Origin of the sequence: Streptosporangium saharense, from assembly GCF_014203715.1 — a bacterium.
Classification (GTDB): domain Bacteria; phylum Actinomycetota; class Actinomycetes; order Streptosporangiales; family Streptosporangiaceae; genus Streptosporangium; species Streptosporangium saharense.
The window spans coordinates 1-50,991 of the sequence record NZ_JACHJP010000014.1 but is presented as its reverse complement, the minus strand read 5'-3'; the positions used below and the strand labels follow the sequence as shown (position 1 = coordinate 50,991).

Genomic DNA, 50,991 nt, shown 5'->3' with positions numbered 1-50,991 from the left:
CCTCCTGCCGCCGCTCCGGTTTCCGTGCCCGCTACGCCTTCTGTCGCTGACCCGGTTGCCGCCCCGGCCTTCGCGCCCGTACGGCCTGCCCGTCCGCCGCTGCCCCGGCGAACCCGGCGTCCTGTCCCCGGTGCTCCCCGATCGGGGATCTCCTGGGCCAGGTTGCGTCGCTCCGGTCTGTCCCGGCCTGGTTTCCGCAGGAGTGCGGTACGGCCCGCGACCGGCAGATGTCGCGTTTCCCGTGCTCACACGGCTGTGCCGTACGGCATGCACCCTTCTTTCTCTTGTCCCGTAGGGCAGGCCCGTCTGGCGATCACCTCGTCGGCCAGAGCCTCTGATCGGATCACGGAGGTCCAGATCATGCACAACACCCCCGCTTCCACCCCGGCGATCCCGGGTTGGCGGTTGATCGTCAGTGACACCGGCCGGTACTGGGCCATCCGCAACCGGGCCTTCCCCCGCGTCGCCCTGCGGGCCGGGGTGGAACCGGCGGTGGACGCCGACACCTTCGAGGAGGTCCAGGCCGCCGTCGCCGAGCAGGAGGACAAGGCCCGCACCGCCGTCGCCGCCGCCGAGAAGACCGCCGTCGCCAACGCCGAGAAGACCACCCTGGCCGCCGCCGAGAAGACGGAGCCGGTCTCATGACGGGGCGACACCGCGACGGCCAGCCGTACGCCTCGGTGTATCAGCGGGTCTGGGACGGCCCGGCACGGGCCGAGGCCGAGCGGCTTGACCAGGCGTGGGCGGACTGGACCGTGCTCTACAGCCTGGGTAAGCGCAGCTTCTACGCCGTCGCGTCCTGGGACAGCCCCCAGGTCGTGGTGGTCGAGGACCCCACCTCCGAGGGCTTGGAAGGGCGGATGCAGGAGGCGGAGATGGTCCGGATGCTCCAGGCCACGCCGACCCCGCACGGTGGCGAGGAGCGTCCGCCCGCCGAGCCGCGCGACCGGGGCACGGCGGGGCCGCAGGATCGGGGCCCGGCCAGGAGGCGGCGTTCGTCGCCGGGTGGGAGGGCGGCATGATGCCACTCCTTAGCGCGGCCTGTCCACAGTCCGGTGTCGCGGATCGAACGTGCGACACCGTGCAACAGGCTCACCCGGGCTGGCTGGTCTTCCACAACCCGCAAACCGGATTGTGGAGCGCCTACCGCTGCGCCTTGTCCGGCAGGCCGGACCCCGGGGCCGTGCTGCTGGTACGCGCGGAGTCGGCCGAAGAGCTGGACCGCAAGCTGACCGCCCAGCCCGCCCAGGCGTTCGCCCGGACGCTCGCTCAGGCGTTCGTCCAGGCGTCCCGGCTGGTGTCGGCTCGCCTGAGCGTTCAGGCATCCCCGGTGGTGCCGCCGAGCGTCCGGGCCATGGCCGTCGCCCGTGCTCTGCACGCCCACACCATCCGGGCTGGTCAGCGGCCTGTCGGACTGCGCAGGTTGCTGCGCTCCTGAGCCGGTACGGCGGGTGGTGGGACCTCATCCCACCCGCTGCCCGCCGTACCCCCCAAGCGTGCGGCTCAGGTTGGAGGGCTTGAGCCGCACCCCTTCGCAAGGCGGCTCCCACACACGCCGGGACATGGCAGGGCGTGCTGGGGAAGGGGGAGCCGCCTCGCACCCGGTCCCGCGTCCCCACACGCGGGACCGGTCCTCCTACCGGGTGCCCGGCCCCTGCTCCCCGGCTCGGGGCCGGGCACCCCCACCCTCTCCCCACAAGAACACCCGCTCCATTCCCGTGAGAACTCCCTTACCGGGCGCCCGGCCCGTGCTCCCCGGCTCGGAGCCGGGCACCCCACCCTCACCTGAACAACCGGCAAGACCACCTGAACCGGCACAGCCTCCCACCTGAACCGGCAAGGCCTCCCCGTGTGAGGCGGGTTTCCTGTCCGTCCTCCGAAGCGAGACGACGATGACCGATGACGAGTACGAGCGACGCGTGATCGACGTGCTCACCAGCACCCACCCCGGCTGGTACTACCAACAACGCGACCTACCCGGCCTCCCCAAGTGGTGGGCCACCCGCTACTACCCGCTCCGCCCCGACCAGCGCAAAGCCGGAGCCCGCGACGTGCTCGGCCGTACCACCCTGCACGGATTGGTCAGGGCACTCGCCCACCACGACAAGATCCTCCACAACCTCCGCTACTGAAGGAGCCCCCATACCTACCCTCAAGGCCACCCGCAAGGCCGTCACCCCCGACGGCACCTTCACCACCGGCCCCGAAACCACCGACCGCCTCCTCACCCCCGGCGAAGTCGCCCACATCTTCGGCGTCGACCCCAAAACCGTCAACCGCTGGTCCCTCACCGGCAAGATCCCCTCCCTCAAAACCCCCAGCGGCCAACGCCGCTACCGCCAAAGCGACATCAACACCCTCCTCAACCCGTCAACCCCTTGACCACTCACCCCAGCCTCAGGGGAAAGATCACCCCCGCGTGCGCGGGGAGCACGGAGAGATCGAGTTCACGAAGGGGGGCACCGGGGACCATCCCCGCGTGCGCGGGGAGCACCCTCGGTGACCTGCGGGTCTATCGGTGAGAGAGGCGGAAAATCATTACTTTCGATGACTTGGACATTTCGGATTTATCGGTTATTCGAGGCGGGATGGTCATGGGGCTCTGGGGTGCCAGGTTGGGGGAGGTTGAGCTTGTGAGGTGGCTGGAGCTTTCGTTCTGGATTTGCGCTTCGGGGAGGCGTTTCGCTACGTCGCACGCTAGCTTGTGGTTGCTGTCATCCTGGTGAACTTCATGATGTGTCCGGAATGTCCAAGTCGATGAAAGTAATAAATTTTCGCCCCTCTCGCCGATAGACCCGCAGGTCGCCGAGGGTGCTCCCCGCGCACGCGGGGATGGTCCGGAGGCCGCGATGGACGAGCCCATGCTGACCGTGTGCTCCCCGCGCACGCGGGGATGGTCCTCGCGAACACGGCTGGAAGACGACGGTTGGCTGGTGATCCCCGCGTGGGCGGGGAGTGGCACTCTCGGTCGCCTCCGGTTGCGTAGGCGACGGAAGTATGTCCTGGACGTCACATTCCGTGACGTTACGCTTACTGGCGAATGCTCCGCGTCAGGAGCTCGGAGAGGAAAGGACGACGCAATGGGAGATCACGAAGATAAGCCGCGGCCGCCTCTGCAGCCGTTCACGGTGCCTGAGAAGACGAAGCCGGACTCCGACAGTGGCGCGGATGCCGGTAAGCACGAGAAGCCGACGTCGAAGTGATCGATGCGGAACCGGAGCTGCGGAAACTGCGGGGCCACCTGTTGGAGACCGGGACCATGAGCCCGGATTGGGTGCGGGCGTACGACGCGGTTCCCCGGGCGTTGTTTCTGCCCGACGTGATGTGGCCCTCCGTCGAAGGCCAGGACATCGCCGTCTCCAGGGAGGACGACCCGGCCCGGTGGCACCACTGGGCTACCCGGAACGTGGCCATCACCACTCAGTGGGACGACGGCCGCCACACCGGAGTCGCACGCGGTGAGCTGCCGACCAGCTCCAGCTCCATGCCCGGCATGGTCTTCTCCATGTTCGCCGACCTGTCGGTTGCCGACGGGATGCGGGTGCTGGAGATCGGCACCGGAACCGGCTGGTGCGCCGCCCTCCTGTCGGCCCGCCTCGGCGAAGACAACGTCGTGTCGGTCGAGGTGGACGAAACGGTGGCCGACCGCGCACGGAAGGCACTGCATACCGCCGGGTGGCATCCGGAGGTCATAACCGGGGACGGCCTGCTGGGGTGGCCCCATCGGGCACCCTATGACCGAATTCTCGTGACCGCCTCCGTGCGCGAGATCCCCCGGGCCTGGATCGACCAAGCCCGGCCCGGGGCTGTGCTGGTGATGCCGTGGGGAACCCGCTACACCCCTCAGGACGCCATCGTCCGTCTCGTCGTGGCCGACGACGGCACCGCGAGTGGCCGCTTCACCAGGCCCGCCCGGTTCATGCAGGTGCGCTCCGAACGCCTGGGCTGGCCGACGCAGAGCGACTACATCCTCGGTGACAGTTGGCCTGCGGACACGCGCGAATCGGCGACCGCGCTCATCGCCGCCGAGGTCCTCCCGGACTCCGACTTCGCCGCCGTTGATTTCGTGATCGGCCTGCTGGTGTCCGACTGCGTGCACACCTCGGGGCGAGATCCGTACGGCAGGCTGACGATGTGGCTGTTCGGACTGACCGACCGGTCGTGGGCTGCGGTCTTCTTCGACGAGGACGACCCCACGGACTCGCGGGTCTTCCAGGGCGGTCCCCGAAACCTGTGGGCCGAGGTCGAGGCCGCCCACCACTGGTGGGCCGAGCATGGGCGACCAGGCCACGAGAAGTTCGGCCTGACCATCACCGCAGACGGCCACCAACAGCCATGGCTTGGCGAGCCGTACACCAACGCCGAAGTGAGACCGATCCTCGACAGCACCCCAACCTTTGGCCATGATGTGCTCCCCGAAGAGACGAGAAGCACATCAACCGTGCCCACAGCCTGACCGATCGACGGGGTCATCCCCGCGTGCGCGGGGAGCACAATTGCTGGAAGAGGTCGCGCAGCACGCGGTCGGGACCATCCCCGCGTGCGCGGGGAGCACCCTCGGTGAGCTGCGGGTTTGTCGGCGGGGAGGGCGGAAATTTATTACTTTCGTTGAGCTGTACATTCCGGATTTATCGGTCATTGGGGGTGCGGTAGGTGGAAGGGGAGTTCTGGTGGTGCTGAGTGGGGGCGGGGTTCGTGTTTTGCAGGGGTGTTTTGTTGTGTCGCACGCTAGCCGTTGTCGGCCATGACGTTGTCGTTGGTAGTGGTCACGGCTGAACTTCGTCAATCCGGTGTGAGCGGTCGGATTTTGCCGCCGGTCGCTGACCGGAAGACGATATCGCTGTGACCAGCGGGAGAACCTCGGATCGCGCGGCGAGTATCGGCTGGGGCGTGTATCGAAAGTGGATCTTGAGCTATGAATGATCGAGGTTCATGGGGCGGGGAGATCTCACGGACGAGCAGTGGGTAGTGCCGGAACCGTTGTCGCCGAAGGGTGCGAGGGCGGGGCGGCCGCCCGTCTGGCCTCGGCGGCAGTTGATCGACGGCATACGGTTCCGTGTGCGGACCGGTGTGCCATGGCGGGACGTACCCGTCGAGTACGGACCGTGGAACCGGATCTACGACTCGTTCCGCCGGTGGCAGTGGAACGGCACCTGGCAGCGGATCCTCACTCAACTTCAGTCCCTGGCTGACGCGAGAGGCGAAATCGTCTGGGACTTGAGCATCGACTCCACCGTCTGCCGCGCTCACCAACATGCGGCCGGGGCCCACAAGCGGGGTGATTTACAGAAGGAACCTCCTGGCGGTGTTGTTCACCGAGCCTGGAGATCACGGCCTGGGAAGGTCTCGCGGCGGGTTCACCACCAAGTCGCACCTGGCGGTCGAGCAGGGTCAGAGGCCCATGTCGGTCGTGGTGACGGCAGGGCAGCGCGGCGACTCGCCTCAGTTCCAGCCCGTTCTGGAGCGGGTCCGTGTGCCCCGCCTCGGGCCGAACCGGCCGCGTGTCCGCCCCGATCGCGTGCGCGCTGACAAGGCGTACGCCTCCACAAGAACCGCACCTACCTGGGGCGTTCACGAGAGCGGATGACCTGGCGGAATAGGCGCGCCTGAAGATCGCTTCCCGCGTGAAGGTTGATCGTTTCCCGGCACTGTCGGCCTGATGAACTCCCACTCCGCATCCGTCAGTTGCATTCGCGTCACGTAGCAAGGTCCACCAGTCCAAGCCTCGACGCGAAGGCGAATCCCACGGGTTGATCACGGCTCGATGCGCACCCTAGCCGGTGGCGGTGATGCGGCTTTGACGGCGGCCAGGGTTCGTGAGGCGGCAGCAGGGGCGCGACGTACGCGTATGTTCGACCAGGTTCAGCGGATTTCCTGGCGTTCTGCCGTTTCGCCCAGACGATGGAGCAGGTGCGCCCAGCCGTCGCCGGTCTCCTCTTCGAGTACGGCCGGCAGACCACTGTGGCGCAGGGTGAGCTCGGTACCGTCACCGTCCGGGGTCAAAGTGACTTCGACCCGGGATGCCTCTGGTGCCATGTCGGGCGCTCCTGGTGTGGCCTCCCAGCCGAAGGTGAAGACGAGACGTTCGTACGGCACGAGCTCCACGAACCGTCCGCGCATCACCGGGCGTGGGCCCTCGTGCATCGCAACCTGCAAGGTGCCGCCGGGGCGGGCGTCCAGCTCGGCCGTTCCCCACCATCGCGCCAGGCGTGCCGGGTCGGTGAAGAACCGCCAGACCGTCTCGGGACGCGCACGGATGTGCAATGTCTGCTCAATCGTCCTGCTCACAACGATCCCTTCACGTCCTGGGCACCAGTGTGCGCGCGTTCTTCTTTCTCGGCTTCGTGCTGGAGGCGGCTGAGCGAGGTGGACCACATTGTCTCCAGGAACGTCACCGCCTCGGCCAGCCCCTCCGGACGTAGCCGATAGAAGCGGCGATTGCCTGCGCGGCGGACGTCGACGAGGTGGGCTGCTATCAGCGTTCGCAGATGCTGGGATACCGCAGGGCGACTGATTTCGGGAAAGCGCTCGGCGATCTCGCCTGCCGACACCTCGCGATCCCGCACCAGGACGAGGATGGCGCGGCGGGTCGGGTCCGCCACAGCGCGGAGCGCGTCGTCCATGGGCCACCGCCTTCGTTTGCGCACTGCTGGGACAGCATGTAAGTGTTTAAGCAACATCTTACACTCTATCGATGACGAGGATTCACCATGTCGGGAGACGACAACACCCGTGCTCCGCGATCGGAGAACCAGCGCCTGAATGCGCTGGTTGGCCATTGGCGTTCGCAGGGGCGTATGGCGGCCACCGCGATCGACCCGGCGATCCGCATCGCCGGGTCGGACACCTACGAGTGGCTGGCGGGCGAGCACTTCCTCATCCACCGTGTGGACGTGCGCATGAACGAGGAACACGTCGAGGTCATCGAGATGATCGGGCCCTACGATCCAGCGAGCCGGACCTACCCCATGCGCTCCTTCGACAATCACGGCAACTTCGTCACCATGTGGGCAAGCGTCGACGACGAGGGTGTCTGGACGTTCGCCGGTGAGACGGAGCGGGCGACGCTGGTGATCGCCGAAGACGGCGACTCTATGACGGCCGAATGGGAGCGCACTGACAACGGCTCGAACTGGCGGCACTGGATGGACATGAGCTTCACGAGGGCTTCCGGCCCCAGCGCCATCCCTCACCGCTGAATCCCTCGCAGATCAGAAGCCTCATCGCGGGCCGCTACGAGGCCACTGTCCTTGTAGTGGCCATCCTTGAGTGGCTGTGACGGGCTCATTCAGGGATGGCGGACGGTCAGCCCGTGGAGTCTTGGTGGTTCAGGCATTGATGGCATGTTCGACGAACTGGCCGCAGGCGCGAAATCCCAGGCGGCGGTAGACGGGTTCGCCGTCGGCCGACGCCTGCAGGACCGCGATGCGGTGGTCTCGCTCGCGGGCCGTACGGAGGGCCGCGAGCGTGATGGCTCCGCCGTAGCCGCGTCGGCGGTGGGCGGCCAGGGTGGAGATGTTGTAGATGCCGGCGACTCCCGCGTGGTGGAACACCTCGGCGGAGCAGACCGGGCGGTTCTCCACGTAGCCCACCAGATACCGGGCCGGGCAGGTCGTGGCCAGCGCCTGCGAAGCGGCCCGGGCGAAGAAGTCGCGGACGGTTTCAGCGGGTGGATTCCAGTTCGCGGCGAGGACCGTGGCGTAGTCGGCGAGCTGTTCGGGTGTGGTCACCGTCCGGATGTCCAGTCCTGGGACGGCGGGAGGCGGCAGGGTGTCATCCAGCTCGGCCCACATCGCCGTCTCGCATTCGGACACCGGCAGACCGGCCGCCGTCAGGCGGGTGGTGAGGTCTGCCGGTGTCGAGGCAGGGCCCACCCACCAGGAGAAACCGCGGCCGGTGCCGACCAGCGTCCCGACGGTCTCGGTGATGCGGGCCGTGGCGTCGGCGGCGGTGAAGCGGGCCGCCGCGACGATGTTGAACGTGTCGTCGTCCAAGCCGCTGTCCGCGACCAGGAGGTCACCGGTCTCTGCGACAGTTGCGTTGGGCATACTCCGGTGCAGATGACAGGCGTGTTCCGCCAGGTTCCGTTCCATCCTGTCCGTCAAGTCGGCTTCGTCAGGGACATGGTCATTCATAGCGTTGATCCCAGCACGACCGAGCGAAGACCGCATGCCACTTTAGGCAGTGCACGCCGACGACCAGCACTTTCGATACACCTAGAGGCGTGTCGCGGTGCGGACGAGGTCGGCGACGGCTCTGGATCTGCTGTGCGGCGGCCAGGCGATGACGGTCGTGACGGCCGGTGCGTCCGGCACCGGCACGATGGCGTGGTCGTCGCGTAGCCGGTCTCGGAGCGACTCGGGTACGACGGCGCAGGCCAGTCCGAGCGCGATCAGTTGGAACAGTTGGGTGTGGTCGCGCACCTGCGGGCCGGGGCCGTCCGGATGGCTGCCATCCTGTCTGGGCCAGCGCGGCAGGGGCAGGTCCGTCTGGGCATTGACCTCGGCCAACGACAGCTGCGCCCGGTTGGCGAGGGGATGACCCTTGGGCAGGACCACGACCTGCTGTTCGGTGTGCAGATCCTCGGTGTCGAATCCGGCCGTCGTGTCGTAGGGCCGGTGGAGCAGGGCGACGTCGGCACGCCCGGTGCGCAGCAGACTTTCCGGCTCGCCCGGCCCGCACAGCATCACCTCGACCGCCACGGCACCCGATTCGGCGGCGTAGGCGTGCAGAAGCTTCGCCAACAGTTCCCTGGACGCCCCGGCCTTGGTGGCCAGGACCACACCCGGCTGGTCAGCCGCGGCGCGGCGGGTGCGGCGCTCGGCGGCCTCGACCGCGTCGAGCGCGGCCCGGGCCTCCCGCAGCAGCACCGACCCGGCCTCGGTCAGGGTGATGGCGCGAGCGGTGCGGTGCAGCAGAACGACTCCGAGCCGCCGTTCCAGTTGCTGGATCGCCCGCGACAGTGGTGGTTGTGCCATCGAGAGCCGCTGTGCTGCCCGGCCGAAGTGCAACTCCTCGGCGACGGCGACGAAGTATCGCAACTCCCGCGTCTCCACCCGCTCATCGTATCCAGCGCCTCGTATCCAGCGCTGACCACGGCCGATACCCGTGCGGTATCGCCGTCCACCCGACCGGTCTTGGACGTCCCACCCGGGCCCGCAACAGGATCGACGGTATGAGTGAACGGACGATCGCGCTGGTGACCGGCGCGAACAAGGGAATCGGATACGAGATCGCCGTTGGCCTGGGTGCGCTTGGCTGGCGAATCGGGGTGGGCGCGAGGGATCGACACCGCCGCGACACCGCGGTGGAGAAGCTGCGCGCGGCCGGGACCGACGCGTTCGGGGTGCCGCTCGACGTCACCGACGACGCAAGTGTCGCCGCGGCGGCCGAGCTGATCGCCAACCACGCCGGAGGGCTCGACGTCCTGGTCAACAATGCCGCGATCACCGGCGGTATGCCGCAGACACCGACCACGGTCGATCCCGAGACCGTGCGAGTCGTCGTGGAGACCAACGTGATCGGGGTCGTCCGGGTCACCAACGCGATGCTGCCGATGCTGCGCGACTCGGCATCACCGCGGATCGTCAACATGTCCAGCAGCGTCGGCTCGCTCGCCCTGCAAACCACCCCGGGCATCGACATGGGCCCGGTTCCGGCCGCCTACCTGGCCTCGAAGACCTTCCTCAACGCCCTCACCATCCAGTACGCCAAGGAACTGAGCGACACCAACATCCTGGTCAACTCCGGCTGCCCCGGCTTCACCGCCACCGACCTCAACGGCTTCCAGGGCGTCCGCACCCCACAACAGGGCGCGGCCATCGCGATTCGCCTCGCGACCCTGCCCGACAACGGACCGACCGGCGGATTCTTCGACGACGCCGGAACGGTGCCCTGGTAACAGCCACACCGACACGGACCACTCCCGTTCTTGAGGCCAGCCAATGACAAAGGCAGTGAGATACGACGAGTTCGGTGGAATCGAGGTGTTGCGGGTCGAGGTCGAAAGGATCGACACCATCGCCGACTTCGCGGCAGCCGCGAGGTACGGGGTCAGGACCGAACCCGGAACCAACGCCAGACCTGGCGCCGAGGTCCTCGCCGAACTGGCCGCCCTGATCGCCGACGGACACCTCGAAGTCCCGATCGCCAACGTCTACCCACTGACGCAGGTCCGCTAGGCCTACACCGAACTCGAACGCCGACACACCCACGGCAAAATCGTCCTCAGACCCTAACCAGCACCATGAACCAGCACGCTCAAGCTTCTGCTCAACCGTAAAATGATCCCGACCGCCGGTGCCAGTCCGCCTCGACAACGGCCGACCTCATACAGCTAGCTTGTGGTTGTCGCCATCCCGGCGAGCTTCGCGATGTGTCCGGAATATCCAAGTCGATGAAAGCAATGATTTTCCGCCCCCTCCACTGACAAACCCGCAGGTCGCCGAGGGGTGCTCCCCGCGCACGCGGGGATGGTCCCACCCGAGACCGGCCAGGCGGTAGCGGCCCTCCGTGCTCCCTGCGCACGCGGGGATGGTCCCCCCTACAACCCCGGAAAGCGAGCGGCGGCCCCGTGCTCCCCGCGCACGCGGGGATGGTCCCCTGAACTGGGTTGTCCCGGCGTCAGAGGGAACGTGCTCCCCGCGTACGCGGGGATGGGTCTTGCGGGTCGTACGTGGTGTACGACAGCAAAGGGGTGCCCCCATTGCGTGGGAGCACCCTTGCCGGTGTGGGAGAGGGACTCAGCGAGAGTCGTCGGAGGTGGGGCGGGGGGTGCCGGAGGTTATCCAGGTGTATAGGGCTTCGCCGGGGCAGTCGGTTGAGTAGCCGTCTCGGTGGCCCTTGATCTCCTTGCCCGCGCCGCCGTGCTCCCGTAGGTAGTCGATCGCGTCGAGAATGCCGAGCAACAAGTCGTCGGGGGGCTGGGTCAGGCCGGAGGTGCCGACCAGGCCCAGGATGGCGTAGTGGTCGGAGTTGAGACCGGCGCCGTTGGCGGCGGGCAGGTGCCCGGCGCCACGGCCCTGGAAGATCGTGCGGTGCGGGCAGACCACCAGCGAGTAGCCGATGTCGATCCAGCCGTTGCCGTCCATGTGGTGGTCCTGGATCGCCTTGACCGTGGCCACGCACTTGGCGTGCTCCCTGGCCAGGGCGGGATCGACGTGGTCGCCGGTGTAGTGGATCTTGACGCCCTTGGTGCGGTTGAGGGTGGTGTAGGCGTCCTTGGGAGGTCTTGCCCCCCAGTCACGGCGGCTGAGCATGCTCACGGACATCTCCTCTGTTGGTGGGTGGGATGGACGGGGTCACGCGTGTTCTTCCTCGTCGTCGATGTCGGGGACCAGGCCCACGTGGGTGAGTTGCCGGGTCAGCCTGGCGACCTGTCGTTGCAGGGTGCGGATCTGCTCGGCCTGGCGTGCGATCTCGGCCTGCATGCGCATCTGGGTGTCCACGTCGAAGGCGCTCGCTCGTTGGTAGGCGCCCTGTTCGACCTGGCGGAGTGCCGCGCGTTCGGCGGCGGCCTCCTGATCCTGTGCCGCCCTCCTGGCCTGCCGGGCGGTGTAGATGGTGGAGAGCAGGCCAGCAAGCGCGCCCGCCGCGCCGACGATGACGCCAGGGTCCATTCATTGCCCCCGTTCTGTTGGCTCGGGCCAGCGCGACAGGCGCAGGATGAGACCCGCGACCGCGACCTGTACGACACAGGCCCAGTACGCCTGGGGGATCGCCCCTCTGACGCCGCCAACCAGGTGGATCACGGCCCAGGCGACCAGCACGCCCGCGGCGAGGGCGAAGGCCGCCCAGTCGGTCACGGTGAAGGCCTGGATGCCGCACATGATCGCGCAGGCGGCCCAGGGAACGGCCAGCATCCCGAGCGGGGCGACGCTGGCGAGGTAGACGTATGTGGGGGTTCTGGTGATCACGGGGTCGGGCCAGGCGAGTCGGAATGCCTGACTTGCGCTCCACAGCGCCAGGAACAGCAACACCGATCCACGGAAGCCAATCAGGCGGTCCAATCGGTGAATGAGCCGGCGCATCACGTCAGTGACGTCCCCGGGGGCCGCTCCAGCAGGAGACGGAGCGTGGTCCGGTCGACATCGGCTTTCCTTTCCTTGGGCGTGCCGTGCACGACGTCTATACAGAGAGTGACTAATGTAATACGGAAAGTACAGATAGCGGGCCGATTCTTGGGCTCCCGGTAAGGGGCCAGTGACCCTTCCGCCACGCGAAGCCGTACGACACCGCGAACCGCGAAGCCACCCGACGTGAAGCCATGTGATGCCACGGTTCGTCCGGCTTCGGTGGCTATGTGACCTGGTCCGCAGGGGGCCTGACGGGTCATCCCGTCCGTAACCGGATGGTGAAACACCCCGAAGGGGTGCCGGACATGTATGGGGATGTCTGACACCTTGGCATGAGGAGAGTCATCGGTGACCCATCCCCCGGGGGCGCGGGACCGCTTCGAGGCGATCTACAACGCGCACTACCCGGCCATCCATCAGTACGCCGCACGCCGTACGGACTCGCGAGAGGACACGGCGGACGTGATGTCCGAGACGTTCCTCACCGCGTGGCGGCGCATCGCCGACGTGCCCGAGGGCGAGACCGCCCTCCTGTGGCTGTACGGCGTGGCCTGTCGTGTCCTGGCCAACCAGCGGCGTGGCCAGTCCAGCAGGGCCGGGCTGGCGGAACGGCTGAGGGACGAGTCGTCCGCCACGCGGGCATCAGGGCCGGACGGGCTTGACCATGTGCGGGTGGCGTTCGACGGTCTTTCCGCCCGTGACCGCGAAGTGCTCGCGCTGGCCTGCTGGGAGGGCCTGACCGGCCCGGAGATCGGCAGGGTGCTCGGCTGTACGGCGACGGCGGCCCGCATCAGGCTGCACCGCGCGCGCAGGCGGCTGGCCAGGGCGCTGGGACTGACGGAGGAAGACCAGGCGATCACGGAACTGAGAGGAGAGAGCCTGTGAGCGACATTGACCGGCTGGTTGCCGCCATCGACCCCGTACCCCACGCGTCGGAACAGGGGCAGGACGCGCGGGAGCTGTTCGACGAGATCGTGGCGACGCCGGTCAGGGCACGTCGCAGGGTGCGCTGGCCGGTGGTGGTCCCCGTCGCCACGGTGCTGGCGGTGGCGATCGTCATGGGGGCGGTGTTCATCCCGGCCGACGCGCCGAGCGGTATCGCCCCGGCCGCCGCGCTGGCGTTCCAGCGTTCCGGTGACGACTGGATCGTCACCGTCAAGGACCTCTACGCCGACCCCGAGCGCTTCGCGTCCGAGTTCAGGGCCCGTGGACTCGACATCCGGCTCTGGATCACCCCGGGCTCACCGAGCACGGTCGGTCATGTCACCAGTAGGACACTCTCGGAGGGAGACGGCATCGAGGAGGAGTCGGTGGCGTGCGAGTCTCCCGGCGGCGGCTGCGCGGTCTCCTTCCGCATTCCCGCGGGGTTCCGGGGCAGCGAGCAGATCTGGTTCGCCCGCCCGGCCAGGCCCGGTGAGCGGTACGACTCGGCCGGTGACGCCGACGCCACCGGCGAACTGCTGCACTGCGTCCCGTTCCGCGGCATGACCGTGGACGAGGTTCGGGCGGTGCTGGCCGGACGGGACGGCTCGATCGCGGAGTTCAGGGTCGGTGAGCGGTCGGACCCCGCTCAGCACGTGCCGGGCGACTGGTTCGTCCAGGACGCGGTGCCGACGGCCCCCGGGCAGGTGATCGTCTCGGCGCAGCCGGACCGGGTGAAGCTCAGCCCCGAGCTGACCACGTACGTGGAGAAGAAAATGGCCGAATGCCCCAGGGACTGACCGGGAAGTGCCCACACGTGTACGGCGCCGCAGCAGAAGACGCGCCGCCGTACACGCCGAACAGCGAGGCGTTGTCTGTACGGCGCGGCGCCGTACGGGACCACGCACCGTGACGCCCGTATCCTTGGGCCGTGGGAAGACCGTCGCAGCATGACGTCGATCGGCTCCTCGACGCCGGGGTGCGGCTGGCGGCGCAGGCGGGTCCGGCGAGTGTCACCATGGCGGCGGTCGCCCGTGAGGCGGGGGCGCCGAGCGGCTCGGTCTACCACCGTTTCCCCAGCAGGGCGGCCCTGCTCGCCGCGCTGTGGCTGCGCACGGTCGATCGTTTCCAGGAGGGTTTCCTGGCCGCCACGCGCGAGGAACCGGCGGAGCGGGCCGTCATGTCCGCGGCCGGTCACGTCGTCGCGTGGAGCCGCGCCAACCCGCTCCAGGCCCGCGTTCTGCTGTACGGCCCGGCCGACTTCGGCGAGTCCGACTGGCCGGAGGAGGCGCGTGAGCGGCTGAGGCTCGGCAACCGCAGGGTCGAGGAGGCCATCGTCACCCTGGCCAGGCGGCTCGGGCCGGGCACACCGTCGGAGATCGAGCGGCTGGTGCTGGCGACCGTGGACCTGCCCTACGCCACGGTGCGCCGCCACCACCAGGCGGGCAGCCCCATCCCCGCCCACGCCGAGGAACTCGTCGCCCGCTGCGCGGGCCTGCTGCTCGCCGAACCGGTCACCGATAGCTGATCACCGCGTCGCCAGCACACGTCGAAGGGCATCGGCGGCTACGACGTGGAGTGCACGTCGAAGGTGGGCTGTGGCGCGGTGGAGGTCAGCGGTGGGTGACGATGTTGACGACTTTGCCGCTTGGGTCGAGGGCGAAGAAGCGGCGGACGCCCCAGGGTTCGTCGCGGAGGGAGTGCACGATCTTCGCGCCCCGGGCGGCCAGGGCCTCGTGGACCGCGTCCACGTCCTCCACCTCGACGCTGAGGTCCGGCTGGATCTCGGCGGTCGCGTCCGGGCCCATCAGCGTGACCTGGGCCGTGGGGTTGGTCGGGGAGGCCATCGTCACCACCCACCCCTGGTCCATCACCTCGACGAGGCCGAGCAGACCGTAGAAGTCACGGCTCTGCTCCATGGACTCCGTGTGGACGTCCGGTACGACACGGCGAACAGTCATGGCTTCATTCATACCGGATCAGCGAGTACGGACCATCCTGAACCGGATGAGGGAGTCGTCAACGGTCTCCTCGGAGTACGCGACGGCCTCGTTGCTCGCCGCGTAGTGGACCTCCCTCATCACGATGTACGGCGTGCCCGGCGCCATGTCGAGACGGAACCCGGGGGACTGCGGCACCACGGCGGGGACCAGTTCGACGAGGGAGTGGTCGATCTCCCGGCCCGGCCACGATTGGCTGAACTCGAAGATGGTGTCCGGGGGGTCGAAACGGCGCCCGGTGACCAGGCTGCGCCGTACCTCCTCGGCAACGAAGGCGAGCGGCACCTCCTGCGACAGGTGCACGGCGGGACGCCCGTCGGCGAAGATGACCTTGTCGTGCACCACCATCGGGGTGTCCTCGGCGATGCGCAGGGCCGCCGTGCCCGCGGGGGTCGGGTGCTCGCGCACCTCGAAGCGCTGCTCGACGCGGACCTCGTCGTGGTTGGCCTCAAGCAGGCCGCGGAAGCCGACAAGGCGGTGCAGCAGGATGCTCTCGCGCCCCACGTGGGGGCGGATCTGGGTGCCCCTGGCCGGTGCCCTGCTGACGACGCCGAGCCGTCCGAGCGTCTGCAGCGCGGTGCGGATGGTGGTACGGCTGACGCCGAGCTGGGCGGCCAGGTCGGGTTCGTTGGGCAGGCGGTCGCCGGGGAAGCGGCGCTCCATGATGGCTTCGAGGAGGGCGCGGGTGGTCCGCTCGGCCAGGGAGCCGTTGCCGATGCGCGGCAACTTACCGGCGGAGCCGCGCGCGGTGCGGCGGACCGGCGAGCCGCTCATCCTCTGACCACTTCCTTGAGCCGGGCGTTCGTGGGGGCCGCGCACGGATCGTGGCAGGCGGGACATCGGCGTTCATCATACGGAGATCACCACATTCCGTGCGGGGGTTTTCGATCATCGAAGAGAACGCCCTGTCGCCGGTACGGCACGCCGTACCGGCGACAGGGTCGGAGGTCACGAGGTCTCGGTGAGCAGGGCCGTCCAGCGGGCGTGCAGGCGTTCGACGAGGTTGCGGTCGAAGGGAGGACGGTAGGTGATCTCGACCAGGCCCTCCTCGGCGACCGGGATGACGTCGAAGAACAGGCCGTATTTGGCGTGTCCCGCCTTCGGCGCCTCGATCTCGACGTCCAGGCCGGGCCAGGACAGCTCGGGCACCGCCGGGTTGAGGTCGAAGACCACCTCGACCGGGGCGGCCTGGCCCCTGGGGGCGCCGAGCAGGGTGCCGAGTCGTCCCTGGAGCCCGGCGCGGTAGTCGTCGAACGACCCGGCCGCGGTGCTGGGGACGGCCACCACGTCGAGGAAGTGACCGGCGAAGGCGTGCTCCTGTTCGGTCGTCCTGCGGTCCACGTGGACGCCGACGGACAGCTCGGTCCTGCCGGTCACCTCGTGCAGCGCGTGGCCGAACGCGCAGAAGGCGAGGGTGAACGGTGTGCACCCCAGGCTTCTGGCGCGGGCGGCGACCGCGTCCCACAGGCCCCTGGGCAGGCGGGAGGTGTGACGGGCGGCCGGGGCGAAGTCCTCCGCACCGACCGGCGTCACGGCCTCGCCCTGTCCCACGCTCTGGCCTGGGGACTGTCCCGCACTTTCCGCGTGGATGGTCGCGGCCTGTCCCACGCCTGCCGTACGGGCTACACCGACCGGCGCCACGGTCTCGTCCTGTCCCGCGCCTGCCGTACGGGCCGCACTGGCGGGGATGGACGCGGTGGCCGGGGTCAGGGGGAGGCCCCGGGTGGCCTGGGTGTAGGTGTCGGTGAGGTCGGACAGCAGGAGGGCGGCGGACACGCCGTCCATGACGGCGTGGTGCGCGCACAGCACGAGGGTGTGCAGGTCGGCGCCACGGTCGAGCAGCGCGGCGCGGAACAGCGGGCCACGGTCGAGGGGGAACGGCCTGTCGGTCAGCTCGCGGACCGTCTCCTCCGTTGCGCCTTCGAGGACGAGCACGTCGAGCGTGGCCTCGGGGTCGCAGCGCAGCAGGGTCCCGTTCTCGGCGAGTACGGCCCGCAGCGCGGGATGGCGGCGCCAGACCGCCCTGACGGCCGCGACCAGGGCATCCCTGTCGAGGGAGCCGCGCAGGTGCAGCAGCACGGTCTCGTGGTAGGCGGTCCACTCGGGGCCGTGTTCGCTCTGGAGCTGCCAGAGCCGTCGCTGCTGCGGGGTCGCGGGCCATTCGAGGGGCTTCCTGGCGGGCAGGAACCCGGCCGAGCGCAGCCGGCGCACCCCCCGTCCGATCGCCTCGACGAGCTCCTCGGCGTCCCGGTCGTCGTGGGCGGTGGACAGGAAGAACGTCCGGCCCTCCCAGACGTAGATGCCGTCGGACAGCAGGCTCTGGTAGAGCATCTCCAGTTGTAGCGGCTGGTAGAAGTTGGACGCGCCGCGATACTCGAACCGCCACAGCGAGCCGAACGAGGCGATCGTGTACGGCAGATCCTCGGTCCTGATGAGCTCCGAGAGCGCGTCCGTGATCCGCCTGGCCCTGCCGTTCAGCTCCTCGTAGAGCGCGGGTCCCCGGCTTTCGAGATGGTCGAGTACGGCACGCGCCGCGCTGACCGCCAGCGGGTGCTTCTGGAAGGTCCCGCCGAACAGGGTCGTCGGCGCCGTCGGCGCGCTGTCGTCGCCGTAGCCCCAGGTGCCGCCGTCCATGCCGTCCATCAGGTCGGAACGGCCCGCGATCGCCGCGATCGGCAACCCGCCACCGAGGATCTTGCCGTAGGTGGCCATGTCTGGCTTTATGTTGAAATATCCGGCGGCACCCCGAAGGCCGATCCGGAAGCCGGTGATCATCTCGTCGAAGATCAGCACGATGCCGTGTTCGGCGGTGAACCTCCGCAGTTCGGCCAGGAACTCCGCGGGCTGCACGGACGGGTTGCGGTTCTGCACGGGCTCCACGACGATCGCGGCCAGCTCGCCCGCCACACTCTTCAGGTGGGCCAGCGAGTCGGCCTCGCCGTACGGCAACACCACAGCCTCGCCGATCGCGCCGGGGGACAGGCCGGGGGCGATCGGCATGGACCGGCCGGGCTCAAGGCCGCCACGGGCCAGGACCGCGTCCACCAGGCCGTGGTAGGACTTCTCGAAGTAGGCGATTCTGTGGCGTCCGGTGGCGAGCCGCGCCAGGCGGATCGCGCCCATCACGGCCTCCGAGCCGGTGTTGCAGAACGTCACCCGGTCGTGGCCGGTGATCCGGCAGAACTGCTCGGCCAGCTCGTAGCTCTGCCGGAGCTGGTAACCGAGGGAGAAGGCCCGGTCGAGCTGGCGCCGTACGGCCTCGGAGACGAACTCGGGGGTGTGGCCGAAGAGCTGCACGCCGAAGCCCATGCAGTAGTCCGTGTAGGCGTTGCCCGACTCGTCCCAGATCCTGGCGCCCTGAACCCGGTCGGCCACGATGGGGACGAGCAGTTCCTTCACCTCGGGCCTGAAGTTCGCCCACGGACGGCTCTCGGAGAGGCGGGGCCGGTAGGCGCCCGCGAGCTTCTTCGACGCGGCGTCCCGCTCGTCCATCCGCGTGACCAGTTCGTCCACGTAACGCCGCTGGTCCTCGGTGAGCCGGTTGACCGGGACGACGGGCTTCTCTCTGGGAGGCTCGGGGGCCTTCGGAAGCTGCGGGGCCACGCCGTTCGCCACCGGAGCCGAAGGGGCGGGGGGCGCGAGGGGGAGACCACCGGGGGCGAGCACCCGTAGCTGCTCCCGCATGAGGGCGAGCTGCTCGGCGACGACGTGGGCGACGGTCGCGTCAGCCGTACCCGATGCCGGGGGCACGGCTGGGAGTGCGGCGGGGCCCGCCGTCGCCGAGGCCGTGGCGGTCTCGGGACCGGCCGCCGTGGCGACCGCGACCGCCGTCGTGACGGCCGGGGCCTGCGCCTCGATGGCGGCGGCCAGGGCCCGCACGGTCGGATACTCGTCGAAGAGCATCGTCGGCTGGAAGGCGGTCCCGTAGCGCTCGTTGATCTGGGAGACGACCTTCAGCAGCACCAGGCTGTCGGCGCCCAGGTCGAGGAACCTGGCGTGGTCGGAGAGCTCGGCGGGACTCAGCCTGAGGTGTCCGGCGAGCAGCGTCCTGATCGTGGTGACGACGTCGTCCCTCATGCCGCTTTCCTTAGAGTTCTCGGTGAGCGCCCAGTGACGGGTCCGCTGCCAGGGATAGGTGGGGAGGCCGGGCAGGAAGGCGCCGTCGGGGGAGACGGCCCTCCAGTCCAGGTCGGCCCCCGCGAGATAGAGGTCCACGAGCGTGGGGACGGTGCCGCCGTCGCGGTGCGCCTGCACGACCCGGGCCGCGCCGCCGTTGCGCCGGGCGGTCCTGACGATCCCCGAGGCGAGGGTCGGCTTCGGGCCGATCTCCAGGAAGGCGCCGAACCCCATCTCGACCAGCGCCTCGACCGCCTCCTGGAAGCGGACGGGCCCGGTGATGCCCTCCGCCCAGTAGTCCGCGTCCAGCCGTACGCCGTTGACGACCGCGCCCAGCGAGGTCGAGCAGAACAGCGCGCTCCCACCGGGGGCCGTCGGCGCCACCCGCGCCCGCCGCATCGCCTCGGCGGCGGGCCGCATCAGCGGGCTGTGGAAGGCGTACTCGCCGGGCAGTGGCGTGCAGGTGAATCCCGCCCTCTTCAGCGCCTCGGTCGTGGCGGCCAGGGCCGGGTCAGCGCCGGAGACCACGAACGCGCCGGGCCCGTTGCGCGCGGCGACCACGACCCCTTCCTTGAGGTACGGCGTCGCGTCGGCCACGGGACCGCCGACGGCGACCACGCGGCCACTGCCGTGGACCAGCCGCATCGCGGCCCCCCGAAGGGCCGTCAGCCGCGCCGCCGCCTCCAGGTCGAGCAGCCCCGCCGCGTAGGCAGCGGCCGTCTCCCCGGCGCTGTGCCCGACGACGGCCGCGGGGACGATCCCCAGGGAACGCCACAGTTCGTACAGCCCGGCCTGGAAGGTGAACAGCGTCGCCTGCGCCACGTCGGTGTACGGCGGAAGCTCCTCCCCGGTGAGCAGCGCCCGGACGGAGACGCCCAACTCGGCCTGGAAGACGGGCTCGCAGCGCGCGACGACGTCGGCGAAGGGGGGCCGGTCGAGCAGGTGACGGGCCATGCCCGGGTACTGCGCGCCCTGCCCGGAGAAGACCAGCACGGGATCACGCCAGGGCGGCCCGTCGTCCGAGGTCCTCGGCAACTCCCGCAACTCACCCAGAAGCCGCTTCCTGCCCTCCGCGTCATCCGCCACGACCAGGGCGGCCCGGTGCCGATGGTGTGCCCGCCGTACGGCCGCACTGTGGCACAGGTCGGCGAGGGACACCTCCTCGTGCGCCTCGACAAAGTCGGCATACCGTACGGCCAGCGCCCGCAGAGCCTTCGCACTCCGCGCGGAGACGGGCAGCACGAGCGGCGGGGACACGGGCTCGGGGGCCGTGTCGGGTGCTTCGGGGACGGCCTTGAGGACATCGGATGGTTCGGGTACGGCTTCGCGAGCAGGGCCGGGCGCTTCGGGAGCGACTCCGGGGACGGCTTTGAGGGTGTCCGGTGGCTCGGGAGCGGGGCTGGGACCGGCCTTGGGGACGTCGGGTGGTTCGGGTACGGCTTCGCGGGTGGTGTTCGGCTGGTTGGAAGTATTACCGGGAACGGTCTTCCGGGTGGTACGGCTGGGCGCGGTGGAGACGATGACGTGGGCGTTGGTGCCGCCGAAGCCGAAGGAGCTGACCGCGCCGACCAGGGGGTCCCCGGCCCACGTGAGGGGTTCGGTGACCACCCGCATCCTGGTGCCCTCAAGCCTGAGCCGGGGGTTGGGCGGGGTCGCGTGCAGGGAGGCGGGCAGGTGGCCGTTGCGCAGGCACAGGACGAGTTTGACCAGCCCCGCGATCCCGGCCGCCGCCTCGGCGTGCCCGATGTTGGACTTCACCGAGCCGACGTGACACAGCCCCGCCTTCCGCCTGCCGTACGTGCGGGTCAGCGCGCCCATCTCGATCGGGTCGCCGAGCGCGGTGCCCGAGCCGTGCGCCTCCACGTAGGAGACCGCCTCGGCGGGCAGGTCGGCGTCCCTGAGCGCGGCGCGGATCACCGCCTCCTGGGCGGGGCCGTTGGGCGCGGTCAGGCCGTTGCTCCTGCCGTCCTGGTTGACCGCGGAGCCCCGGATGACGGCGAGGATCTCGTCGCCGTCGCGTTCGGCCGCCTCAAGCGGCTTGAGCAGCAGCAACGCGCAGCCGTCGGAGCGGACGAAACCGTCGCCGCCCGCGCCGAAGGAACGGCACCGCCCGTCCGTCGCCATCATCCCGAACCGGGACAGCGACACCCAGTTCTCCGGCGCCAGCACGAGGTTGACGGCCCCGGCCAGCGCGACCGGGCAGGCGCCGCGCCGCAGGCTCTGCACCGCCATGTCCACGGCGACCAGCCCGGAGGAGCAGGCGGTGTCCACCGCGACGCTCGGGCCGTGCATGTCCCAGGCGTAGGAGATGCGGTTGGCCGCGATGGACAGAGCCTGACCGGTACTGAAATATGGCCCTATAGCGGACAAATCGCTGCCCAGGGCGCGGCCGTACTCGCTGCCGCTGATGCCGACGAAGACGCCGCAGTCGCGGACCAGGTCGTGGGTCGAGGGCAGCCCGGCACGTTCCATCGTCTCGTGGGCCACCTCCAGCAGCAGCCGCTGCTGAGGGTCCATGTGCTCGGCCTCCGCGGGGGAGAGGCCGAAGAAGGCGGCGTCGAACTCCTCGATGCCGTCGACGCAGCCCGCCCACCGACTGCTGATCTTCCCGGGCTCCGCGGGGTCCGCCGAGTACAGCCGCTCGACGGACCACCGGCTGGACGGCACCTCCCCGACGGCGTCGGCCCCGTCGAGCAGGAGCCGCCACAGCTCCTCCGGCGAGGTGACCCCGCCGGGGAACCGGCAGGCCATGGCGACGACGGCGATCTCCTTCATTCTGATTCCAACGCCTTGGCCAGGTCGGAGATGGTCGGGTAGTCGAAGACCATCGACGAGGGGACCGCGGTGCCGAGCAGGCGTTCGAGCTCCCCGGCCAGCTCGTGGGCACCCTTGGAGTCGAGGCCGTAGTCGGCGAAGGGGACGTGGTCGTCGAGCTGGGTGACCGGGATGCCGACGACCCTGCCCAGCAGGAACCTGAGCATCGGCTTCGCGGCGGCGGCGCTGACCCGGGCCGAGACCGCGGTCCGCTCGACGCGGTGCCGTACCCGCAGCTCACCGGCGGCGAGTCTGCGCCCGCACTCGTTCCTGCGGACCTTGCCGCTCGACGTCTTCGGCACGCTGCCCGGCTGGACCAGGGCGATCACGTCGAGTTTGAGCTGGAACGTCTCGGAGATCTCCCGCTGGATCGTGGTGGCGATCTCCGCCAGCTCCGCCTCGGTCTGGTTGCCCCTGACCTCGCAGACCATGCCGACCACGTCGCCGTCCTGGAAGGCCGCCAGGCAGCCGGGACGGATCTGCGGGTCGGCCCGCTCGGCCACCTGCTCCAGGTCAACCGGGTGGTAGTTCTGGCCGCGGACGATGATGACGTCCTTGAGCCTTCCGGTGACGTAGAGCTCGCCCTCGTGGAAGAAGCCCAGGTCACCGGTGTTGAGCTCGGTCATCCTCGCCGGGTCGCCGTGGAAGCCACGGGCCACGCCCCAGCCGGTCACCCTGATCTCGCCGACGGCGTCCTCGGGGAGCTGCTCGCGGGTGTCCGGGGAGACGATCGAGACGTTGATGCCGGGGATCGGACGTCCGCACGACACGAGCGTCCGCCCGGTCGGGGACGGCTTGACGACGCCCTCGGCGAGCGCGTCCCGGTCGGCCACGACCCGGCCCGGCATCTCGTGCAACGGGGGAGTCGTCACCGCGAGCGTGCACTCGGCCAGGCCGTACGAGGGACGCATCGCGTCGGGGCGGAAGCCGTACGGGGCGAAGGACTCGGTGAAGCGGTCAACGGTCTCCGCCCGCACCGGCTCGGCGCCGTTGATCGCCACCCGCCAGGTGTCCAGCCGCAGCCCGGCCCGCCTGTTCTCGGGAATCCTGCGCAGGCACAGGTCGTAGGCGAAGTCGGGGGCGGCGGCGTGGGTGCCGCCGAAGTCGGAGATCGCCCGCAGCCAGCGCTCCGGGTCGCGCACGAACGCCTGCGGCGACAGCGTCACGATGCGGCCACCCCGCAGCAGCGGCACCAGGACGCCCAGCACGAGGCCGAGGTCGTGGAAGACCGGCGCCCAGTTCACCAGCACCGACTCGGAGTCCAGGCCCAGCGCGGCGCCGAAGTAGTCCACCTCGTCGAGCACGTTGCCGTGCGTGATCTCGATGCCGCGCGGCGAGCCGGTCGAGCCGGAGGTGTACTGCAGGTAGGCGACGTCGTCCCGCAGCGCTCTGCGCTCACGCCGCGGTCCGGTTTCGCCCGGTACGGCGTCGCCGAGCCACGTCACCTCCGACAGGCGGGGGCTCAACGCGACCACGTCGGCAACGGCGACCTGCCGGGCCGCCGTCGCCGCGGTGATCCCGGCGTCCTCGACGATCCTGGTGAGCCGTTCGGCGGCCCGGTGGTAGGGGATCTGCGGCTCGGGCGCCGGGACGGGGACAGCCCCGGCCATCAGGCAGCCGAAGAACTCCACGACGAAGTCGACGCCGGAGTTGTGCAGCAGCATGACGTGCTGCCCGGGGGCGACGACGGCGCTCAGCCTGGCCGCGAACGCGGCGGCCCTGGCGTGGAGTTCGCCGAAGGTCACCTCCAGGTGCCGGGGGATGTGCCCGGCCTCGAAGTCCAGATGGGTGACGGCCGGACGGTCCGGCCGCAGGCGCGCCTGGTGCGCGAGGGCGTCCTCGATGAGCTGCACGGGCTCAGATCCGTTCACGCAGGCTGCGCGGGCGCATGTCGGTCCACACCCGCTCGATGTGGGCCAGGCACTCGTCCTCGGAGCCCCGGTGACCGGCGTCGGCCCACCCCGCGGGGAGCGCCCGTTCCTCGGGCCATATCGAGTACTGGTCCTCGTCGTTGACCACGACGACATATGTCATGGGAAGAGCTCCTCGCGGTAGTTGGAGTACGGCTGGGCGGTCATGGCGTGTACGGCCCGCATGAAGGAGTCCGCGTAGTCCGCGGCGACCGTGTGCGGCAGTTTCGAGGCCGGGTAGTCGGCGATCAGCAGCGCCCGGTCCGAGGCCGGGTCCTGCACGAACCCGATGCTGAGCGTGAAGTGGTTGGGTTCGTAGCGCATCGTCGGCGCGCACCCGATGCGTTCGTCGTCGATCCTGACCCCGGCGAGCGCGTGGAACCGGTTGAACCCGAAGTTGACGTCCAGGTTCCAGTCGCGCATGTGACGGGCGAGCGTGGCGAACGGCACCCGCCGGTGCGGCATGATCGCCGTCTCGTCCCGGTGCACCCGCCGTACCAGATCGATCCAGGTCCCACCGTCGAGGGAGACGGAGAAGGGGACCGTGTTGAGGAACAGGCCGAGCGCCTCCGTGCCCGCCTCCTCCTCGACCCTGCCGTTGACGCCGAGCCCGGTGACGACGTCCGTGCGGCCCGTCACCCGGCCCAGGGCGATCAGGTGCGCGGTCAGCGCGACGCTCTTCCTGCTCGCTCCCGCGCTCACGGCCAGCCGGGACATCGCCCGGGACAGTTCGCCGTCCACCTCGCGGTCGATGCTGTGCGCCACGGTCGCCGTCCGCCCGAGGCCGGTGAACAGGGTGCCGTCGAGGCCGGAGAGGCGTTCCTTCCAGAAGGCGACCGACTCGGCCGAGCCCGCCGCCGCGCGTTCGAGGGCGACGAACCTGCTGAACCGTGACCTGGGCGGCGGCGCCTTCGGCGTGTCGGGACGGTCCCGCAGCAGGGCGTGCCGGTTGAGGATCTCGGCGACCAGTGAGGTGAAGCTCCAGCCGTCCAGGATCGCGTGGTGCTCGGTGAGCGTGAGCTGGAAGGCGGTCGGGGAGAGGCGTTGCGCCGTCACCCGGAACAGCGGGGCCGTCCGCAGGTCGAACGGGGTCGCCCACTCGCGTTCGACGAGCGCCGTGATCGCCGCCTGCTGGTCGGCCCCCTGGAGGTCCTCCACGGTCAGCGGCGAGGGCGCCGTCCGGTGGACGAGCTGCATGGGCTCGCCGAAGGTGACCAGGTCGAGGGAGGTGCGCAGCACCGGGTGCCGCTCGACGGCCTCGGCCACGACCCGGGTGAGCGCCTCCTCGTCGAGCGGCGTCGCCACCCGATAGCTGTTGACGTTGTGGTACGGCCTGCGCTCCGGCTCAAGCTCCATGTGGTAGACCATCGCGAGCTGCATGGAGGTCATCGGGTAGGCGTCAATCACGTCGTCGAGCGCCGCGACCCGCCCCCGGTCGGCCTCGCCGAGCAGCGAGAACGGCTCCGGCGGCGGCCCGTCCTCCGCAGGGGTCACCCTGGCCGCCGCCTCGTGGACCGTGGGGTGGGCGAACAGCACGTCGAGCGGCAGCGCGTAGCCCGCCCGCCTGAGCCGTCCCGCGACCTGCACGCTGCGGACCGAGTCGCCGCCCAGCTCGAAGAAGTTGTCGTCCCTGCCGACCCGCTCCAGCTTCAGCACCTCGGCGAGGGCGTCGGCGAGCGCCCGCTCGGCGGGACCGCGCGGCGCCTCGTAGGGCCGCTCCCCACGCCCGGGGTCGGGCAGTGCCCGCTGGTCCACCTTGCCGTTGGGGGTCAGCGGAATCCGCTCAAGCGGCACGACCGCCGACGGCACCATGTAGTCCGGCAGCCTGGCCGCCAGGTGGGCGCGCAGCTCGGCCGCCCCCGGCCACCCGTCGCGGGGCACGACGTAGGCGAGCAGCCGTCCCTCCCTGACCACGACCACGCAGGACCGCACGTCGGGATGGGCGTCGAGGACCCGCTGGATCTCGCCCGGCTCGATGCGGAAGCCACGGATCTTGACCTGGTCGTCGATCCTGCCCAGATACTCCAGGTCCCCACCGGGCAGCCTGCGGACCAGGTCACCGCTGCGGTAGCGCCGCGCCCCCGGCCTCGCCGGGTCGGGCACGAAGCGGGAGGCGGTCAGCCCGGGACGGCCCACGTACACGCCGGTCACCCCGAACCCGCCGACGAACAGCTCCCCGGGCACCCCGTCCGGTACGGCCCGGCCGTGCCGGTCGAGCACCTCGGCCGACAGGTGGGGCAGCGGCCGTCCGATCACGCTGCGGTCGAAGGGTGTCTCCGGGGTGATGTCGTAGGCCGTGACGTGGACTGTCGTCTCGGTGATGCCGTACATGTTGCACAGCCGGGCGTTCGGCCCGGCCCCGGTGGCGAACCACCGGCGCACGTGGTGCGGCTGCAGCGCCTCACCGCCGAAGACGACAAGCCTGAGGTCGTCGAGGACCCGCGGCTCCTCCTCAAGGAGGCCGACGAGCTGGCCGAACGCGGAGGGCGTCTGACTCAGGCAGGTGACGTGCTCCTCCTGGAGCAGCCGGGCGAAGTGCTCGGGGGACCTCGCGACCTCCTTCGGCACGACCACCAGGCGCCCGCCGTACAGGAGGGCTCCCCACATCTCCCACACCGAGAAGTCGAAGGTGTAGGAGTGGAACAGCGTCCACACGTCATCGGGGCCGGGGGAGAAGCGCTCCTCGGTGGCGGCGAACAGCTCGGCCACGTTCGCGTGGGTGACCGCGACCCCCTTCGGGCGGCCGGTCGAGCCGGAGGTGTAGATGATGTAGGCGGTCGCCTCGACGGGGACGTCCAGGCAGAGGTTGTCCGAGGGATGGGCGGAGACGGCGGCCTCCTCCTCGTCGAGCCCGACCGTGACGCCCTCCCCGGCGCGGTCGGCGACGACCACCTTCGCGCCCGCGTCCCCGAGGAGGAACGCCACCCGCTCCGGCGGGGTCTCCGGGGCGATCGGCAGGTAGGCGGCGCCCGCCTTCAGCACCGCGAGCACGGCCTCGACCTGCCGGGGAGTGCGTTCGAGCAGCAGCCCCACCCGGTCGCCGGGCCGTACACCACGGGACCGCAGGTGACGGGCGAGCCGGTTGGCCCTGGCGTTGAGCTCCTCGTAGGTGATGTCGGTGGCGATGCGCTCCCGGTGCAGGGCGGCGACGGCCTCGAACCGCTCGTGCAGGCAGGTCCGGGGCTCACGGCTCACCGGTACGGCGGCGCCGAGCTCGTCGCCGGAGGTCAGGGGCAGTTCGGAGACGGCGGTCCCCGGCGCCTCGACGGCGGCGGCCAGCAGGGTCAGCCAGTGCCCGGTGAACCGTTCGACCGTGGCGGCGTCGAACAGTCCCGTCGCGTACTCGACCTCGCCCCGCATCCTGCGACCGTCGTCGAAGACCGAAAGCAGCAGGTCGAACTTGGCCGTGTCCGTCGTGTGGACCCGGGGGGTCCCGCTCGCCTCGCCGAGCCGTAGCGGCCCGGTGTCCTGGGCGCCGTGCGCGCCGAAGGCGACGTTCATCAGCGGCCGGTCGGTGATCATGTCGAGCGGCGCCCTGTGGTGGTCGAGATCCTCCATGACGTCCCTGCCGACCGCCGCCAGCAGCTCGTGGAAGCTCTCACCGCCGCCGATCCGCGTGCGCAGCGGCAGCACGGTGACGAAGTAGCCGATCAGGTCCTCAAGCTCGATCCGGTCCCGGCCCGCCACCGGGGAGCCGATGACCAGGTCCTCCTGACCGGTGTAGCGGTGCAGCAGCGCCGCGAACGCGGTGAACAGCACCACGAACGGCGTGACCTCCTCGGCCATCGCCAGCGCCCGCACCCGCCCGGTCACCTCGGACGGCAGGTCGAACAGGTGGGTCGCCCCCGCCGTCGACCGCACCGGGGGGCGGGGCCGGTCGGTGTGCAGCGTCACCCGCTCCGGCGCCCCCGCGAGGCGCCGCTGCCAGTAGTCCAGCTCCTCACGTGGATCCCGCTCCCGCTGCCACGCCGCGTAGTCGGCGTACTGGATCGGCGGCTTGGGCAACCGTGGCGTACGGCCCTCGGCCCGCGCGGTGTAGAGCACGGCCAACTCGTGCTCGAAGACCGGCAGCGAGAGCCCGTCACAGGCGATGTGGTGGAAGACAACGACCAGGACGCACCCGTCGGGCGCCCAGCGCAGCAGCCGCGCCCGCACCGGCAGGTCCCGCTCCAGGTCGAACGGCCCACGCGCCTCCGCCTGGACCAGGTCCTCGACGGCCTCCCGCGCGCACTCGGTCACGGTCAGGCCGAACACCGCGTCCCGTTCGACCGTCTGGTACGGCTCGGCCACCGAGGCGCGGAACGCGCTGCGCAGGATGTCGTGCCGTTCGACGATCGTCCTGAGGCACTCCCCGAGCAGCGTGTCGTCAACCGGCCCTTCGAGCCGCAGCACCCAGGGGATGTTGTGCAGCGCGGTGCCCGGGGTCAGCCGGTCGAGCAGCCACAGGGCGCGCTGGCCGTACGTCAACGGGGCCGTCTCCAGGTTCCCCGGCCTGAGCGGCTGCCAGCCGTGTTCCACGGTCGTCATGTCAGTCCTCCCCGTCCGTGATGTCGGCCACGGCCGCCGCCCACTCGTGGTCGTCCAGCTCGGGCAGCGCGGCCACGGCCTCGGCCCGGCGCAGTACGGCCTGCGGGGACGACGCCTTCTCCAGCAGCACCGCCGCCTGCTCCGCGACCGTGCGGGCGGTGAAGAACACCCGGGGCGGTAGGTCGATCCGCAGCGCCACCGCGACCCGCGCCTTCACCTTGGCGATGGCGAACGAGTGCGCCCCCAGCTCGAACACGTCGTCCTCGGCGCCGACGGACGCCAGCCCGAGCACCCTTTCCCAGATGCCGGTGAGCGTGCGGTGCAGCGGGTCCGTTTCCGCTACGGCTTCTTGGCCGGTTGGGAGGGGGGTGAGGGTGTGGGGTGGTGGCAGGGCGGCGCGGTCGGTTTTGCCGTTGTGGGTGGTCGGCAGGGCCGGGAGGGTGAGGTAGGTGGTGGGGATCATGTAGTCGGGCAGGTGGGGGGTCAGGTGGGTGCGGATGTCGGTCGCCGTGAGGTTTTCTGCGGTGGTGAGGTAGGCGGTGAGGCGGAGGGTTCCGGTGGGGTCGGGGTGGGTGGTGACGGCGGCGTGGGTGATGTGGGGGTGGGTGGTGAGGACGTTTTCGATTTCGGTGAGTTCGATGCGGTAGCCGCGGATCTTGTGTTGGGTGTCGGTGCGGCGTTGGAACAGCAGCAGGCCATCGGGGGTGTAGGTGGCCAGGTCGCCGGTCCGATACAGCCTTCCGTTCGCGTAAGGGCGGAAGGCGGTGGCGGTGAGGGTGGGGCGGTTGAGGTAGCCGTGGGCGAGGCTGGGTCCGCTGATGCACACCTCCCCGGGTTCGCCTGGTTCGGTGACGAGGAGCCCGGTTTCGACGTCGATGAGGTGAACGGTCCGGTCGCCGATGGGGGTGCCGATGGGGATGGTGGGCCGGTTCAGGTCGGCTGCGGTGACGGGGTGGGCGGTGGCGAAGACGGTGCATTCGCTGGGCCCGTAGCAGTGGATCAACCTTGTGTCGGGCAGTTCGGTCAGGGCGGTGTGGACGTGGCGGACGGTGACGGCCTCTCCGCCGAACATCAGGTACTTGATTCCTGCCAGGTGGTGGGGGTTGGTCGTGATGATGGTGTTGAACGCGACCGTGGGCAGGAACAGGTGGGTGACGTTGTGGGCCTGCGCGGTCTCGGCGACGGATAGCGGGTCGCGGTTGGGGCCGGTGTGGATGACGATCCGCCCGCCCGTCAGTAGCGGCGGGAGGATCTCGACGAGGTTGCCGTCCCAGGACAGGGCCGAGTGCAGCAACGTGACGGCTTCTGGCCCCCAGGTGGCGTAAGACACGTTGGTGAAGAAGCCGGGGATGGCGCGGTGGGGGACCAGGGTTCCCTTGGGGTGACCGGTGGAGCCGGAGGTGTAGGGGATGTAGAAGACCCGCTCCGGATCGGCCGGGTGGGCCGGGTTGGTGTCGGGGTGGGCGGCGAGGTCCGTTAGATCCATGACCGGGGTGTCAGTCAACGTCCAGGGCTGTGTGGTGAGGATGACCGAGAGGTCGGGTTCGGTGGCCATCAGCGTCAACCGGGCGGACGGCAAACCGGGCTCTAACGGCACATACCCGGCTCCGGCTTTCAGGACGGCCAGCAGGGCGATGACGTAGGAGGCGCCGTGGGCCAGGTGCAACCCCACCAGATCCCCTGGGTTCACCCCGTGGGCGTTCAGCGCGTGGGCGAGGCGGTTGGCGGCGACGTTGAGTTCACCGTAGGTCAACGACACCCCATCGACCTCGGTCAGCGCGACGCGGTCGGGGTGCTCCCGGACCCGACGCTCGAACACCTCGTGCACCGGAAGCTCCACGGCCTCCCGTAGCGCGTCCCGCCACCCGGTGGTCAGTCCCTCGACCGTCGCGGCGTCGAACAGGTCCGTGCTGTACTCGACGACGCCGAAGATCCGCTCACCGTCGTCGGTGATCTGCCAGGTCAGGTCGAACTTCGACGTCCCGGTGGGAACCAGCTCCCGGGTCCCGTCCGCCTCGCCGAGCCGTACCGGACGGGCGTTGTGGCGGTGCATCTCGAAGGCGACCTGCGCGAAGGCGGCGCGTTCCCCGGAGTGGTCGCGGGCGACGCGGTCGAGGAGGAGCTGGAAGGGCACGTCCTGGTGGCCGAGGTCGGCCAGCACGTCCTCGCGCACCCGCCCGAGCAGCTCGCGGAAGCCCACGTCCGTCCGCGCCCGCACCCGCAGCGGGACCAGGTTGACGAAGTAGCCGATCAGGCCCTCCTCGTCGTGCTCCCGGTCCGCGACGGGCGTGGCGACGACGAGATCCTCCTGTCCGGTACGGCCCCGCAGCATCAGGCAGAAGGCGGCAAGCAGCACCATGAACGGCGTCGCGCCCTCCGCCCGCGCCAGGTCACGCACCCGCTCCGCGAGGTCGGCCCCCAGGTCGAACCGTACGGCGGCGCCCGACGGGGTCCGTTCCCCTGCGGCGCGGTCGGCGGGCAGGGCCAGCTCCCTCGGGGCGCCGTCGAGTCTGCGCTCCCAGTAGGCGAGTCCCTCGTCCAGGGCCAGGCGGCGCTGCCGTACGGCGTGGTCGCGGGGGCGGGTGGGCAGGTCGGCGAGCTGGGGTGAGCGGTCGGCGAGGTGGGCGGCGTAGAGCTCGGCGAGTTCGGTCTCGAAGACGCCGAGCGACCACTCGTCCCACACGATGTGGTGCAGGACGACCAGCAGCGCCCAGCCGTCCTCGCCGTCGCGCAGCAGCAGCGTCCTGAAGAGGGGGCCGTGCTCCAGGTCGAACGGCCTGCGGGCCTCGCGGGCGACGACCTCCTCCGAGTGGTCCTCGACGCCCAGCAGCACGGGGAAGGGGGACAGCACGACCTGCTCCGGCTCGCCGAGGGTGGCCGGGAAGACCGTGCGCAGCGCCTCGTGCCGTTCGACGAGCGCGGTCAGGGAGTGTTCGAGCGCCGGGACGTCGACAGGGCCACGCAGCCGGAACAGCCACGGCACGTTGTAGAGCGGCGCGCCCGGGTTCCACTGCTCGGCCAGCCACAGCGCGTGCTGCCCGAGGGAGAGCGGCCGGTCCTTCTCGTTCTCCTCGTACGGCGTGCGCTCGGGAGACGGCTGCTGCGGAGCCCGTTCGGCGTCGAGGCGGGTCGCGAGGTCGGACAGGACCGGGGTGTCGAAGACGGCCTGGGGAGACAGTCCCTTGCCGAAGTGGCCGAACAGCCTGGCGGTGATGCGGAGCGCGGCGAGCGAGTCACCGCCGAGCGCGAAGAAGTCGTCACCGCGTCCGATCGTCTCGACGCCGAGGACCTCCCGCCACAGGTCGGCCAGCAGCCGTTCTGTCTCGGTCCGCGGGGGTTCTCCCGCGCTGTGCGCCGGGCCGCGCGGGATCGGCGGCAGCGCGTCCCGGTCGAGCTTGCCGCCCTCGGTCAGCGGCAGCCGGTCGAGCGGCACCAGGTGCGCGGGCAGCAGGTAGGCGGGCAGCCGTTCGGCGAGGAAGGCCGTCAGCTCCCCGGTGTTCGGCGTCTCGGTCACCACGTAGCCGACCAGCCGGGTTCTCCCGTCCTCGTCGTGCTGCCCGATGACCGCGCATCGCCGTACCGCCGGATGCCCCTCAAGGACCCGCTGGGTCTCCGCGGGCTCGACGCGGTGTCCCCGGATCTTGACCTGGTCGTCGGTCCTGCCGAGGAACACCAGGTTCCCGTCCGCGTCGAGCCGGACGAGGTCGCCCGTGCGGTACATGCGCGCGCCGGGGGCACCGTACGGATCGGGCACGAACCGCTGGGCCGTGAGCCCCGGCCGCCCCGGATAGCCCAGGGCGAGGGGGCTTCCGCCGATGTGGAGTTCCCCGGCGACCCCGGGCGGGCAGGGGACGGACTCCGGGTCGAGCACGTGGAGCGTCCGGTCGCCGCATGCCGTGCCGATCGGGATCTCGTCCGTCACGACCTCGGTCACCTCGTGGACGGTCGCGGTGACCACGCACTCGGTCGGCCCGTAGGCGTTGAGGAGCCGCACGCCGGGGGCGTGCCGCAGCCACGCGCGGGCGGCCCTCGGGGACATCCGTTCGCTTCCGGAGATCATCAACCGCAGGCTGTGGCCCTCGGGCAGCCGGGTCCTGTCGAGTCCGAGGGCCAGCTCGTTCCAGTAGCCCGCGGGCAGGTTGGCGACGGTCACCCGCTCCCGGCGCAGCAGGTCAAGGAGGTCGCCGATCGCGGGCGCGCGTTCCGCGCCGAAGACGACGGTCGCGCCCACGGTCAGCGGCGCGAGCGCCTGCTCGACCGCGACGTCGACGTACGGCGGCGCGAACCGTAGGACGCGGTCGTCCTCGCGCAGCCCGAACCGCTCGGTGATCCCGGCGAGGTGCTCGCCGAGCGCGCCGTACGACACGCTGACGCCCTTGGGCCTGCCGGTCGTGCCGGAGGTGTAGACGAGGTAGGCGGCGTGCGCGCCCTCGTGCTCGGTTCCCTCCGGCTGGAGGTTCCAGGTGTCGTCGTCGGTTTCGTCGCTCAGGACGAGGCGGGTGGCGCTGTCCCGCAGGATGAACCGGTCACGGTCCTCGGGGGCCGTGGGATCGAGCGCGAGGTGCGTGGCGCCGACCCGCAGCACGGCGAGCAACGCGACCAGACCGTTCACCGGATCCTGAGCCCGCACGGCGACCACCTGTCCCGGTCCCACCCGATGCCCCCGGAGCGACCCGGCGAGTACGGCGGTACGCCGGTCGAGCGCCTCGTAGGAAAGGGTCAGCCGTGGGCCGACGACGGCGGGTCTGTCGGGATGCTCTTTAGCGCGGACAGCCAGTAAGGATTCCCACTCAGCTTTTCGTGACATATCGGTGACCTCGGAGTTCCGGACCCCCAATCCACGTGCTGCTTTGCTCGTGGAAAATGCCTTTGTCATGGCACGGAACTCCTCTGGAAATCGGGCTGATACTGCTGATGAGAATGTGGGGGCTGTGCGCTATAACCCGTTTCGGTTGTCCGCGAACGGCGGAGCTCTGGGCCGGGGGACGGCGCCCCGGTCCATGCGTTTTTCGCAACCTAAGGAATCCTTGCGCAAGCTATCTTGTCAAGGTGGTGGTGTCAAGAGGATGCCTTGACAGCAGGGTTTTCTGGCCCGCTCTACGCATTGGAGGCGCCCCGCTTGTCGGGTGGGGTTCCCTGCGACTGGAGGCGAGGTGAACACCTATTGAACGACCGGAATGGATTATGGATGTTGCGCTCGGTGAAACTATTGACACCGCAGGAATCAGTGCACAAGATGTGTTGCGCAAGAGTCCCTTAGGAGTTGATCTCTCAGGGAACGGGGTCCACGCTGTTTTGGCGCTATTGGATGCGCGTCCTAATGGAAGCGTGGTTGTGGGCTACCTGCATAAATTTCACCGGCGACTGCATGGCGTGATTTTCGGAAGGGTCCCGTGTCATGACCAAAACGTTCTCCAGGAGTCACGCCGATGGTGCGGTGCATGAGGTGTTCGAGCGCCGGGTCCGGGAGCACCCCGACCGTGTGGCGTTGACCGAGGCCGATGGCGGGTCGTTGACCTACGGTCAGCTCAACGCCGCCGCCAACCGGCTCGCGCACGCGCTGAACGCCCACGGGGTGAAGCCCGGGGACCTGGTCGGACTGCACCTGGCCCACGGCGCCTCCTACGTCATCGCCCTGCTGGCCGTCCTGAAGGCCGGAGCCGGATACGTCCCGCTGGAACCCGGCCTACCGTCCGCCCGGTTGACGCTGATGGCCACCGAACCCGACCTGGCCGTCATCCTCACCACCCAGCCCTGGACGCTGACGGCCACCCCGCTCCTGGACCCGACGTCCGTCGCCGCCCACCCCGACACCAACCCGGTCCACCCGGCCGATCCGGAGCGGGTCTTCTACATCCCCTACACCTCCGGTTCCACCGGCCAGCCCAAAGGCACCCTGGTTCCGCACCGCGCCATCCCCGGCTTCTTCACCAACGTGTCTTACGCCACCTGGGGAAGCGAAGCCGTCACCCTGCTGCACTCGGCGCTGTCCTGGGACGGCAACCTGGTCGAGATCCTGCCGCCCCTGCTCACCGGCGGCCGCATCATCATCCACACCGGTTCAAATCGGGATCCTTTGAGCGTCGCCGAGACCGCCCAAGCCCATCAGGTCACCCATTTGTTCCTGCCGACGGTCGCGTTCAACACCATCATCACGACCAACCCGCACCTACTCACAAACGTGCGATATCTGATGTTCGGCGGGGAAGCCGTCACCGTCCGCCACGTCCAGACCGCCCTCACCGAACTACCTGGTACAAGGCTGATCCACTGCTACGGGCCCAGCGAATGCACCGTCTTCGCCACCGCCCACCCCGTCACCCACGCCGACCTGGACCGGCCCACCATCCCCATCGGCACCCCCATCGGCGACCGGGCCGTCCACCTCATCGACGTCGAAACCGGACAGACCGTCACCGAACCCGGCCAGGCCGGAGAGGTGTGCATCAGCGGGCCCAGCCTCGCCCACGGCTACCTCAACCGCCCCACCCTCACCGCCACCGCCTTCCGCCCTTACGCGAACGGCAGGCTGTATCGGACCGGGGACCTGGCCACCTACACCCCTGATGGCCTGTTGTTGTTCCAGCGCCGCACCGACACCCAACACAAGATCCGCGGCTACCGCATCGAACTCACCGAAATCGAAAACGTCCTGACCACCCACCCCCACATCACCCACGCCGCCGTCACCACCCACCCCGACCCCACCGGAACCCTCCGCCTCACCGCCTACCTCACCACCACAGAAGACCTCACCGCCGCCGACATCCGCACCCACCTACAACCCCACCTGCCCGACTACATGATCCCCACCACCTACCTGCCGATCGCCCAGCTCCCCACCACCCACAACGGCAAAACCGACCGCGCCGCCCTGCCCCCACCCCACACCCTCACCCCCCTCCCAACCGGCCAGGAAGCCGCAGAGGAGGAGACCGGCCCGCTGCACCGCACGATCGCCGGGATCTGGAGAGAGGTCCTGGGGGTGCCCGCCGTGGGTTCGGCGGACAACTTCTTCACGCTGGGTGGGCACTCTCTGGCCGCCGTACGGCTGCTGTTCCTGGTGCGTGACCGGTTGAAGGTCGAGCTGACGCTCCGCGACCTGTACGAGGCCGATGACTTCGCGGCCTTCGTCACCCGGGTCGGTGAGCGGCTCCCCGCCGGTACGGAACTCACGGCAGAGTCGGCCGATGAGCGCTGAGCGGACCGGCCACGGCGCCCTGTCGCCCGCGCAGCACCGGCTCTGGTTCCTGCAGCAGTTCGACCCGGGATCGACACAGTACAACGTGTGCCTCGGCTACGAACTGCGCGGCGCGCTCGACGTCGCCGCCCTGCGGAGCGCACTGACCGAAGTGGTCGCCAGGCACGACGCCCTGCGCACGAGTTTCCCTGCGGAGCGGGGCCGCCCCGGGGCGCGGATCGAACCCCCCGGTGAGCAGGTGCCGCTGCCGTACGTCGAACTGACCTGGGAGGACGGCGACGCGGCCGCGCATGCCACAACGCAGGACGGCGACGCGGCTGTCAGCGCCGCGGAGTTCGCCGCCGGGCAGGTGGCGCGGCCTTTCGACCTGGCGGCCGGACCTCCGGTGCGGGCGCACCTGCTGCGGCTCGGCGCCGAGTCGCACATCCTGCTGCTGACGATGCACCACATCGTGGTGGACGCCTGGTCGGTGCAGATCATCCTGGCCGAGCTGGGGGCGCTGTACGCGGCGTACGTGAGCGGCGAGGAGGTCGAGCTGCCCGCCCCGCAGGCGCGCTACGCCGACTACGCGGCCTGGCAGAGCGGTCTGCTGCGCGGTGAGTACCTGGAGCGGGAGTTCGCCCACTGGCGGGAACAGCTCGCCGGGGCGCCCGCCGTACTCGATCTGCCGACGGACCGGCCACGGGCGGTGTCGCAGACGTTCGCGGGCGGCGAGTTGCCGGACGCGGTGCCGCCCCCGCTGGCCGTACGGCTGCGCGGGCTGACCGCCGAGCTGCGCAGCACGATGTTCGTCACCACCCTCACGGCCTTCATGATGCTGCTGGCCCGCTGGACCAGGACGGACGACGTCGTCATCGCCGTCCCCGTCGCGGGCCGGGCGAGGCCGGAGTTCCACGCGACAGTCGGGTTCTTCGTCAACACCGTCCCGCTGCGCGGCGACCTGTCGGGAGATCCGTCCTTCCGGCAGGCCGTCGCCCAGGTCGGTTCGGCCACGCTCGACGCGCTCGAACACGACGCGCTCCCCTTCGACATGCTGGTCGACCACCTCGGCGTCCCGCGTGACCCCACGTGCAACCCGCTGGTCCAGGTGGGATTCCAGCTCCTGCGCACCCCGCACCGCGCGCGGCCCGCGCGCTGGCACGACCTCGAGGTCGAGGAGTGGGACGGGGTGCGTCAGCAGGTCACCAGGCTCGACCTGGAGATGCACGTGCTCGACACCGCGGCGGAGACTGTCGAGACGCTGCTGTGCTACCGCACCGATCTGTTCGACCGACGTTCGGCGGAGGGCCTCCTCGCCGGATACCGCTCCTTTCTCGCCCAGGTCGTGGCCGATCCCGACCTGCCGCTGTCGAAGCTCGACGTCCGGAACGGGGGAATGTGATGACGGCGCCGATGCTGGTGACCGACTGGTTCTGGGTGCCCGTGCCCAGGCCGAACGCGGAGACCCGGCTGTTCTGCTTCCCGCACGCGGGCGGGGACGCCCCCGCCTTCGCCGACCTCGCCCGGGAGCTGCCCCCGGACATCGAGGTGTGGGCCGTACGGATGCCGGGCCGGGGCGGGCGCTTCACCGCGCCGCACGCCTCGGACGTGAACGAGCTGGTCGCCTGGATCAGCGCGGCGATGCGGCCGTTCGTCACCGGGAGATACGCGCTGCTCGGCCAGAGCCTGGGGGCGCTCGTCGCCTACAACGTGGCCAGGGAGCTGTCGCCGGAGAGTCCTCCCGACGCGTGCGTGCTGGCCGCGCTGCTGCCGCCCCACCTGTGGAACGGCCCGCCGGGGCCGACCGGTCAGCAGGACGTGGTCAGCTTCCTGACCTCGATCGACGACACCGTGGGCGAGGTGCTCTCCCATCCCGACCTGCGGGATCTCGTCCTGTCGGTCGTGCACGCCGACCTCAACCTGTGTCAGGACTACCTGCACCGGTGGGAGCCGTTGCTCGACTGCCCGGTGCTGGGCCTGGTCGGCAACGACGACCCGACGGTGAGCGGTGAGGAGATGACGGGCTGGGCGCGCAGCACGACGGGGCCGTTCAGCGTGCAGGTCTTCGACGGCGGTCACCTGGTGGTCCAGGCGGCCGGGGCCGTACTGGCACGGACGGTCGCCGACTTCCTGCGCGCCTCCGCGGGTGTGGCATGAGCCGGGCCGACGCTCCCGCCGTCATCACCGAGTCGGGCGTCCTGACCCACCGGGGCCTTGAGCGGCGGGCCGCGCACTACAGCGCGGCGCTGGTCCGCGCGGGACTGCGGCCAGGCGACGTGCTGGTGATCACCGTGCCGGACGGTCCCGACGCCGTGGCGGCGCTCCTCGCGGCCCGAGGGGCGCGCACGCCGTTCGTCTGGCTGAGCGCGGACCAGCCGCTCGAACGGCGCCTGTCGATCGTGGCCGACTGTTCCCCGGTCGCCGTGCTCGCCCCCGTGGGCGACGACCCCTTCCCCACGGCGCTCGTGCAGGTCGAGGGTGACGACGCGGTTGTCGTACGGCGGGCGGCGGGGCCCAGGAAGGAGACGGTGGTCCCCCCGGACACCGAGTACGTGGTGTACACCTCGGGCTCGACCGGGACGCCGAAGGGCATCGCGCAGCGCACCGGCAACCTCGACCAGCTCTCCCGCTGGTTCTCGGGCGAACTCGACACGCGTCAGGGCGCGCGGTTGCTCCAGTGGGCCAGGCTCACCTACGACGCCGCCTACATGGAGATCATGACGGCGGTGCACGGCGGGGCCGCGCTGGTCATCCCGCCGGGGGAGGTCAAGGGCGACCCGGCCCGCATCCACCGGTGGGTCGTCGAGCACGAGGTGACGCACCTGCAGACCGTGCCGAGCCTGTGCCGTCACCTGCTGGACGCCGCGGTGGGCACGGGACCGGTCGGCAGCGTGCGGACGCTGAGCCTGTTCGGCGAGTCGCTCCACGCCGACCTCGTGCGGGCCGTCCGCGAGTCCTTCCCCAAGGCGGCCGTGCACAACTTCTACGGGCCGACCGAGTGCATCCTCGCCACCGCGCAGCGGGTGCCGGACGACGCCGTCGATCCGATCTCGCTGGGCAGGCCCCTGCCCGGCCGGGAGATCCTGCTGACCGACGAGGACGGACGGCCGGTGCCGGACGGGGAGATCGGGGAGATCCGCGTCCGCAGCGGGTTCCTCGCCCACGGCTATCTCAACCGGCCCGACGAGACGCGCGAGGTCTTCCTGCCCGAGCAGATCTACCGCACCGGCGACCTGGCCCGCCGTACGGCCGACGGAGGGTTGCTCTTCGCGGGCCGGATCGACGACCAGGTCAAGATCAGGGGCGCGCGGGTCGAGCTGGGCGAGATCGAGGCGGCGCTGTACCGGGACCCGGCAGTCGCCCAGGCGGCCGTCAGGACCTACGGCGACACCCCGGAGACGCTGCGTCCGGCCGCCTACGTCCAGGCGCGTCCCGACGCGGTGATCGACGTCGCCGCGCTGCACCGGCGGCTGACCAGGACGCTGCCGACCTACATGATCCCGGCGGCGTACGTCATGGTCGAGGAGATGCCGCTGACCTCGACGGGCAAGATCGACCGGCTCAGGCTGCCCACCCCGGACGCCCCCGACGCCCGTGCCCGTGGCGTCGAGCCGGTGGCGTTCAGCACCGAGACCGAACGCGTGGTCGGCGACATCTGGTGCCAGGTCATCGGCTGCGAGCAGGTGGGGCCGGACGACGACTTCTTCACCGTCGGCGGTTACTCGCTGCTGGCGCCGCAGATCACGGCCGAGGTGCTGGAGCGGCTCGGGGTCGCGCTTCCGGTGCGGGCCCTGTTCGACCACCCGACCCTGCGGGAGCTGGCCGCCCGCGTCGACCACGAACTCGCGGGCGCGCCGTACGAGACGGCTTCGTCAGAAACAGCACCGTCCGAGACGGCGGACCAGACAGGGGAAAGGAACCCCGATGCTGCTGGACACCTATGACCTCACCGACGCCGGGTTCTGGGCCAGGGACGACGCCTACGCGATCCTCGACGAGATCCGGTGCGAGGGAGCGGTCCAGCGGCACGAGTCGTCCCAGGAGGGACCGCTGTGGGCGGTGCTGACCCACCGCGAGTCGCTCGCGGTCCTCGGGGACGCCAGGACCTACAGCTCACAGGGCGGTTCGCTGCTGGGCACCGGGTACGGTCCCCCGGCAGGGGCCGGGCGGATGATGGCGCTGAGCGACCCGCCGAAACACCGTGCCTACCGGGACCCGGTGATGCCGTTCTTCTCGGCCCGGCGCTCGGGCCAGCTTGAGGAGCGCATCCGCGACCTGACCGAGCGGGTCGTCGAACGGCTGCTGCTCAGGGAGAAGATCGACTTCGTCAGCGACATCGGGGCCGTCGTCCCGCTCACCGTGATGTGCGACCTCATGGGCATCCCCGACGAGGACCGCGACGAGGTCGTGGAGATGTGCGACCAGGCCTTCCTCGGGCGCAACCCGGCCGAGCGGCGTGCCGCGCACCAGCGGCTGCTGCCGTACCTGCTGCAACTGGCGATGGAGCGCAAGGCCGCGCCGAAGGACGACGTCATCAGCGCGCTCGCCGCCTCGCTCGAACTCGACGAGGTGGTGCTGAACTGCGACAACATCATCGTGGGCGGCATCCAGACCGTACGGCACACGGCCGCCATGGCGATGCTCGCCCTGGTGAGGCACCCCGACGCCTGGCGGGAGCTGGACGGCAAGGCCGACCCGAAGGTCGCCACCGAGGAGCTGCTGCGGTGGACCTCCGTCGGGCTGCACGTCCTGCGCACCGCGAAGACCGACGTCGAGCTGGCCGGGCAGAGAATACGCGCGGGCGACCGGGTCGTGGTGTGGACCCCCGGGGCCAACCGCGACACCGTGGTCTTCGAGGACCCACACCGCCTCGACCTCGACCGGCATCCGAACCGGCACATCGCCTTCGGCTGGGGCGAGCACTACTGCATCGGGGGGCCGCTGGCCAGGACCGAGCTGCGGGTGCTGTTCACGGAACTGTCCAGGCTGGTGGCGGAGGTGGAACCGCTCGGGGAGCCCGAGTACAACTCCTCCATCATCAACTTCGGGCTGGATTCCTTCCCCGTCCGGCTGCACCGCAGGTGACGCCGTGTGGGATCCGGGCGCCCAGGTGGCGCGGGCACGTGGCGTCCAGTCCCTGCGCTCCCTCGGCGAGGCGCTGCGCGAGGTGGGGTTCACCGAGAAGGAGACGGTCCGCGCCCTGTCCGCCGAGGACCCGGCGGAGCTGCTGAGCAACGCTGCCTTCTACGCGGTCTGCTCGGCGGAACGAGTTCCCGAGCTGCTCACGAGCGCGGCGGGCGTCATGGTCCAGCTCTTCGTGCGCAACGGCGGGGTGCCCGCCGACCTCTACGCGCGGACGGTGCCCATCGCGCTGCGCGGGCTGCTCGCCGAGCTGGAGCTGGTCGCCGAGCGGGACGGGACGGTGACGTCGGAGGTCTCCGTCTCGCCGGGCCGTTCCATGTATCTCCTGTCCGACCAGCTCTTCCGGGGCGACGCCTCGATCACCATGGCCGGCAGGTCCACGCTGGTCATGCCGCCGCACGCGTCGAGCTTCGAGCTGCTGGACAATCTCGGCGCCGTCGAAGGCAGGCTCCTCGACGTCGGGTGCGGCTGCGGGATCCTGGCGCTGGCGCTGCGGGAGAGCTGCTCCTCGGTCGTCGGGGTTGACCTCAACCCGAGGGCGGTCGCGTACTCCCAGGTGAATGCCCTGGTCAACGGGCTCGACGCCGACTTCCTCCCGGCCGACCTGCGCTCCGGGCTCGCGGTCGGCGACCTGGCCGACCACCTGGTGTTCAACAGCCCGACCGGCCCGACCCACCACGCGGAGACGGAGATCGGCTGGATGAGCGCCGAGCACGCGCTCACGTTCGTGGCCGCCGCCATGCCCGCCGTGCTCCGTCCTGGGGGTACGGCACGCGTACTGCTGATCGTGGAGGTACCCGAGGGCGCCGGGGCGGTGACGGAACTGGTGCGAACCTGGGTGCCGGGGGAGCGGGACGTCCAGGTGGCCGAGCTGCGCGGCTCCCCACTTGCGGTCTCCGCCACGGCCCTGGCCAGGGGCAGACTCGACCCGGGCTGCCTCATGGCGGACGGCATGGCCGGGGCCGCACGCCTGGTGGACCACCTGCGCGAGCGCCGAATCCGCGAGGTGGTCCCCACCCTGGTGACGATCCGGGAGGCGGACCCCGTCAGGCGGTGACGAGTTTGGGGGCCCTGCGTAGGAGCACGGCCCCCGACAGGGTCAGGACCGCGCAGCAGACGGCCAGCAGGATGCGGTAGTCGACAGAGGCGATGAGCGCGGCGCCGAGCGCGATGGAGAGCGTCTGCGGCCCGACCGTCGCCAGGTCGGCCGCGGCGGCGACCCTGCCGAGGATCTGCTGCGGCGTCGAACGCTGCCAGGCCGTTGTGTAGCCGACCACCAGCCACGGAACCCCGCAGCCGATCATCGCGAACCCCGCGACGACCACCGGCAGGAACGGCGTGGTCAGCAGCGCCGTGCCCAGGGCGACCGTCAGCAGGCCCGCACCGACCGACCTGGCCTCGCCGTACCTGCGGATCATCGTGGCGACGACGAGGCCGCCGCAGATGCCGCCCGCGCCCTGGACCGACATCAGGACACCGAAGAACGAGGCCGGGCGCTGCAGGCCGTACTCGATGACCGCGAAGTCCACCGTGTCCAGCAGACCGATCACCGCGAAGCTGGCGGCGACGGCGACCGTGGTGAAGGCCACCAGGGGGGTGCTCGCGATCTGCCGGAACCCCGCCATGATCTCCCGCCTGAACGGCTCGCGCTCCTGGGGCGGGGTGGGGGCGCCCTCCTCGACGCGCAGGGTGAGGAGGATGACGACGGCGACGGCGAAGGTGAGCGCGTCGAGCACCGCGAGCGTGTGGCCGCCGACCGCGGTGTAGACGGCGGCGCCGACCAGCGGGCTGAACAGCCGGATGCCCTCGCCGACAGTCCGGATCGCGGCGTTCGCCCCGGCCAGTTCCTCACCGGACAGGATCTGCTTGACCAGCCCCACCTGGGCCGGACGTATCAGGATGAAGGAGAGACCGTATCCCAGGGCTACCGCGTAGATGATCCACAGGTCGGCCTCGGAACGCACCCGCAGCAGGGCCAGCACGCCCAGGCCCGCGACGAGGTTGACCGCGATGAGCAGCGGCTTGCGGCGTAATCGGTCCACGATGTGGCCCGCGAACGGGGTGAGGACGACCGGCAGGGACAGGCAGAGGAACACCATCCCCGCCGCGGCGTTCTCACCGGTCAGGTCCTTGGCCCAGATGCCCAGCGACAGGTAGAGCGCGCTGTCGCCGAAGGTGCTGAGTGACTGGCCGACCAGGAGCCTGCGGAAACGCGGATTGGCGAGAGCGCTCATGCGGGGGGCGCCGGGTCGTCGGCGGGTTCGGGATAGTCCTCGGCGCTGCTGGCCATGAACAGTCGCACCGGCCGCGCGCCCTCGGGCCGCAGCTCGGCCTTCTCGACCCGGTCGAGGTATCCCATGACCATCGACCTGAGGAACTCCCTGAACTCCGACAACTCCGTCGGGGTCATCCAGAGGGTGGCGCCCAGGATCAGGCTCGCGTGCTGCCACTCCTCAGGCTCGGACTCCATGCGCCCGCGCCAGGCCCGCAGGCGCGTGAACTCTTTTTCGAGGAACACCTCCGCCAGGGCGTTTCCCGTCGGGGTGTTCTCCGCGGCGGAGGCGATCGACTGGACGGGTTTGGCCAGCCGCCACGGCTTCTCCCGGGTGTGGGAGGGGGCCCGTTCGATGAAGCCGTACTCGGCGAGGGTGCGCAGATGGAACGAGCAACTGGCGACGCTCTCTCCGGTCACCTCCGCACAGCGTGTAGCGGTGGCCGTGCCCAGAACTCCGAGTGCTTCGAGCAACGCGAGCCTGATGGGATGTGCCAGGGCGCGCAGTGCGCGCGGATCGGCGATGGCGGGGTGCTCGTCCATGGCGCCATTATGATGAGACAAGAAACCTTTCGCAAGGATTCTTTAGAATGCGCAACTGGTTGACGCGCCGTCACCTGCGGGGTGCGGGAGTGACTGTCGTGTGACAGTCGGTTGACCCGTCATGACCTGCGGTTCGGTACGGCATCCATGCCCGATTGTTCTGGCGGCGGATCGATCGAACCATCTCGGGAGGCCGTACGTCTGACATTCCATGAAGATCCTGACAACCTGCACCCTCGCCGTTGTCATGGCTACTGTCATGGCTCCCGCCCTCGCGTTCGCGTCCTCCTCCGGCTCCCCGGGGGCGATCCCGCCGGGGTTCCTGCTGTACGAGAAGGCCGCCGCGCAGAAGAGCGCCACCGGCATGTGGTCGGTCAGCCAGGCCAGGGACGCCAAGCTCGTGGTGAACCCCTGCTACACCGGGTCACCGGCCGCCGCGGGCAGGATCGCGGCCCGCACGGTCACCTACGTCGCGGTCTCCGACCAGCGCTCCGAGCAGGTGATCCTCTACAACTCGCCGAAGGCCGCCGCCCAGGCCCTGGCCGACGTGCGCAGGGCCCTGGTCCGCTGCCCCGCCCTCCAGACCTCCCAGACGGCCTACCGCTACTCCGGCACCCCCCTCGCCCTCGGCGACGAGGGCCTGGCCGTGTCCGGGCAGCTCTACCAGGGAGGCAAGGCCAAGGTCGGTGGCGAGCGGGTCGTCCTGACGCGGCGCGGCAACGCGCTGGTCGCCTACGCGAGGTCCGGCGAGTGGGGCGCCCCCGACAAGACGGACTTCGCCCACCAGACCAAGGACGCCCACACCATGCTCGCCAAGATCTGCCAGGTGGCCAGGTGCTCCTGACGCCCTTTGATGCCGTACGGCTCCCGCCGTACGACATGACTCCCTGAGACCGTGGCCTCCTGGATCCGTGTTCCCTGAGGTTTCTCGATTGCCGTTGTGGAAGGCGCCGGGCGTCGTGGTGGCGACGCCCGGCGTTCCGTGGTCAGGCTCCGACGTAGGTCGCCAGGTGCTCCCCGGTGAGGGTCGAACGGGCGGCGACGAGTTCGGCGGGCGTGCCCTGGAAGACGATCCGGCCGCCGTCGTGACCGGCACCCGGGCCGAGGTCGATGATCCAGTCGGCGTGCGCCATCACCGCCTGGTGGTGCTCGATGACGATGACCGACTTGCCGGAGTCGACGAGCCGGTCCAGCAGACCGAGCAACTGCTCCACGTCCGCGAGGTGCAGACCGGTCGTCGGCTCGTCGAGGACGTAGACGCCGCCCTTCTCCGCCATGTGCGTGGCCAGCTTGAGCCGCTGCCGCTCGCCACCGGACAGCGTCGTGAGCGGCTGACCCAGGCTGATGTAGCCGAGCCCGACGTCCACGAGCCGCTTGAGGATGGCGTGCGCGGCGGGGGTACGCGCCTCACCCGAGCCGAAGAACTGCTCCGCCTCGCTCACCGACATCGCGAGCACCTGGCTGATGTCCCGGCCGCCGAAGTGGTGGTCGAGCACCGACGCCTGGAAGCGCTTGCCCTCGCACTCCTCACAGGTGGTCGCCACCCCGGCCATCATCGCCAGGTCGGTGTAGATGACGCCCGCGCCGTTGCAGTTGGGGCAGGCGCCCTCGGAGTTGGCGCTGAACAGCGCGGGCTTGACGCCGTTGGCCTTCGCGAACGCCTTGCGGATCGGGTCGAGCAGCCCGGTGTAGGTCGCCGGATTGCTCCGCCGCGAACCCCGGATCGCACCCTGGTCGATCGAGACCACACCCGCGCCCGCCGGGATCGACCCGTGCACGAGCGAACTCTTGCCAGACCCGGCGACGCCGGTGACCACGACGAGCACCCCGAGCGGGATGTCCACGTCCACGTTCTGGAGGTTGTGCGCCGTCGCACCACGGACCTCCAGCGCGCCGGACGGCGTGCGCACCTTCTCCTTCAGGGAGGCCCGGTCGTCGAGATGACGGCCCGTGAGAGTGCCGCTGGCCCGCAGCTCCTCGACGCTCCCCTCGAAACAGACAGTGCCGCCCGCCGTACCGGCACCCGGGCCGAGATCGACGACGTGGTCGGCGATGGCGATGGCCTCGGGCTTGTGCTCGACGACGAGCACGGTGTTGCCCTTGTCCCGCAGCCGGAGCAGCAGGTCGTTCATCCGCTGGATGTCGTGCGGGTGCAGACCCGTCGTCGGCTCGTCGAAGACGTAGGTGACGTCGGTCAGCGAGGAGCCGAGGTGCCGGATCATCTTGGTGCGCTGAGCCTCACCACCCGACAGCGTGCCCGAGGGCCGGTCAAGAGAGAGGTAGCCGAGCCCGATCTCCACGAACGAGTCGAGGGTCTGCTGCAGCGTGGCGAGCAGCGGCGCGACCGAGACGTCGTCGATGCCGCGTACCCACTTGGCCAGGTCGCTGATCTGCATCGCGCAGGCCTCGGCGATGTTGACGCCCTTGATCCGCGAGGAGCGCGCGGCCTCGTTGAGCCGGGTGCCACCGCACTCGGGACAGGCCGTGAAGGTCACCGCCCGATCGACGAACGCCCGGATGTGCGGCTGCAACGCCTCCTTGTCCTTGGCCAGGAACGCCTTCTGGACCCTGGGGATCAGCCCCTCGTAGGTGAGGTTCATGTTCTCGACCTTCACCTTGGTCTGTTCCCGGTACAGGAAGTCGTGCAGCTCGGTCTCGCTGTAGTCGCGGATGGGCTTGTCCGGGTCCATGAAGCCGGAGGCGGTGAAGACCCGCACCATCCAGCCGTCCGCGGTGTAGCCGGGGATGGTGATCGCGCCCTCGTTGAGCGACTTGCTCGCGTCGTAGAGCTGGGTCAGGTCGATGTCGGTAACCCGGCCCATGCCCTCGCAGCGCGGACAGGCCCCCGCGGGGAGGTTGAAGCTGTAGTGGAACGACGGCCCGGCGCTCGGCTCGCCGAGCCTGCTGAAGACGATCCGCAGCATCGCGTTGGCGTCGGTCGCGGTGCCCACGGTCGAACGGGAGTTGGCGCCCATCCGCTCCTGGTCCACGATGATCGCCGTGGTCAGCCCTTCGAGAAGGTCAACCTCCGGCCGCGCCAGCGTGGGCATGAAGCCCTGCACGAAGGCGCTGTAGGTCTCGTTGATCAACCGCTGCGACTCGGCGGCGATCGTGCCGAACACCAGCGAACTCTTGCCCGACCCGGAGACCCCGGTGAACACCGTCAGCCGCCGCTTGGGGATCTCGACGCTGACGTCCTTGAGGTTGTTCTCCCGGGCCCCCTGCACGCGGATCAGGTCATGACTGTCGGCGTTGTGCGGTGCGGGCGACTGCGTGTCCGTTCTGATGGCCTTGCTCAACGTCTCTCCATCCGTCTGGGGACCGCCTTCACGGTCTTCCTTCGGCGTCGCCTGGGTTGTTCGGGGATCTCCGCCATGGCCGGAACCGTCCGATGGGCACACCGCGAAGCGAAGCTCACGACTCACGGCGATGGTGGGAACACCCGCGGGATTCACACGGGCGTTGGATGCTTTCGCGGGGGTGGGGTGCCATCCGGACGATCAAGGCAGGGGGAGAGACCCGGAAACAGACCCTAGCCCGATCTGAAGGGCTTCGAGCACTATGCGAGCTTCTTTCCCCCAACTTTTCGCACAAATTTTCCCACGCCCCGAAAGCTGCGGGTCCTGGGCCGGGGGCGGGGTCGTGTCATCGGCGGCCGAGAGGCCGGGTGAACCCTTCAGGGTGATGAGCGACCTTGCTCTTCGGGCTCGGCGCCAGCGTCGCGGCCATCGGGTTGCGAACTCTTCAGGGTGATGAGCGACGGCCCGGATGGCAGGTCGGAGCGCACCGTCTCCAGTGTTGCGAACCCTTCAGGGTGATGAGCGACGCCATCATTGCCGCAGGTCGCCACATCATCAAGAGGGTTGCGAACCCTTCAGGGTGATGAGCGACGTGCGTCATGAGGTCGCGTACCGCGCGGCCGAGATCGGTTGCGAACCCTCCAGGGTGATGAGCGACGACCAGGACATAACGCGCTGGCCGAGATCAGGCAGAAGTTGCGAACCCTTCAGGGTGATGAGCGACTTGCGGCGGCCCGCGCTCAACAGGACGCTCACATCGCCTGTTGCGAACCCTTCAGGGTGATGAGCGACCTCCCCCAGCAGGGTCTTGCCGCCCGGGGTCAGGCGTTGCGAACCCTTCAGGGTGATGAGCGACCCGAGGGTAAAGCCCCAGGTCAGGCAGGGCGAAGTGCGGGTGGGGTGGGCCGGTTCTGCAGCAGTCCGGCGGTCGTGCAGAGGTGCAGGTCAGAGTGTTGATCATCTTTGGGTACGGCCCGGCGTATGGAGCTCTGTCCATGATGACGGGCTCACGGGTGAGAAGTCGAATGTTCCGAGCTTCGCGTCGTCCACAAAGGCGTTCCACTTGAAAACGCCGGGTTCTCTGCTTTTCTCGGGCGGGTGGATGTGGTGAGGATGTGTCCATGAGCCAGGTGGAGATGAGCCGTCTCGGCCCCGGGAGCACCCGGGAGCATTTCGATGAGATCCAGCGGGTCTACGCTGTCGTGTTCCCCGGCTATGACCTGGAGGATCACAGGCGGCGAACTCTCCGGCAGACCGAGTCGGCCGGATTCGAGGCGGTCACAGCGCGAGAGAACGGCGTGCTGGTCGGCTTCGCCTATGGCCTGCCGCTCTCGGCACGCTCGACCTGGTGGGACGGGCTCCGGCCGCCCCCGCCTGACGGTTTTGCCGTCGAGACCGGGCGGCGGACGTTCGCGGTGATTGATCTGGCGGTGCTGCCGTCCCATCGAGGCCAGGGACTCGGCAAGCGTCTGATGGATGAGTTGCTCAGCTCGCGTCCCGAGGAACGGGCGACGCTGGCCACCGTTTCGGACAATCAGCAAGCGCAACGCATGTACGAACGATGGGGCTGGAAACCGATAGGCCAGACCCCGGGGGTTGAAGGTGAGACCTCGGACGCGTTCGACCTTTACGTGATCGCCCTGCGCCCTGAGGCGGCGAGCAGCTCTCGATAATCGGCTACCGCGTGCGTACGCCATTCGGCCGTGGGCACTGCTTCAAGAACACCGTTGGCCAATCGCGTCACCATGACGGTTCGTTGCTCGGCCGGATAAGACTGATACACAGCCTGAGCATGTCGAATTCCTTCGCTCACATCGCCAGAACGCGTGTATCCCGCAGCTTGGAGAAGGGCTAGTTGAGCACGGAAGCGAGGGTTGGGGTCAGAGGGGTCCAACGCCTCGTGTGTGTGATTCACTGCTTCGTCGAGCCGATCTCGGTTACCGAGATATGCATGCACCCATGCTTGGGAGTAACTCAGGCGTTCGGCTCCCCAACTTTCGATGGTTCGACCCTGACGGGTGCTTGTGACCGAATCGGGCAGACGCTCGAACACCTCGGCACAACGGCGAAGTTCGGCTGTCGCCTCGGCGGACCTGCCGAGGGTCGCCAATATTTGCGCACGGGTGGCCGAGATCCCGGCAACTCCCCGATAAGCGGAGTCGCCGTAGTAATTGAGTGCGGCGTCGGCGTGACGTAGCAGAACCGGCGCGGGGCGTTGATCGTAGAGCCCGTGAATCAGTTGCTCCGCTTTGATCCATGAGCCCAGGTCAGGGTCTCCAGATAGTTCCGCAGCGTTCAAAGCGGTCGCCCACCACTGACGGGCCTGCCGGGACTGCTCAAGGTTGCACAGCGTCTTCGCCATGAGCAGTGACAGGCCACCGGTGACCCGGCACCACGAGCTGAACATCCGGCTGTGATCTCCTGCACGGGACATGGCCTGCTTGACCGCTACAAGATCGGCTGCCACCTCGCCGAGCATCTGCTGTGGAGGGGTCAGCCGGTAGCCGTAGCCGTGCTCGGAAACGGCCTCCTCCCACATCTCCACGTCGAGACGCTCATCTCGCCCCAGCGACAGGCCAACGCTGTCCCGGATCGTCTGGAGCGAGTCGAAGACCGGTGGCGAGGCGACACCAAGCGTCGCCAGAGCTTGCAGGAGCCTTCGTCGTTCCATCTCATCGTCCTCGTGTGACGCCCGTTTCTTGGAGAATAGGTCGTCTTCGGGGAGATTGAACACCTGGGCATACACCGCTGCCCAGTCGCGGGGGTAATGCTTACCTTTCTCCCAGTCACGGATCGATCGGGCCAGGGAAGTGACCATCGAGGCGTCGCATCCGGCCTCTTTGAGCAGGTGGCGGGCCATCTCGTTCTTGTTCCAACGGCGCTTCTCACGCTCAACCTGCAAGCGTGACGCCCATGCCGGACGTTCTGGCAGAGATGTCGCCATATCACCCGCCCATCGGAGAGGGGCGGAGAGAAAGTCTCCGCCTTTGTCTCCGTCATTTTCCGTTACGGACGGTGTTTTCGCTGAGGTTCACTGTCAAAGCCCAAAAACGACAGCGGCCCCGGACGCGGTGTTCTCCCACCGGCCGGGGCCTTGATCAGGAAGGTAACTCCTGACGTGAGCAAGAGTAGTGCTCCGGTCAGCGACCGGAACACATCGAGCCAGGACGGCTGCGGCTGCTTCGCCGACGCCATACCCCTGCCCATGGGATGCGCCCGCTGCGGGCATTCGCCGTACGCCCATGGTTGTTCGCAGCAGGACGGGCACGAGTATGTGCAACCGTCCGGGCTGTTGATGAACGCCCGTCTCCAGGCTCGTCGTGGGTACGGCCCGCAGATCCTTCCCGCTCCCCGGCCCCCGGTGGAGGTCGCGCCAGGGGAGGTGGTTCCGCTGGTGCCCGCCCAGCGTCGTCCCGTTCCTGAGCTGGACCCCGAGCCGGGATCGCCCGCGGCGGCCCCGGCCGCGCACGCCGTACCGGATGACCTGCCCGGCCTTTCGGAAACCGCTCCCGAGCTGGATCGCGCACCGATCCCCGCCGATATCCCGCCTGCCGCTCCGGCCCAGGCTCCGAGCGCTACGCCTCCTGTCGTCGCTCCGGCCTTCGCGACCGTTCGGCCTGCTCGTCCGCCGCTGTCCCGGCGAACCCGGCGTTCTTTCCCCCGCGTTCCCCGGTCCGGGATCTCCTGGGCCAGGCTGAGCCGCCCCGGTCTTTCCCCAGGTGGAGTACGGCCCGCGACCGGCAGGTGCCGCGTTCCCCGAACTTCTACGACCTGTCGGCCCGGCCTCCACAGGGCGGTGCCGTACGGTGCGCACCTTTCTTTCTCTTGTCCCGTAGGGCAGGCCCGTCTGGCGATCACCTCGTCGGCCAGAGCCTCTGATCGGATCACGGAGGTCCAGATCATGCACAACACCCCCGCTTCCACCCCGGCGATCCCGGGCTGGCGGTTGATCGTCAGCGACACCGGACGGTACTGGGCCATCCGCAACCGGGCCTTCCCGCGCGTCGCTCTGCGGGCCGGGGTGGAACCGGCGGTGGACGCCGACACCTTCGAGGAGGTCCAGGCCGCCGTCGCCGAGCAGGAGGACAAGGCCCGCGTCGCCGTGGCCGCCGCCGAGAAGACCGCCGTGGCCGCCGTCGAGACGACGGGGCCGGTCTCGTGACGGGGCGGCATCGGGACGGCCAGCCGTACGC

The 50,991-nt window shown here is 69.7% G+C and carries 41 protein-coding genes, 1 pseudogene and 1 CRISPR repeat array; of the genes and pseudogenes, 24 read left to right on the top strand and 18 right to left on the bottom strand.

The genetic code is table 11. The features are described from left to right. Positions 1 to 360 precede the first annotated feature (360 nt). From FHS44_RS37750 to FHS44_RS42800, 8 genes and pseudogenes are all read left to right on the top strand, one after another. Positions 361 to 645 (top strand): hypothetical protein, encoded by a 285-nt coding sequence (locus FHS44_RS37750; protein ID WP_184724939.1) that lies wholly within the window; start codon positions 361 to 363, stop codon positions 643 to 645. Next, a complete protein-coding gene (locus FHS44_RS37745; RefSeq protein WP_184724936.1) occupies positions 642 to 1,022 on the top strand; it encodes a hypothetical protein in 381 nt (126 codons plus the stop codon). The genes FHS44_RS37750 and FHS44_RS37745 overlap by 4 nt, the downstream gene beginning before the upstream one ends. A 59-nt stretch (positions 1,023 to 1,081) precedes the next feature. Then, positions 1,082 to 1,438 (top strand): hypothetical protein, encoded by a 357-nt coding sequence (locus FHS44_RS37740; RefSeq protein WP_184724934.1) that lies wholly within the window; start codon positions 1,082 to 1,084, stop codon positions 1,436 to 1,438. 454 nt (positions 1,439 to 1,892) lie between these two features. Next, positions 1,893 to 2,132 carry a hypothetical protein gene (locus FHS44_RS37735; RefSeq protein WP_184724929.1) on the top strand — a complete coding sequence of 80 codons (240 nt, stop codon included), beginning with the start codon at positions 1,893 to 1,895 and terminating at the stop codon, positions 2,130 to 2,132. Between the two features lie 10 nt (positions 2,133 to 2,142). After that, positions 2,143 to 2,382 (top strand): helix-turn-helix domain-containing protein, encoded by a 240-nt coding sequence (locus tag FHS44_RS37730; protein WP_184725075.1) that lies wholly within the window; start codon positions 2,143 to 2,145, stop codon positions 2,380 to 2,382. Positions 2,383 to 3,199: 817 nt separating this feature from the next. Then, positions 3,200 to 4,456, top strand: a complete 1,257-nt coding sequence (locus FHS44_RS37725) for a methyltransferase domain-containing protein (RefSeq protein WP_221461789.1) — start codon at positions 3,200 to 3,202, stop codon at positions 4,454 to 4,456. Between the two features lie 476 nt (positions 4,457 to 4,932). Beyond that, positions 4,933 to 5,154 (top strand): annotated as a pseudogene (locus FHS44_RS42805) (transposase); the annotation flags it as partial. A gap of 100 nt (positions 5,155 to 5,254) precedes the next feature. Continuing rightward, the gene (locus FHS44_RS42800; RefSeq protein ID WP_376771651.1) at positions 5,255 to 5,587 is read left to right on the top strand and encodes a transposase; all 333 of its coding nucleotides are present in this window, start codon (positions 5,255 to 5,257) and stop codon (positions 5,585 to 5,587) included. Positions 5,588 to 5,862: 275 nt separating this feature from the next. Here FHS44_RS42800 and FHS44_RS37715 read toward each other — a convergent pair whose 3' ends face one another. Together FHS44_RS37715 and FHS44_RS37710 are read right to left on the bottom strand one after the other, a co-directional pair. Then, entirely contained in the window at positions 5,863 to 6,288 is a 426-nt protein-coding gene (locus FHS44_RS37715) for an SRPBCC family protein (RefSeq protein WP_184724927.1), read from the bottom strand. Next, complete coding sequence (locus FHS44_RS37710; protein WP_184724924.1) at positions 6,285 to 6,623, bottom strand: ArsR/SmtB family transcription factor; 339 nt, start codon at positions 6,621 to 6,623, stop codon at positions 6,285 to 6,287. Before FHS44_RS37710 ends, FHS44_RS37715 begins: the two co-directional genes overlap by 4 nt. An 87-nt stretch (positions 6,624 to 6,710) precedes the next feature. Here FHS44_RS37710 and FHS44_RS37705 point away from each other — a divergent pair, with 87 nt between their 5' ends. Then, on the top strand, positions 6,711 to 7,199 hold the full coding sequence (locus FHS44_RS37705) for a DUF1579 family protein (protein ID WP_184724921.1): 489 nt from the start codon (positions 6,711 to 6,713) through the stop codon (positions 7,197 to 7,199). Between the two features lie 129 nt (positions 7,200 to 7,328). On the opposite strand, the gene FHS44_RS37700 is transcribed toward FHS44_RS37705, so the two are convergent. Both FHS44_RS37700 and FHS44_RS37695 read right to left on the bottom strand, forming a co-directional pair. After that, complete coding sequence (locus FHS44_RS37700; RefSeq protein ID WP_246436670.1) at positions 7,329 to 8,048, bottom strand: GNAT family N-acetyltransferase; 720 nt, start codon at positions 8,046 to 8,048, stop codon at positions 7,329 to 7,331. Positions 8,049 to 8,216: 168 nt separating this feature from the next. Beyond that, positions 8,217 to 9,056 (bottom strand): LysR family transcriptional regulator, encoded by an 840-nt coding sequence (locus tag FHS44_RS37695; protein WP_184724919.1) that lies wholly within the window; start codon positions 9,054 to 9,056, stop codon positions 8,217 to 8,219. A gap of 119 nt (positions 9,057 to 9,175) precedes the next feature. Here FHS44_RS37695 and FHS44_RS37690 point away from each other — a divergent pair, with 119 nt between their 5' ends. Both FHS44_RS37690 and FHS44_RS37685 read left to right on the top strand, forming a co-directional pair. Beyond that, entirely contained in the window at positions 9,176 to 9,901 is a 726-nt protein-coding gene (locus FHS44_RS37690; protein WP_184724917.1) for an SDR family oxidoreductase, read from the top strand. 43 nt (positions 9,902 to 9,944) lie between these two features. Further along, a complete protein-coding gene (locus FHS44_RS37685) occupies positions 9,945 to 10,181 on the top strand; it encodes a zinc-binding dehydrogenase (RefSeq protein WP_184724915.1) in 237 nt (78 codons plus the stop codon). Between the two features lie 561 nt (positions 10,182 to 10,742). Here FHS44_RS37685 and FHS44_RS37680 read toward each other — a convergent pair. From FHS44_RS37680 to FHS44_RS37670, 3 genes are read right to left on the bottom strand one after another with little or no spacing between them, the layout of a single operon-like run. Next, on the bottom strand, positions 10,743 to 11,264 hold the full coding sequence (locus FHS44_RS37680) for a peptidoglycan recognition protein family protein (RefSeq protein ID WP_184724912.1): 522 nt from the start codon (positions 11,262 to 11,264) through the stop codon (positions 10,743 to 10,745). 36 nt (positions 11,265 to 11,300) lie between these two features. Beyond that, positions 11,301 to 11,618: a hypothetical protein gene (locus FHS44_RS37675; RefSeq protein WP_184724909.1), complete on the bottom strand. Its 318-nt coding sequence runs from the start codon at positions 11,616 to 11,618 to the stop codon at positions 11,301 to 11,303. Beyond that, entirely contained in the window at positions 11,619 to 11,978 is a 360-nt protein-coding gene (locus tag FHS44_RS37670) for a hypothetical protein (protein WP_184724906.1), read from the bottom strand. A gap of 444 nt (positions 11,979 to 12,422) precedes the next feature. Between FHS44_RS37670 and FHS44_RS37665 the strand changes: the two genes are divergently transcribed. Genes FHS44_RS37665 through FHS44_RS37655 form a run of 4 tightly spaced genes read left to right on the top strand, consistent with a single transcriptional unit; the run spans position 12,423 to position 14,523 of the window. Next, on the top strand, positions 12,423 to 12,959 hold the full coding sequence (locus tag FHS44_RS37665) for an RNA polymerase sigma factor (RefSeq protein WP_184724904.1): 537 nt from the start codon (positions 12,423 to 12,425) through the stop codon (positions 12,957 to 12,959). Then, positions 12,956 to 13,795, top strand: coding sequence for a hypothetical protein (locus FHS44_RS37660; RefSeq protein ID WP_184724901.1), 840 nt, complete (start codon positions 12,956 to 12,958; stop codon positions 13,793 to 13,795). Before FHS44_RS37665 ends, FHS44_RS37660 begins: the two co-directional genes overlap by 4 nt. After that, a complete protein-coding gene (locus FHS44_RS42140) occupies positions 13,780 to 13,908 on the top strand; it encodes a hypothetical protein (RefSeq protein ID WP_281401711.1) in 129 nt (42 codons plus the stop codon). Before FHS44_RS37660 ends, FHS44_RS42140 begins: the two co-directional genes overlap by 16 nt. 18 nt (positions 13,909 to 13,926) lie before the next feature. Next, positions 13,927 to 14,523 carry a TetR/AcrR family transcriptional regulator gene (locus FHS44_RS37655; RefSeq protein ID WP_184724897.1) on the top strand — a complete coding sequence of 199 codons (597 nt, stop codon included), beginning with the start codon at positions 13,927 to 13,929 and terminating at the stop codon, positions 14,521 to 14,523. Between the two features lie 85 nt (positions 14,524 to 14,608). Here the strand turns inward: FHS44_RS37655 and FHS44_RS37650 are convergent, their stop codons facing one another. The 7 genes from FHS44_RS37650 to FHS44_RS37620 form a co-directional block, all read right to left on the bottom strand. Beyond that, positions 14,609 to 14,956, bottom strand: a complete 348-nt coding sequence (locus tag FHS44_RS37650) for a VOC family protein (protein WP_184724894.1) — start codon at positions 14,954 to 14,956, stop codon at positions 14,609 to 14,611. A gap of 18 nt (positions 14,957 to 14,974) precedes the next feature. Then, entirely contained in the window at positions 14,975 to 15,769 is a 795-nt protein-coding gene (locus FHS44_RS37645; RefSeq protein WP_184724891.1) for a GntR family transcriptional regulator, read from the bottom strand. A gap of 174 nt (positions 15,770 to 15,943) precedes the next feature. Next, the gene (locus FHS44_RS37640; RefSeq protein ID WP_184724888.1) at positions 15,944 to 21,886 is read right to left on the bottom strand and encodes a type I polyketide synthase; all 5,943 of its coding nucleotides are present in this window, start codon (positions 21,884 to 21,886) and stop codon (positions 15,944 to 15,946) included. Then, positions 21,883 to 23,778 carry an AMP-binding protein gene (locus FHS44_RS37635; RefSeq protein ID WP_184724885.1) on the bottom strand — a complete coding sequence of 632 codons (1,896 nt, stop codon included), beginning with the start codon at positions 23,776 to 23,778 and terminating at the stop codon, positions 21,883 to 21,885. Before FHS44_RS37635 ends, FHS44_RS37640 begins: the two co-directional genes overlap by 4 nt. 4 nt (positions 23,779 to 23,782) lie before the next feature. After that, positions 23,783 to 23,959: an MbtH family protein gene (locus FHS44_RS37630; RefSeq protein WP_184724882.1), complete on the bottom strand. Its 177-nt coding sequence runs from the start codon at positions 23,957 to 23,959 to the stop codon at positions 23,783 to 23,785. Continuing rightward, on the bottom strand, positions 23,956 to 28,362 hold the full coding sequence (locus tag FHS44_RS37625) for a non-ribosomal peptide synthetase (protein ID WP_184724866.1): 4,407 nt from the start codon (positions 28,360 to 28,362) through the stop codon (positions 23,956 to 23,958). The genes FHS44_RS37630 and FHS44_RS37625 overlap by 4 nt, the downstream gene beginning before the upstream one ends. Position 28,363: 1 nt before the next feature. Further along, complete coding sequence (locus tag FHS44_RS37620) at positions 28,364 to 33,169, bottom strand: non-ribosomal peptide synthetase (protein WP_184724863.1); 4,806 nt, start codon at positions 33,167 to 33,169, stop codon at positions 28,364 to 28,366. 630 nt (positions 33,170 to 33,799) lie between these two features. Between FHS44_RS37620 and FHS44_RS37615 the strand changes: the two genes are divergently transcribed. The 6 genes from FHS44_RS37615 to FHS44_RS42610 are packed head-to-tail and all read left to right on the top strand — an operon-like array spanning position 33,800 to position 41,741. Continuing rightward, a complete protein-coding gene (locus FHS44_RS37615; RefSeq protein WP_184724860.1) occupies positions 33,800 to 35,563 on the top strand; it encodes a non-ribosomal peptide synthetase in 1,764 nt (587 codons plus the stop codon). Next, entirely contained in the window at positions 35,553 to 36,944 is a 1,392-nt protein-coding gene (locus FHS44_RS37610; protein WP_184724857.1) for a condensation domain-containing protein, read from the top strand. Before FHS44_RS37615 ends, FHS44_RS37610 begins: the two co-directional genes overlap by 11 nt. Beyond that, a complete protein-coding gene (locus FHS44_RS37605; protein WP_184724855.1) occupies positions 36,944 to 37,699 on the top strand; it encodes a thioesterase II family protein in 756 nt (251 codons plus the stop codon). The genes FHS44_RS37610 and FHS44_RS37605 overlap by 1 nt, the downstream gene beginning before the upstream one ends. Further along, the gene (locus FHS44_RS37600) at positions 37,696 to 39,486 is read left to right on the top strand and encodes a non-ribosomal peptide synthetase (RefSeq protein WP_184724852.1); all 1,791 of its coding nucleotides are present in this window, start codon (positions 37,696 to 37,698) and stop codon (positions 39,484 to 39,486) included. Before FHS44_RS37605 ends, FHS44_RS37600 begins: the two co-directional genes overlap by 4 nt. Then, the gene (locus tag FHS44_RS37595; RefSeq protein WP_184724849.1) at positions 39,467 to 40,627 is read left to right on the top strand and encodes a cytochrome P450; all 1,161 of its coding nucleotides are present in this window, start codon (positions 39,467 to 39,469) and stop codon (positions 40,625 to 40,627) included. The genes FHS44_RS37600 and FHS44_RS37595 overlap by 20 nt, the downstream gene beginning before the upstream one ends. Before the next feature lie 4 nt (positions 40,628 to 40,631). After that, on the top strand, positions 40,632 to 41,741 hold the full coding sequence (locus FHS44_RS42610) for a methyltransferase (protein WP_184724846.1): 1,110 nt from the start codon (positions 40,632 to 40,634) through the stop codon (positions 41,739 to 41,741). On the opposite strand, the gene FHS44_RS37585 is transcribed toward FHS44_RS42610, so the two are convergent. Both FHS44_RS37585 and FHS44_RS37580 read right to left on the bottom strand, forming a co-directional pair. Continuing rightward, entirely contained in the window at positions 41,731 to 42,918 is a 1,188-nt protein-coding gene (locus tag FHS44_RS37585; RefSeq protein ID WP_184724843.1) for an MFS transporter, read from the bottom strand. The genes FHS44_RS42610 and FHS44_RS37585 overlap by 11 nt on opposite strands. After that, positions 42,915 to 43,499, bottom strand: coding sequence for an ArsR/SmtB family transcription factor (locus tag FHS44_RS37580; RefSeq protein WP_184724840.1), 585 nt, complete (start codon positions 43,497 to 43,499; stop codon positions 42,915 to 42,917). Before FHS44_RS37580 ends, FHS44_RS37585 begins: the two co-directional genes overlap by 4 nt. Before the next feature lie 247 nt (positions 43,500 to 43,746). Here FHS44_RS37580 and FHS44_RS37575 point away from each other — a divergent pair, with 247 nt between their 5' ends. Next, entirely contained in the window at positions 43,747 to 44,343 is a 597-nt protein-coding gene (locus FHS44_RS37575) for a hypothetical protein (protein WP_184724837.1), read from the top strand. Positions 44,344 to 44,485: 142 nt separating this feature from the next. Here FHS44_RS37575 and FHS44_RS37570 read toward each other — a convergent pair whose 3' ends face one another. Beyond that, on the bottom strand, positions 44,486 to 46,798 hold the full coding sequence (locus FHS44_RS37570; protein ID WP_184724834.1) for an ATP-binding cassette domain-containing protein: 2,313 nt from the start codon (positions 46,796 to 46,798) through the stop codon (positions 44,486 to 44,488). A gap of 365 nt (positions 46,799 to 47,163) precedes the next feature. Beyond that, a CRISPR array of direct repeats spans positions 47,164 to 47,654; the repeat unit is 29 nt; unit sequence GTTGCGAACCCTTCAGGGTGATGAGCGAC. Positions 47,655 to 47,919: 265 nt separating this feature from the next. Between FHS44_RS37570 and FHS44_RS37565 the strand changes: the two genes are divergently transcribed. Further along, a complete protein-coding gene (locus tag FHS44_RS37565; RefSeq protein WP_184724831.1) occupies positions 47,920 to 48,471 on the top strand; it encodes a GNAT family N-acetyltransferase in 552 nt (183 codons plus the stop codon). On the opposite strand, the gene FHS44_RS37560 is transcribed toward FHS44_RS37565, so the two are convergent. Beyond that, positions 48,426 to 49,700 carry an NsdA family TPR-like regulatory protein gene (locus FHS44_RS37560; RefSeq protein WP_184724828.1) on the bottom strand — a complete coding sequence of 425 codons (1,275 nt, stop codon included), beginning with the start codon at positions 49,698 to 49,700 and terminating at the stop codon, positions 48,426 to 48,428. The two genes, FHS44_RS37565 and FHS44_RS37560, sit on opposite strands and share 46 nt — an antisense overlap. 999 nt (positions 49,701 to 50,699) lie before the next feature. Between FHS44_RS37560 and FHS44_RS37555 the strand changes: the two genes are divergently transcribed. Next, a complete protein-coding gene (locus FHS44_RS37555) occupies positions 50,700 to 50,960 on the top strand; it encodes a hypothetical protein (protein WP_184724825.1) in 261 nt (86 codons plus the stop codon). Positions 50,961 to 50,991 lie beyond the last annotated feature (31 nt).

What these genes read in the sequence shown, in the direction of transcription:
- FHS44_RS37750 (WP_184724939.1), top strand. Translation starts at nt 361, where the DNA reads ATGCACAACACCCCCGCTTCCACCCCGGCGATCCCGGGTTGGCGGTTG.
- FHS44_RS37745 (WP_184724936.1), top strand. Translation starts at nt 642, where the DNA reads ATGACGGGGCGACACCGCGACGGCCAGCCGTACGCCTCGGTGTATCAG.
- FHS44_RS37735 (WP_184724929.1), top strand. Translation starts at nt 1,893, where the DNA reads ATGACCGATGACGAGTACGAGCGACGCGTGATCGACGTGCTCACCAGC.
- FHS44_RS42800 (WP_376771651.1), top strand. Translation starts at nt 5,255, where the DNA reads ATGCGGCCGGGGCCCACAAGCGGGGTGATTTACAGAAGGAACCTCCTG.
- FHS44_RS37710 (WP_184724924.1), bottom strand. Translation starts at nt 6,623, where the DNA reads ATGGACGACGCGCTCCGCGCTGTGGCGGACCCGACCCGCCGCGCCATC.
- FHS44_RS37705 (WP_184724921.1), top strand. Translation starts at nt 6,711, where the DNA reads ATGTCGGGAGACGACAACACCCGTGCTCCGCGATCGGAGAACCAGCGC.
- FHS44_RS37700 (WP_246436670.1), bottom strand. Translation starts at nt 8,048, where the DNA reads ATGCCCAACGCAACTGTCGCAGAGACCGGTGACCTCCTGGTCGCGGAC.
- FHS44_RS37690 (WP_184724917.1), top strand. Translation starts at nt 9,176, where the DNA reads ATGAGTGAACGGACGATCGCGCTGGTGACCGGCGCGAACAAGGGAATC.
- FHS44_RS37685 (WP_184724915.1), top strand. Translation starts at nt 9,945, where the DNA reads ATGACAAAGGCAGTGAGATACGACGAGTTCGGTGGAATCGAGGTGTTG.
- FHS44_RS37675 (WP_184724909.1), bottom strand. Translation starts at nt 11,618, where the DNA reads ATGGACCCTGGCGTCATCGTCGGCGCGGCGGGCGCGCTTGCTGGCCTG.
- FHS44_RS42140 (WP_281401711.1), top strand. Translation starts at nt 13,780, where the DNA reads ATGCCCCAGGGACTGACCGGGAAGTGCCCACACGTGTACGGCGCCGCA.
- FHS44_RS37650 (WP_184724894.1), bottom strand. Translation starts at nt 14,956, where the DNA reads ATGACTGTTCGCCGTGTCGTACCGGACGTCCACACGGAGTCCATGGAG.
- FHS44_RS37645 (WP_184724891.1), bottom strand. Translation starts at nt 15,769, where the DNA reads ATGAGCGGCTCGCCGGTCCGCCGCACCGCGCGCGGCTCCGCCGGTAAG.
- FHS44_RS37640 (WP_184724888.1), bottom strand. Translation starts at nt 21,886, where the DNA reads ATGAAGGAGATCGCCGTCGTCGCCATGGCCTGCCGGTTCCCCGGCGGG.
- FHS44_RS37630 (WP_184724882.1), bottom strand. Translation starts at nt 23,959, where the DNA reads ATGACATATGTCGTCGTGGTCAACGACGAGGACCAGTACTCGATATGG.
- FHS44_RS37625 (WP_184724866.1), bottom strand. Translation starts at nt 28,362, where the DNA reads ATGACGACCGTGGAACACGGCTGGCAGCCGCTCAGGCCGGGGAACCTG.
- FHS44_RS37620 (WP_184724863.1), bottom strand. Translation starts at nt 33,169, where the DNA reads ATGTCACGAAAAGCTGAGTGGGAATCCTTACTGGCTGTCCGCGCTAAA.
- FHS44_RS37610 (WP_184724857.1), top strand. Translation starts at nt 35,553, where the DNA reads ATGAGCGCTGAGCGGACCGGCCACGGCGCCCTGTCGCCCGCGCAGCAC.
- FHS44_RS37605 (WP_184724855.1), top strand. Translation starts at nt 36,944, where the DNA reads ATGACGGCGCCGATGCTGGTGACCGACTGGTTCTGGGTGCCCGTGCCC.
- FHS44_RS37600 (WP_184724852.1), top strand. Translation starts at nt 37,696, where the DNA reads ATGAGCCGGGCCGACGCTCCCGCCGTCATCACCGAGTCGGGCGTCCTG.
- FHS44_RS37595 (WP_184724849.1), top strand. Translation starts at nt 39,467, where the DNA reads ATGCTGCTGGACACCTATGACCTCACCGACGCCGGGTTCTGGGCCAGG.
- FHS44_RS37585 (WP_184724843.1), bottom strand. Translation starts at nt 42,918, where the DNA reads ATGAGCGCTCTCGCCAATCCGCGTTTCCGCAGGCTCCTGGTCGGCCAG.
- FHS44_RS37580 (WP_184724840.1), bottom strand. Translation starts at nt 43,499, where the DNA reads ATGGACGAGCACCCCGCCATCGCCGATCCGCGCGCACTGCGCGCCCTG.
- FHS44_RS37575 (WP_184724837.1), top strand. Translation starts at nt 43,747, where the DNA reads ATGGCTACTGTCATGGCTCCCGCCCTCGCGTTCGCGTCCTCCTCCGGC.
- FHS44_RS37565 (WP_184724831.1), top strand. Translation starts at nt 47,920, where the DNA reads ATGAGCCAGGTGGAGATGAGCCGTCTCGGCCCCGGGAGCACCCGGGAG.
- FHS44_RS37555 (WP_184724825.1), top strand. Translation starts at nt 50,700, where the DNA reads ATGCACAACACCCCCGCTTCCACCCCGGCGATCCCGGGCTGGCGGTTG.